Source organism: Streptomyces sp. NPDC085596, assembly GCF_044541565.1.
In the GTDB taxonomy this organism is placed as follows: Bacteria; Actinomycetota; Actinomycetes; order Streptomycetales; family Streptomycetaceae; genus Streptomyces.
In genome coordinates, this window is sequence record NZ_JBITTC010000011.1 from 170,020 (window position 1) to 225,599 (window position 55,580).

At 71.7% G+C, this 55,580-nt stretch carries 51 protein-coding genes (2 of these 51 only partly in view); 28 read left to right on the plus strand and 23 right to left on the minus strand.

Going from position 1 to position 55,580, the window contains the following annotated elements; translation table 11 throughout:
• The 3 genes from atpD to ACIGA3_RS27710 form a co-directional block, all read left to right on the plus strand.
• Positions 1 to 104, plus strand: the 3' portion of a protein-coding gene (gene atpD / locus ACIGA3_RS27700; RefSeq protein WP_399720849.1) for a F0F1 ATP synthase subunit beta. The gene continues 1,333 nt to the left of window position 1, outside the view; 104 of the gene's 1,437 nt are visible here — the last part of the coding sequence; its start codon lies off the left edge, out of view; the stop codon is at positions 102 to 104.
• Positions 105 to 215: 111 nt separating this feature from the next.
• Complete coding sequence (locus ACIGA3_RS27705) at positions 216 to 593, plus strand: F0F1 ATP synthase subunit epsilon (RefSeq protein WP_399720851.1); 378 nt, start codon at positions 216 to 218, stop codon at positions 591 to 593.
• Positions 594 to 766: 173 nt separating this feature from the next.
• On the plus strand, positions 767 to 1,213 hold the full coding sequence (locus ACIGA3_RS27710; protein ID WP_399720853.1) for a DUF2550 domain-containing protein: 447 nt from the start codon (positions 767 to 769) through the stop codon (positions 1,211 to 1,213).
• A 22-nt stretch (positions 1,214 to 1,235) separates the two neighbouring features.
• Here the strand turns inward: ACIGA3_RS27710 and ACIGA3_RS27715 are convergent, their stop codons facing one another.
• Positions 1,236 to 3,062 carry a glycosyl hydrolase family 18 protein gene (locus ACIGA3_RS27715; RefSeq protein ID WP_399720855.1) on the minus strand — a complete coding sequence of 609 codons (1,827 nt, stop codon included), beginning with the start codon at positions 3,060 to 3,062 and terminating at the stop codon, positions 1,236 to 1,238.
• Between the two features lie 191 nt (positions 3,063 to 3,253).
• Between ACIGA3_RS27715 and ACIGA3_RS27720 the strand changes: the two genes are divergently transcribed.
• The 4 genes from ACIGA3_RS27720 to ACIGA3_RS27735 are packed head-to-tail and all read left to right on the plus strand — an operon-like array spanning position 3,254 to position 6,096.
• On the plus strand, positions 3,254 to 3,952 hold the full coding sequence (locus ACIGA3_RS27720) for a response regulator transcription factor (protein ID WP_399720857.1): 699 nt from the start codon (positions 3,254 to 3,256) through the stop codon (positions 3,950 to 3,952).
• Positions 3,949 to 5,418 carry a sensor histidine kinase gene (locus ACIGA3_RS27725; RefSeq protein WP_399720859.1) on the plus strand — a complete coding sequence of 490 codons (1,470 nt, stop codon included), beginning with the start codon at positions 3,949 to 3,951 and terminating at the stop codon, positions 5,416 to 5,418. Before ACIGA3_RS27720 ends, ACIGA3_RS27725 begins: the two co-directional genes overlap by 4 nt.
• Before the next feature lie 58 nt (positions 5,419 to 5,476).
• Complete coding sequence (locus ACIGA3_RS27730) at positions 5,477 to 5,899, plus strand: hypothetical protein (protein WP_399720861.1); 423 nt, start codon at positions 5,477 to 5,479, stop codon at positions 5,897 to 5,899.
• Positions 5,896 to 6,096 carry a hypothetical protein gene (locus ACIGA3_RS27735; protein WP_399720863.1) on the plus strand — a complete coding sequence of 67 codons (201 nt, stop codon included), beginning with the start codon at positions 5,896 to 5,898 and terminating at the stop codon, positions 6,094 to 6,096. Before ACIGA3_RS27730 ends, ACIGA3_RS27735 begins: the two co-directional genes overlap by 4 nt.
• 19 nt (positions 6,097 to 6,115) lie before the next feature.
• On the opposite strand, the gene ACIGA3_RS27740 is transcribed toward ACIGA3_RS27735, so the two are convergent.
• Entirely contained in the window at positions 6,116 to 6,688 is a 573-nt protein-coding gene (locus tag ACIGA3_RS27740; RefSeq protein ID WP_399720865.1) for a cob(I)yrinic acid a,c-diamide adenosyltransferase, read from the minus strand.
• Between the two features lie 189 nt (positions 6,689 to 6,877).
• On the opposite strand from ACIGA3_RS27740, the gene ACIGA3_RS27745 reads away from it, so the two are divergent.
• The 3 genes from ACIGA3_RS27745 to ACIGA3_RS27755 all read left to right on the plus strand — a co-directional run bounded on the left by ACIGA3_RS27745 (position 6,878) and on the right by ACIGA3_RS27755 (position 10,960).
• Positions 6,878 to 7,726 carry a 3-hydroxyacyl-CoA dehydrogenase family protein gene (locus ACIGA3_RS27745; RefSeq protein ID WP_399720867.1) on the plus strand — a complete coding sequence of 283 codons (849 nt, stop codon included), beginning with the start codon at positions 6,878 to 6,880 and terminating at the stop codon, positions 7,724 to 7,726.
• Positions 7,727 to 7,906: 180 nt separating this feature from the next.
• Positions 7,907 to 8,230, plus strand: coding sequence for an STAS domain-containing protein (locus ACIGA3_RS27750; RefSeq protein ID WP_161146932.1), 324 nt, complete (start codon positions 7,907 to 7,909; stop codon positions 8,228 to 8,230).
• A 255-nt stretch (positions 8,231 to 8,485) separates the two neighbouring features.
• Entirely contained in the window at positions 8,486 to 10,960 is a 2,475-nt protein-coding gene (locus ACIGA3_RS27755) for an ATP-binding protein (protein WP_399720869.1), read from the plus strand.
• A 19-nt stretch (positions 10,961 to 10,979) separates the two neighbouring features.
• Here the strand turns inward: ACIGA3_RS27755 and nucS are convergent, their stop codons facing one another.
• Positions 10,980 to 11,651, minus strand: coding sequence for an endonuclease NucS (gene nucS / locus ACIGA3_RS27760; protein ID WP_399720871.1), 672 nt, complete (start codon positions 11,649 to 11,651; stop codon positions 10,980 to 10,982).
• A gap of 299 nt (positions 11,652 to 11,950) precedes the next feature.
• On the opposite strand from nucS, the gene ACIGA3_RS27765 reads away from it, so the two are divergent.
• Entirely contained in the window at positions 11,951 to 12,343 is a 393-nt protein-coding gene (locus ACIGA3_RS27765) for an SCO5389 family protein (protein ID WP_164193293.1), read from the plus strand.
• 111 nt (positions 12,344 to 12,454) lie between these two features.
• Here ACIGA3_RS27765 and ACIGA3_RS27770 read toward each other — a convergent pair whose 3' ends face one another.
• Positions 12,455 to 13,483 (minus strand): LLM class flavin-dependent oxidoreductase, encoded by a 1,029-nt coding sequence (locus ACIGA3_RS27770; RefSeq protein WP_399720872.1) that lies wholly within the window; start codon positions 13,481 to 13,483, stop codon positions 12,455 to 12,457.
• 242 nt (positions 13,484 to 13,725) lie between these two features.
• Between ACIGA3_RS27770 and ACIGA3_RS27775 the strand changes: the two genes are divergently transcribed.
• A complete protein-coding gene (locus tag ACIGA3_RS27775; RefSeq protein WP_399720873.1) occupies positions 13,726 to 14,058 on the plus strand; it encodes an ATP/GTP-binding protein in 333 nt (110 codons plus the stop codon).
• Between the two features lie 45 nt (positions 14,059 to 14,103).
• Here the strand turns inward: ACIGA3_RS27775 and ACIGA3_RS27780 are convergent, their stop codons facing one another.
• From ACIGA3_RS27780 to mce, 5 genes are all read right to left on the minus strand, one after another.
• A complete protein-coding gene (locus ACIGA3_RS27780; RefSeq protein WP_399720874.1) occupies positions 14,104 to 14,961 on the minus strand; it encodes an ABC transporter permease in 858 nt (285 codons plus the stop codon).
• Positions 14,958 to 16,085: an ABC transporter ATP-binding protein gene (locus tag ACIGA3_RS27785; protein ID WP_399720875.1), complete on the minus strand. Its 1,128-nt coding sequence runs from the start codon at positions 16,083 to 16,085 to the stop codon at positions 14,958 to 14,960. The genes ACIGA3_RS27780 and ACIGA3_RS27785 overlap by 4 nt, the downstream gene beginning before the upstream one ends.
• 208 nt (positions 16,086 to 16,293) lie before the next feature.
• Positions 16,294 to 17,229 (minus strand): cellulose-binding protein, encoded by a 936-nt coding sequence (locus tag ACIGA3_RS27790; protein WP_399720877.1) that lies wholly within the window; start codon positions 17,227 to 17,229, stop codon positions 16,294 to 16,296.
• A gap of 195 nt (positions 17,230 to 17,424) precedes the next feature.
• Complete coding sequence (scy, locus tag ACIGA3_RS27795; RefSeq protein ID WP_399720878.1) at positions 17,425 to 21,270, minus strand: polarized growth protein Scy; 3,846 nt, start codon at positions 21,268 to 21,270, stop codon at positions 17,425 to 17,427.
• A gap of 208 nt (positions 21,271 to 21,478) precedes the next feature.
• Entirely contained in the window at positions 21,479 to 21,919 is a 441-nt protein-coding gene (mce, locus tag ACIGA3_RS27800) for a methylmalonyl-CoA epimerase (RefSeq protein WP_399720880.1), read from the minus strand.
• Positions 21,920 to 22,068: 149 nt separating this feature from the next.
• On the opposite strand from mce, the gene ACIGA3_RS27805 reads away from it, so the two are divergent.
• From ACIGA3_RS27805 to ACIGA3_RS27815, 3 genes are all read left to right on the plus strand, one after another.
• Positions 22,069 to 23,268 (plus strand): acetyl-CoA C-acetyltransferase, encoded by a 1,200-nt coding sequence (locus ACIGA3_RS27805; RefSeq protein WP_399720881.1) that lies wholly within the window; start codon positions 22,069 to 22,071, stop codon positions 23,266 to 23,268.
• Between the two features lie 94 nt (positions 23,269 to 23,362).
• Positions 23,363 to 24,319: a methylmalonyl Co-A mutase-associated GTPase MeaB gene (gene meaB, locus ACIGA3_RS27810; protein WP_399720883.1), complete on the plus strand. Its 957-nt coding sequence runs from the start codon at positions 23,363 to 23,365 to the stop codon at positions 24,317 to 24,319.
• 139 nt (positions 24,320 to 24,458) lie between these two features.
• On the plus strand, positions 24,459 to 25,673 hold the full coding sequence (locus ACIGA3_RS27815) for an MFS transporter (RefSeq protein ID WP_399720885.1): 1,215 nt from the start codon (positions 24,459 to 24,461) through the stop codon (positions 25,671 to 25,673).
• A gap of 186 nt (positions 25,674 to 25,859) precedes the next feature.
• Here the strand turns inward: ACIGA3_RS27815 and ACIGA3_RS27820 are convergent, their stop codons facing one another.
• The 4 genes from ACIGA3_RS27820 to ACIGA3_RS27835 all read right to left on the minus strand — a co-directional run bounded on the left by ACIGA3_RS27820 (position 25,860) and on the right by ACIGA3_RS27835 (position 28,528).
• Positions 25,860 to 26,336, minus strand: coding sequence for a MarR family winged helix-turn-helix transcriptional regulator (locus tag ACIGA3_RS27820; RefSeq protein ID WP_086695678.1), 477 nt, complete (start codon positions 26,334 to 26,336; stop codon positions 25,860 to 25,862).
• Between the two features lie 92 nt (positions 26,337 to 26,428).
• Entirely contained in the window at positions 26,429 to 27,247 is an 819-nt protein-coding gene (locus ACIGA3_RS27825) for an AIM24 family protein (RefSeq protein ID WP_399720887.1), read from the minus strand.
• The gene (locus ACIGA3_RS27830) at positions 27,244 to 27,894 is read right to left on the minus strand and encodes an AIM24 family protein (protein ID WP_399720889.1); all 651 of its coding nucleotides are present in this window, start codon (positions 27,892 to 27,894) and stop codon (positions 27,244 to 27,246) included. Before ACIGA3_RS27830 ends, ACIGA3_RS27825 begins: the two co-directional genes overlap by 4 nt.
• A gap of 1 nt (position 27,895) precedes the next feature.
• Positions 27,896 to 28,528, minus strand: a complete 633-nt coding sequence (locus ACIGA3_RS27835) for an AIM24 family protein (protein WP_399720891.1) — start codon at positions 28,526 to 28,528, stop codon at positions 27,896 to 27,898.
• A gap of 202 nt (positions 28,529 to 28,730) precedes the next feature.
• Here ACIGA3_RS27835 and ACIGA3_RS27840 point away from each other — a divergent pair, with 202 nt between their 5' ends.
• Positions 28,731 to 29,075: a DUF3817 domain-containing protein gene (locus tag ACIGA3_RS27840; RefSeq protein WP_399720892.1), complete on the plus strand. Its 345-nt coding sequence runs from the start codon at positions 28,731 to 28,733 to the stop codon at positions 29,073 to 29,075.
• Positions 29,072 to 29,365 (plus strand): MTH1187 family thiamine-binding protein, encoded by a 294-nt coding sequence (locus tag ACIGA3_RS27845; RefSeq protein ID WP_030816030.1) that lies wholly within the window; start codon positions 29,072 to 29,074, stop codon positions 29,363 to 29,365. The genes ACIGA3_RS27840 and ACIGA3_RS27845 overlap by 4 nt, the downstream gene beginning before the upstream one ends.
• 138 nt (positions 29,366 to 29,503) lie before the next feature.
• Here ACIGA3_RS27845 and ACIGA3_RS27850 read toward each other — a convergent pair whose 3' ends face one another.
• Positions 29,504 to 30,481, minus strand: coding sequence for a DUF5937 family protein (locus ACIGA3_RS27850; RefSeq protein ID WP_399720894.1), 978 nt, complete (start codon positions 30,479 to 30,481; stop codon positions 29,504 to 29,506).
• Between the two features lie 76 nt (positions 30,482 to 30,557).
• Here ACIGA3_RS27850 and ACIGA3_RS27855 point away from each other — a divergent pair, with 76 nt between their 5' ends.
• From ACIGA3_RS27855 to ACIGA3_RS27870, 4 genes are all read left to right on the plus strand, one after another.
• A complete protein-coding gene (locus tag ACIGA3_RS27855) occupies positions 30,558 to 31,799 on the plus strand; it encodes an MFS transporter (RefSeq protein WP_399720895.1) in 1,242 nt (413 codons plus the stop codon).
• An 11-nt stretch (positions 31,800 to 31,810) separates the two neighbouring features.
• On the plus strand, positions 31,811 to 32,320 hold the full coding sequence (locus ACIGA3_RS27860) for a MarR family winged helix-turn-helix transcriptional regulator (protein ID WP_399720897.1): 510 nt from the start codon (positions 31,811 to 31,813) through the stop codon (positions 32,318 to 32,320).
• Between the two features lie 67 nt (positions 32,321 to 32,387).
• Positions 32,388 to 32,726, plus strand: coding sequence for a DUF3817 domain-containing protein (locus ACIGA3_RS27865; RefSeq protein ID WP_399720899.1), 339 nt, complete (start codon positions 32,388 to 32,390; stop codon positions 32,724 to 32,726).
• Positions 32,727 to 32,800: 74 nt separating this feature from the next.
• Entirely contained in the window at positions 32,801 to 34,501 is a 1,701-nt protein-coding gene (locus ACIGA3_RS27870) for a methylmalonyl-CoA mutase (RefSeq protein WP_399720901.1), read from the plus strand.
• 95 nt (positions 34,502 to 34,596) lie between these two features.
• On the opposite strand, the gene ACIGA3_RS27875 is transcribed toward ACIGA3_RS27870, so the two are convergent.
• On the minus strand, positions 34,597 to 35,763 hold the full coding sequence (locus ACIGA3_RS27875; protein WP_399720902.1) for a DUF3103 family protein: 1,167 nt from the start codon (positions 35,761 to 35,763) through the stop codon (positions 34,597 to 34,599).
• Between the two features lie 222 nt (positions 35,764 to 35,985).
• Entirely contained in the window at positions 35,986 to 36,606 is a 621-nt protein-coding gene (locus tag ACIGA3_RS27880; RefSeq protein ID WP_399720904.1) for a TetR/AcrR family transcriptional regulator, read from the minus strand.
• A gap of 200 nt (positions 36,607 to 36,806) precedes the next feature.
• Between ACIGA3_RS27880 and ACIGA3_RS27885 the strand changes: the two genes are divergently transcribed.
• From ACIGA3_RS27885 to ACIGA3_RS27900, 4 genes are all read left to right on the plus strand, one after another.
• Positions 36,807 to 37,778: a tetratricopeptide repeat protein gene (locus tag ACIGA3_RS27885; protein WP_399720906.1), complete on the plus strand. Its 972-nt coding sequence runs from the start codon at positions 36,807 to 36,809 to the stop codon at positions 37,776 to 37,778.
• A gap of 623 nt (positions 37,779 to 38,401) precedes the next feature.
• Positions 38,402 to 39,055 carry a DUF6230 family protein gene (locus ACIGA3_RS27890; protein ID WP_399720907.1) on the plus strand — a complete coding sequence of 218 codons (654 nt, stop codon included), beginning with the start codon at positions 38,402 to 38,404 and terminating at the stop codon, positions 39,053 to 39,055.
• Between the two features lie 116 nt (positions 39,056 to 39,171).
• The gene (locus ACIGA3_RS27895) at positions 39,172 to 39,699 is read left to right on the plus strand and encodes a DUF6114 domain-containing protein (protein WP_399720909.1); all 528 of its coding nucleotides are present in this window, start codon (positions 39,172 to 39,174) and stop codon (positions 39,697 to 39,699) included.
• Positions 39,689 to 41,023: a hypothetical protein gene (locus tag ACIGA3_RS27900; RefSeq protein ID WP_399720911.1), complete on the plus strand. Its 1,335-nt coding sequence runs from the start codon at positions 39,689 to 39,691 to the stop codon at positions 41,021 to 41,023. Before ACIGA3_RS27895 ends, ACIGA3_RS27900 begins: the two co-directional genes overlap by 11 nt.
• Positions 41,024 to 41,118: 95 nt before the next feature.
• Here the strand turns inward: ACIGA3_RS27900 and pyk are convergent, their stop codons facing one another.
• The 3 genes from pyk to pta all read right to left on the minus strand — a co-directional run bounded on the left by pyk (position 41,119) and on the right by pta (position 45,966).
• Positions 41,119 to 42,549, minus strand: a complete 1,431-nt coding sequence (gene pyk, locus ACIGA3_RS27905) for a pyruvate kinase (RefSeq protein ID WP_399720913.1) — start codon at positions 42,547 to 42,549, stop codon at positions 41,119 to 41,121.
• Positions 42,550 to 42,676: 127 nt separating this feature from the next.
• The gene (locus ACIGA3_RS27910) at positions 42,677 to 43,879 is read right to left on the minus strand and encodes an acetate kinase (protein ID WP_399720915.1); all 1,203 of its coding nucleotides are present in this window, start codon (positions 43,877 to 43,879) and stop codon (positions 42,677 to 42,679) included.
• Positions 43,876 to 45,966, minus strand: a complete 2,091-nt coding sequence (pta, locus tag ACIGA3_RS27915) for a phosphate acetyltransferase (RefSeq protein ID WP_399720916.1) — start codon at positions 45,964 to 45,966, stop codon at positions 43,876 to 43,878. Before pta ends, ACIGA3_RS27910 begins: the two co-directional genes overlap by 4 nt.
• Before the next feature lie 242 nt (positions 45,967 to 46,208).
• Here pta and ACIGA3_RS27920 point away from each other — a divergent pair, with 242 nt between their 5' ends.
• Positions 46,209 to 47,234 carry an ATP-dependent 6-phosphofructokinase gene (locus ACIGA3_RS27920; protein ID WP_388995275.1) on the plus strand — a complete coding sequence of 342 codons (1,026 nt, stop codon included), beginning with the start codon at positions 46,209 to 46,211 and terminating at the stop codon, positions 47,232 to 47,234.
• Positions 47,235 to 47,280: 46 nt separating this feature from the next.
• On the opposite strand, the gene ACIGA3_RS27925 is transcribed toward ACIGA3_RS27920, so the two are convergent.
• The 3 genes from ACIGA3_RS27925 to ACIGA3_RS27935 all read right to left on the minus strand — a co-directional run bounded on the left by ACIGA3_RS27925 (position 47,281) and on the right by ACIGA3_RS27935 (position 51,495).
• Positions 47,281 to 49,095 carry a DEDDh family exonuclease gene (locus ACIGA3_RS27925; protein ID WP_399720918.1) on the minus strand — a complete coding sequence of 605 codons (1,815 nt, stop codon included), beginning with the start codon at positions 49,093 to 49,095 and terminating at the stop codon, positions 47,281 to 47,283.
• A gap of 85 nt (positions 49,096 to 49,180) precedes the next feature.
• Entirely contained in the window at positions 49,181 to 49,882 is a 702-nt protein-coding gene (locus tag ACIGA3_RS27930) for a response regulator (RefSeq protein WP_399720954.1), read from the minus strand.
• 11 nt (positions 49,883 to 49,893) lie between these two features.
• Positions 49,894 to 51,495, minus strand: a complete 1,602-nt coding sequence (locus ACIGA3_RS27935) for an ATP-binding protein (protein ID WP_399720919.1) — start codon at positions 51,493 to 51,495, stop codon at positions 49,894 to 49,896.
• A gap of 122 nt (positions 51,496 to 51,617) precedes the next feature.
• Between ACIGA3_RS27935 and ACIGA3_RS27940 the strand changes: the two genes are divergently transcribed.
• The gene (locus tag ACIGA3_RS27940) at positions 51,618 to 53,030 is read left to right on the plus strand and encodes a cation:dicarboxylate symporter family transporter (protein ID WP_399720955.1); all 1,413 of its coding nucleotides are present in this window, start codon (positions 51,618 to 51,620) and stop codon (positions 53,028 to 53,030) included.
• 79 nt (positions 53,031 to 53,109) lie between these two features.
• On the opposite strand, the gene ACIGA3_RS27945 is transcribed toward ACIGA3_RS27940, so the two are convergent.
• The gene (locus ACIGA3_RS27945; RefSeq protein WP_399720921.1) at positions 53,110 to 53,724 is read right to left on the minus strand and encodes a TetR/AcrR family transcriptional regulator; all 615 of its coding nucleotides are present in this window, start codon (positions 53,722 to 53,724) and stop codon (positions 53,110 to 53,112) included.
• Positions 53,725 to 53,861: 137 nt separating this feature from the next.
• Here ACIGA3_RS27945 and ACIGA3_RS27950 point away from each other — a divergent pair, with 137 nt between their 5' ends.
• Positions 53,862 to 55,580 carry the 5' portion of an MFS transporter gene (locus tag ACIGA3_RS27950; RefSeq protein ID WP_399720923.1) on the plus strand. The gene runs 42 nt beyond the window's last position, so 1,719 of the gene's 1,761 nt are visible here — the first part of the coding sequence; the start codon lies at positions 53,862 to 53,864; its stop codon lies beyond the right edge, outside the window.

Here is a 55,580-nt window from a genome sequence, read left to right on the forward strand (position 1 = left end):
CGATCTGCGACGGTGAGTACGACCACTTCCCGGAGCAGGCGTTCTTCATGTGCGGTGGTATCGAGGACCTGAAGAAGAACGCGAAGGAGCTGGGCGTCTCCTGACACCCGCGCTTCTGGCCAGGGGGCGGGCACGCCCCGCCCCCTCGGCCACGCCTACCAGAATTGACCCCAACACCCGGCACAACCGCCGGGTGGTGACCCGAGGAGCCAACCTTGGCTGCTGAGCTGCACGTCGAGCTGGTCGCCGCCGACCGGAAGGTCTGGTCCGGCGAGGCCACCCTGGTCGTCGCGCGCACCACGTCCGGCGACATCGGCGTCATGCCCGGTCACCAGCCGCTGCTCGGTGTGCTGGAGTCGGGCCCGGTGACCATCCGCACCAGCGACGGCGGGACCGTCGTCGCCGCGGTGCACGGCGGTTTCATCTCGTTCGCCGACAACAAGCTGTCGCTGCTCGCGGAGATCGCTGAGCTGGCGGAGGAGATCGACGTCCAGCGCGCCGAGCGCGAGCTGGAGCGTGCGAAGGCGGAGGACGACGAGGACGCCCAGCGTCGCGCCGACGTCCGTCTGCGGGCGGCGACCTCCGCGCGCTGATCCACCGCGCCGTGTGACCCATCATTCAGCCGCGGCCGGCCCGGAACATTCCGGTGCCGGTCGCGGCTGAGGTGAATCCGGGTGTTTTTCCGGTTCCATTACCTGGCTCTGCGGTTTCATTACCCTGAGCCGAAAGCAGTTCCCCTACCTGGAAGACGAGGAGGTCGGTGCCGATGATCCTCGCTCTGACTGTGTGCGGAATCGTGGTCGCGCTCGTGGTGGTGGGTCTGTTCCTGTTCGGCCTGCGCCGCAGGCTCATCCAGCGCTCCGGTGGCACCTTCGACTGTTCGCTGCGCTGGGACGTGTCCGAGCAGTCGGACGCGGGCGGCAAGGGCTGGAGCTATGGCGTCGCCCGCTACAACGGCGACCGCATCGAGTGGTTCCGGGTCTTCTCCTACGCCCTGCGCCCGCGCCGGGTCCTGGAGCGCTCGCGGATCGAGGTGGCCGGACGCCGGCTGCCCGAGGGCGAGGAGGAGCTGGCGCTGCTGTCCGACGCGGTGATCCTCGCCTGTGTCCACCAGGGCACCCGCCTCGAACTCGCCATGAGCGAAGACGCGCTGACCGGATTTCTCGCGTGGCTGGAAGCAGCCCCGCCTGGTCAGCGCGTCAACGTCGCTTAGGGGTCAGGCCCCCCGAACTTCCTTACGACAGGCCGTTGCTGAGGGCCGTCACGAGTTCACCGTTGCTGGTGTCCCCGGTGAAGTCCCAGAAGAACGCGCCGCCCAGGCCCTGGTTCTTGGCCCAGCTCATCTTGCCGGCGATGGTCGACGGGGTGTCGTAGGACCACCAGTTGCTGCCGCAGTGGGCGTACGCGGTGCCCGCGACGGTGCCGGTGACCGGGCAGGAGCCCTTGAGCACCTTGTAGTCCTCGATGCCCGGCTCGTAGGTGCCCGGAGCGGCGCCGGTGGCGGTGCCGCCGGGAGCGTCCTGGGTGACGCCGGTCCAGCCGCGGCCGTAGAAGCCGATGCCGATGAGCAGCTTGCTGGCCGGGACGCCGACCGCCTTGTACTTGGCCATCGCGTCGGCGGTGCTGAAGCCCGCCTTCGGGATGCCGCTGTACGAGGTGAGCGGGGAGTGCGGGGCGGTCGGACCCTGGGCGTCGAAGGCGCCGAAGAAGTCGTACGTCATCACGTTGTACCAGTTGAGGTACTGCGACGCGCCCGCGTAGTCGGCGGCCTCGATCTTGCCGCCGTTCGAGCCGTCCGCGGTGACCGCGGCGGTGACCAGGTAGTTGGCGCCGAACTTGGAGCGCAGCGCGGAGGCCACGTTCTTGAAGGCCGCCGAGCCGCTGGTGTCGCACGACAGGCCGCAGGCGTTGGGGTACTCCCAGTCGATGTCGATGCCGTCGAAGACATCGGCCCAGCGCGGGTCCTCGACCAGGTCGTAGCAGGACTGGGCGAACGCGGCCGGGTTCTTCGCCGCCTCGCCGAACCCGCCGGACCAGGTCCAGCCGCCGAAGGACCACAGCACCTTGATGTTCGGGTACTTGGCCTTCAGCTGGCGCAGCTGGTTGAAGTTGCCGCGCAGCGGCTGGTCCCAGGTGTCGGCGGCGCCGCTGACGGACTGGTCGGCGGTGAACGCCTTGTCGTAGTCGGCGTAGGAGTCGCCGATCGCGCACTTGCCGCCGGTGACGTTGCCGAAGGCGTAGTTGATGTGCGTGATCTTGGACGCCGAGCCGGACGTCACGATGTTCTTGACGTTGTAGTTCCGGCCGTAGATGCCCCACTCGGTGAAGTAGCCGAGCTTGACCTTGTCGCCGGTGGCGGGCGGCGGGTTGGTGCCGCCGCCGGTGGTGCGCACGGCGGTCGAGCCGCTCGCCGGGCCGGTCTGGTCGGCGGTGTCACGGGCGCGCACGCTGTAGGAGTAGTCGGTGCCGGCGCTCAGTCCGGTGTCCGTGTACGAGGTGGTGGTGACGGTGGCGACCTTGGTGCCGTCGCGCAGTACGTCGTAGTTCTTGACGCCCTTGTCGTCGGTGGCGGCCGACCAGCTCAGCTTGACCGAGGTGTCGGTCACGGCGGAGGCGGTGGGGGCGCCGGGGGCGGAGGGGGCCGCGTCGCCGGGGACCGTGGTGCCGTCGCAACTGTCGCCGTTGAGACGGCAGTTGCTCGGGGAACCGGAGCCCGCGCCGTTGAAGGCGAAGGAGACGGAGGAGCCGGGGGCGACCGAGCCGTTGTACGACTTGTTCTTGGCCGTCCAGTGGGTGCCGGAGGAGGTGACGTCGGCGTCCCAGGCGGAGGAGACGGACGTGCCCGAGGGGAAGTCCCACTCGATCGTCCAGGCGCTGATGGCCGCGGTTCCGGTGTTCTTGACGGTCCACTTGCCTTCGAAGCCGCTGCCCCAGTCCTGGGACTTCACATAGGTCGCCGTGACGTTCGTGGCGGCCTGGGCGGGAGCGGCGAGGCCGACGAGGCCGGCCAGGGGGAGCAGCAGGGTAACGGCACCCGCCGCGACTCTGTGTCTGAAGCGCATGTGCGCCTCCCTCGATATCGGGGGGATTTCAGGAGGCATGGGGGGCATGACTGAGCCTTCACGCCCATGCTGCCGCGAGAATAGAAAGGTCTGGACCAGCGGTCAATAGGTCTGGACCATTTGTTCCGTAATTCGACTTAACCTCAACTCCCCTGTTGCTGTAGGGGTTTGACGGTCCAAGAGGAGGACGCATGGGTGACTCGCGGGGCCCCGGAACGGTCCTGGTGGTGGACGACGACGCGGCGATCCGCCGCTCCCTGGAGCGCGGCCTCAGGCTGCACGGCTTCACGGTGCGCACCGCCGCCGACGGCGCCGGGGCGCTCGCCGCCATCGGACAGGAGCCGCCGGACGTACTGGTGCTCGATGTGTCGATGCCCGGCCTCAGCGGCATCCAGGTGTGTACCCGGCTCCGCGACGAGGGCCGCGATCTGCCCGTGCTGATGCTGTCCGCGCTGGACGAGACCGCCGACCGGATCGCCGGGCTCCAGGCGGGCGGCGACGACTACCTCGTCAAGCCGTTCGCCCTCCAGGAACTCGTGCTGCGGCTCCGCGCCCTGCTGCGCCGCAGCCCGCCCACCGGCCGCGAGGTGCTGTGCGAGGCCGGGATCGAGATCGACCCCGGCGCCCGCACCGCCCTGCGCGAGGGACGCGTACTGGACCTGACCCGGCGCGAGTTCCAGCTGCTGGAGGTGCTGATGCGCAACGCCGGACTCGTCCTCACCCGCGACCAGCTCCTCGAACGCGTCTGGGGCTACGACTTCGAGGTCCGCACCGACGCCGTCGACACCTTCGTCAGCTATCTGCGCCGGAAACTGGAGGCCGACGGCGCCTCCCGGCTGGTCCACACCGTGCGCGGGGTCGGCTTCGTGTTCCGGGACGCGTCGTCATGAGGCTCTCCACCCGCGTCGGCCTCGCCGTCGGCTGCACCGTCCCGCTGCTGGTGCTGGCCTCCGGCTGGCTGCTGACCCAGCTGGTCGCACGCGATCTGCACCGGGCCGGCGACCAGCATCTCCGGCAGCGCGCCGCCGCCGTCGCCCCGGACGCCCGTGCCCTGCTGCGCGCCTCGGCGGGCCACCGCCCCAGGGCCGCCGACCAGCGCGAACGGCAACTGTTCAGCGCCGCCCTCGATGTCGGCGTACGCGTCCAGGGGCCGGACGGAGTCTTCAGCGGCGGCCCCCAGCCCGGCCCCTCGGCCCGGCTGCCCCGGCGGGCCACCGGACCGGTCACCGTCCGGGACGGCGCCCGGAGCTGGCGCGGGCTGGCCCGGCCGGTGCGCGGCGGCACCCTGTGGGTGTTCGCCCCCGACACCGCCGACCGGGCCCAGGTCCTGCTGGTCCGGCGCCGGGTCGTGTTCACCGCGCTGCTCGCCGCGCCCGCCTCCGGCCTGCTCTCCTGGGCGCTGGCCGGCGGCGCGAGCGCCCCGCTGCGCCGCCTCACCCGCCGTACCGCCGGCCTCGACCCGCGCACCAGCGGCGTACGGCTCGAACCGGAGCGGACCGGGGTCACCGAGGTCGACGAACTCAGCTTCACCCTGCGTACCGTCCTCGCCCGCTACGACGAACAGGCCGCGCGCACCGCCGAGGCCCTCGACACGGCCCGCTCCTTCTCCTCGGCCGCCGCGCACGAACTGCGCACCCCGCTGATGAGCATGGGCACCAACCTCGACGTCCTCGCCCTCCCCGGCCTGCCCGAACCGGACCGGGACGAGGCACTGACCGACCTGCGCCTCGAACACGCCCGGCTGCTCCACCTGTTGGTGATGCTCCGGGAGCTGGGGCGCGGCGACCTGGTGGAGGCCGAGACCTTCGACGCCGTGGAGCTGGCGGACCTCGCCGACGCCGCCGTGGCCGAGGCGCGGCGCCGGGACCGGGCCGCCGACATCGCCCTGGACGCGGAACCGGGGCTCACCGTGCCCGGCTGGGAGCCGGGTCTGCGGCTGCTGCTGGACAACCTGCTGGCCAACGCGCTCGCCCACGGCCGCGATCCGGCGGGCGTCGCGCGGATACGGGTGGACGTGCGGCGCGCCGGGGAGCAGGCGGTCGTCGTCGTGGCCGACCAGGGGCCCGGCATACCGCCCGGGCTCCGGCAGCGGCTCTTCGAGCGGTTCCAGCGGGGGCCGGACAGCACCGGCTCCGGCCTCGGACTCACCCTCGTCGCGCAGCAGACCGCGCTGCACCGGGGCAGCGTCGACGTCACCGACGGCCCGCACGGCACCGGTGCCCGCTTCGAGGTGCGGCTGCCGCTGGACGGCACCGGGGCACCGGGACGGCGGGACTGGCTGATCGGCACGGCGGCACCGGGCGGGTCCACCGCCGGGGCGAACCGGTCACAGAGTTTCCCCAAAGACGCCTCCTAGCCTCCGGGACGACGGACGGGCACCCGACGGCCCGCCCCGGACGTGAACGGAGACGCACATGGACGTACGACGACACACCCGCACCCTCCTGGCGGGCCTCGCCGCCGCGGCGCTGCTGGCGGGCTCGGCCGGTGCCGCGTCCGCCGCCGACGCCTCTCCCGGCGCCAAGCCCGCCGCGAAGCCGGCCGGTGACGGGGCGCGGGCCCTGTGCAAGCGGGCGCCGAAGATCGACAAGCGGATCGACCGCGCCCTGAAGCGGCTCGACGCGGGCAAGGCCCGGCGCGGCTCGGTGGCCCGGCTCCAGCAGCGGGTCGACAACGCCAAGAAGGCCGGCCACACCGAGATCGCCACGTTCCTCCAGGGCCGTCTCGACCAGCGCGAGTCGCTGAAGAAGAACCTGGAGCAGCGGCAGAAGGACCTCGCCGGGGTCAAGACCTGGTGCGAGAAGAACGACGGCGGCACGAAGGACAGCGGCAAGTGAGGCGCGGCACCCGGCGCGCGGCGGCCGCCGTCACCCTGGCCGCCCTCGCGGCCCTCACCACGGCCTGCGGCCACGACAAGACCGCCACCCCGTCCAGCACCCCTTCGGGCTACGCGGACATGAAGCAGAAGGTGGACGCGGCCGAATCGGCGGCCGCCGCGGCCGACCGCGACGCCACGAGCGACGCGGACCGATAGGGACCGTGGGTGCCGGGCCCTAGCGCTCCCCGCCCGGCACCCACAGCACGTCGCCGGTCTCCTTGTTGGCCGTGCGGGCCAGGATGAAGAGGAGGTCGGAGAGGCGGTTGAGGTAGGTCGCGGTGAGGGGGTTCATCGTCTCCCCGTGTGCCTCCAGCGCCGCCCAGGTGGAGCGTTCCGCGCGGCGGACCACCGTGCACGCCTGGTGCAGCAGGGCCGCGCCGGGGGTGCCGCCGGGCAGGATGAACGAGCGCAGCTTCTCCAGTCGTTCGTTGAACCGGTCGCAGTCCTCCTCGAGCCGGTCCACGTAGAACTGCTCGACCCTGAGCGGCGGGTACTCCGGGTTCTCCACCACCGGCGTGGACAGGTCGGCGCCCACGTCGAACAGGTCGTTCTGCACCCGGGTGAGGACCGTGACGACCTCCTCCGCCAGCCCGCCCAGCGTGATGGCGGTACCGATCACCGCGTTCGCCTCGTTGGCGTCCGCGTACGCGGAGATCCTCAGGTCGGTCTTGGCGGTCCGGCTCATGTCGCCGAGGGCGGTGGTGCCCCGGTCGCCGGTCCTGGTGTAGATGCGCGTCAGATTGACCATGCGGCCAGCCTAGTTGCCCCAAAGGGCGCGAAGCGGTGCGGATTTGACGCCCCGGAGGGACGGAACCGGAACGTGACGGGTGTCTCACGCCCTGAGACCGTGACACGCGTTACTTACGTTCCTCAACGCCACGCCCGAGCGCTAATGTCCGCCGAGAGGAACCATAAACAGCGCGTAAGGGGAGTCGGAGTGGCAGGGAAGCTCGCCGTCATCGGGGCCGGTCTCATGGGGTCCGGCATCGCCCAGGTCGCCGCTCAGGCCGGCTGGGACGTGGTTCTGCGCGATGTCACCGACGAGGCGCTGAAGCGCGGCACCGACGGCATCCGGGCCTCCTACGACAGGTTCGTCGCCAAGGGCAAGCTCGACGCCGCCGACGCCGAGGCCGCCCTCGCCCGGATCACCCCGACCACCGACCTGGACGACGTCGCCGACGCCGACATCGTGATCGAGGCCGTCTTCGAGAAGCTTGAGGTCAAGCACGAGATCTTCCGCGCGCTCGACAAGATCGTGCGCCCGGACGCCGTGCTCGCCTCCAACACCTCCGCCATCCCGATCACCAAGATCGCGGCCGCGACCGAGCACCCCGAGCGCGTGGTCGGCGTGCACTTCTTCTCGCCGGTGCCGATGATGCGGCTCGTCGAGCTGGTCCGGGGCTACAAGACGAGCGACGAAGCCCTCGCCACCGCGCGGGAGTTCGCCGAGTCGGTCGGCAAGACCTGCATCGTCGTCAACCGCGACGTCGCCGGGTTCGTCACCACCCGCCTCATCTCCGCCCTCGTGGTCGAGGCCACCAAGCTCTACGAGTCGGGCGTGGCCACCGCCGAGGACATCGACCTCGCCTGCAAGCTCGGCTTCGGGCACGCGATGGGCCCGCTGGCCACCGCCGACCTGACCGGTGTCGACATCCTGCTGCACGCCACCGGCAACATCTACACCGAGAGCCAGGACGAGAAGTTCGCCCCGCCGGAGCTGATGCGCCGGATGGTGGACGCCGGTGACATCGGCCGCAAGAGCGGGCAGGGCTTCTACACGTACTGACCGTGTCCGGGTCACCCGCCGATCCCGTACGCGTCCGCACATCCGCCCAGGGGGATCACCCCCGAGGGTGAATTCGGTATCGGTTCGCTTACAAGCAGCAACCGCATCGACACTCACACAGTCAGACGTTGCACAGCACCGTCACGAAAGAACGCCACTCGCACTCAACGGGGAGCGCATATGCACATCAGGGGCGACCACGCCGAGCTGGTCGTCGGGGGGCGCCTCGACGTCCGCAGCGCTGCGGACGCCCGTACGGCCCTGCACGCGGCGCTCGACGCCGGGATCGGCGATCTGGTGCTGGACCTGTCCGAACTGGACTCCTGGGACGCCACCGGACTCGGGGTCATCATGGGCGCCCACCGGCGCGCGGGCCGCTGCGGCCGCCGCCTGGTGCTGCGCCGGGTGCCGGCGCAGATGCAGCGGCTGCTGGTCGCCACCCGGCTGCACCGCATCCTCGCCATCGAGGGCGGCGTGGGCGTGGAGTCGCTGCCCCGCGTGTGAGGGCCCGGCAGCGGGGCAGGCTCCAAGTCGTCCTGAACCGCCCGTCGCGCACATTCCGCACCGGAAGGTGATCTCCCGGATCTCTCGGGCCGTCCGGCACCCCGCTCTGTCGGGAACACCGGCCGACGGTTTAGGGTTCGGTCGCCCGCCGCCTCGTGATTCCGCGAGCGGGCCCGGACCAGAAGCGACAGCGCGATGTGCGGCAGGCCGGGAGGGGCCGACACGGCACACGACGCTTTTGGGGGCTTTGAACCCATGGACCCGATACTTCCGGGAACCGAGGACCACGGTCAGGCACCGAGCCGCCGTCCGCCGCGGGACCCCCTCACCGCCGACTTCGCCCCGAGCGGCCCCGTGCCCGCCCGCACCACCCGGCTCGTCTGCGGCGACTTCCTGCTGACCGTCAACCCCGTCGACGGCGGCGAGATAGAACCCTGCCCGCCGCACCTGCGGCCGGACAGCCCCGTCAAGCGCACCCCCGCCGGCCGCGCCGAGTACGAGCGGGCCGCCCTGCCGCCCGCCCCGCCCGGACCCCGGCTGCCCGAGACCGAGCTGCTGGAGCGTCAGGAGATACGCGAGCGACTGGTCCGCCTGCTCACCCGAGGCCGTACCGTCCGTCTCACCGGCCCCGGCGGCTCCGGCCGCAGCGCCCTGCTCGACCTCGTCACCGAGGACTGCGCGGACCTCGCCCCCGATGGTGTGGTCCGGCTCGACGGCCTCCACCGCACCCCCGACGACCTGCTGCGCGACCTCTTCCACACCGTCTACGACGCCCCCCGCCACCGGCTCCAGCCGGACGAACTGCGGGAAGCGGCCGGGGAGATCGGCGCGGTCGTCGTCGTGGACGACCTGGAGTTCGGCGGTGCCGCCCTCACCGAACTGATCGAAGCCGCACCCGAGTGCGCGTTCCTCTTCGCCGCCACCCCGGACACTCCCGCCCCCACCGCCGCCAGTGACATCGAGGACGTCGGCCTGCCCGGACTGGACCGCGCGGCCGGGGTGGAGATCCTGGAGCAGTCGGTGGGCCGCGACCTCACCGAGGAGGAGGCCGTCTGGGCCGGGGACCTCTGGTTCGAGTCCGAGGGCCTGCCGCTGCGCTTCGTCCAGGCCGGCGCCCTGCTCCGCCAGCGCGAGCAACTGCGCGCCAGCGGCGGCGTGGTGGACGAGTACGGCGTCTTCGAGGACGTACGCGCTCCCGCCGACGCCGTGCTCGACCTGCCGCTGAGGGACGAGGAGGCCGAGGAGGTGCCGCTGCCCTCCCTCGCGGAGGCCGCCGCGCCCGCCCCGCTGCTCGCCTCCCGGCTCAGCACTTCCGCCCGCGCCGCCCTGCGCATCGCGGTCGCCCTCGACGGCGAGCTGCCGCACCCGGCGCATCTGCCCGCCCTGGTCGGCGACACCCACGCCGACGCCGCGCTCGGCGAACTCCTCGGCTGCGGGCTGGTCTCCCCGGCCGGGCCCCGCTACCGCCTCGCGGCCGGGGTCCGCGCCCAGCTGGAGGCCGCCGGATACGACGAGGACGCCCCCGCACAGGCCCTCACCGCCGCCCGGCACTACGCCTGGTGGGCCGCCCACCCCTCCGTCACCCCCGAGCGGGTGTGCGCGGAGGCCGCCGCGGTTCTGGCCGCGCTCGAGACCGTCGTCCCCGGCACCGAACCGGCCGCCGAGGGCGACGACGAGCAGGCGTGCGCCGTCCGGCTCGCCCACGCGGCCTCGGCCGCCTTCGCCGCCGGACTGCACTGGACGGCGTGGGAACAGGCGCTGCACGCCGGGTCCGAGGCAGCCCGCCTCGCCCAGGACGTCGCCGAACGCGCCTACTTCCACCACGAGCTGGGCATCCTCGCCCTGGTCGACGGCCAGCTGGACCGGGCACGCTCCGAACTGGAGGCGTCCCACGGGCTGCGGACCGCGCTCTCGGACAAGCGGGGCACCGTCGCGGGCCGCCGCGCCCTCGCCCTGGTCGCCGACCGCACCGGCGACCTGCCGGGCCTCGCCGCGCTGATGGCCGAGGAGCCCCCGGCGGCCCGGACGGCACCGCTTCCCCCGGTCCCGGCCGCGTTCACCCCGTCGTACGGCTACGGGCAGGAGCCCGTCGTCACCCCCCGGCCCGGGGTGCCGGGGGAGCGGAGCGGGGTACGGGCCATGGCCCGGCGCAATCTGGTGGCCGCCGGGTCCGGCGCGCTGCTGGTCGCCGTGCTCGGCACCGTCGTCACCCTCGGCATGACCTCCGACGACGACGCCGGGCGCAACCCGGCGAGCAACGTCGGCTCCAACCCGTCCGCGACGCAGGACCTGGACGACGGCACGCTGGGCGCCGTCCCGAAGAAGGACGAACCGGCACCCGCCCGCGCCGCCACCACCCACCCCACCGGCCCCGGCCCCGACGGCAGCCCCGGCACCTCGGACGACCCCGAGCCGTCCACGAGCGCCACGACGCCGACCGCCGACCCGACGGGCACGCGGGACACCAGCGGAGAGACGACCCCCGAGCCGACGCACGGCGGGTCCACCGGGCCGACGGCAAAGCCGACCAAGACCGGCAACCCCACGGCGTCGGCGAGCGGTTCCGGCGACCCGACGACTCCCGAGGAGCCGACCGATCCCGAGACGACGCCCCCCGACCCCACCACGCCCCCGACGACCTCGACCTCGGCCAGCGGACCGGCCGAGGGCGGTACGGCGTCCGCGTCCGGCGAGGCGACGGAGAGCGGGAGCGCGACGCCGGTGATGTGAGGGCCCGGCGGGCCGGGGCTCAGAACAGGCGGAGCTTGTCGTCCTCGATGCCGCGCATGGCGTTGTAGTCGAGGACCTGGCAGCCGATGCCCCGGTCCGTGGCCAGCACGCGGGCCTGCGGCTTGATCTCCTGGGCCGCGAACACCCCGCGCACCGGGGCGAGGTGCGGATCGCGGTTGAGCAGCTCCAGATAACGGGTGAGCTGCTCCACGCCGTCGATCTCACCGCGCCGCTTGATCTCGACGGCGACCGTGCCGCCGTTGGCGTCCCGGCACAGGATGTCCACCGGGCCGATCGCTGTCATGTACTCGCGGCGGATGAGCGTGTAGCCCTCGCCGAGCGTCTCGATGCGGTCGGCGAGCAGCTCCTGAAGGTGCGCTTCCACGCCGTCCTTGATCAGACCGGGGTCCACCCCCAGCTCGTGCGACGAGTCGTGGAGGACTTCCTCCATCGTGATGATCAGTTTCTCGCCCGCTTTGTTGATGACGGTCCACACGCCCGCCTCGTCGCCCGATCCCTCCTTCAGGGTGCAGGGCGGCGACATCCAGTTGAGGGGCTTGTAGGCCCGGTCGTCCGCGTGGATGGAGACGCTGCCGTCCGCCTTGACCAGGATCAGGCGGGGGGCCGAGGGCAGGTGGGCGGTGAGCCGGCCGGCGTAGTCGACCGAGCACCGGGCAATGACGAGACGCATGGTCGGCAACGCTACTCGACGCGCACCCGTGCACGCGATTCGCCCGTACCCCACCACGTGCCCGCCGCCACCCTCGTCCAGTGGGCCACCCCAATTGTCCCTGGAAACTCTTGTTCATCCCTGGCCGATTGTGACCGCAGGACGACCGTTCCATATACGCATTCTGCTGGTGTGGTCACCGACGGTTGCCTACCGTAGGACAAGGGAGGCCGCGGTGGGGGTACGGAGCGTGTCCGGTGTCGCGTACTCCCCTATCTGTCCGGCAACCCCTGTCCATCGGGGGTGCGAGAGGAGAACCCATGTCGCTCGACGTCTCACCGGCCCTACTCGAACAGGCCGAGCGAGGCGAGGTCGACGAAGCAGAATTCGTCGACTGCGTCCGGACCTCCCTGCCCTTTGCGTGGGAGATGATCAGCTCCCTGGTGGCCCAGCTGAAGGTGGACGGCGGACCCTTCGCCGACAACCAGACGCCCCCGCCGGACGAGCAGGCGCGCGGCCAGCTGCTGCGCGCGCTCGCCAGTGACGCCATACGCGGTGCGCTCCAGCGCCACTTCGGCGTACGCCTGGCCTTCCAGAACTGCCACCGGGTGGCGGTGTTCCCGCTGGACTCCTCGGTGGACGAGAGGCTGGCCCGCTTCACCTCGGTGCGCGCCCAGCTGCTCAACCAGTCCCCGGAGCTGCGCGACTGCTGACATACACGCGCGACGCCGGCTCCATGAGCCGTCGGCTTGCCGCCTTCGTCCGGGGGAGGTGCATGCGGGACGGGTGCGGCAAGCTTTCCGGCGGCCGGGAGCCGGTGGCGGTCAGCGCAGCTGGGGCAGGACCTCGGCGCCCAGGCGCCGCAGGTTCTCCTCCGTCGCGTCCAGATCGCCTGAGCCCTCGACCAGCAGGGCGAAGCGGGAGATCCCGGTGCGCTCCGCGGTGGCCGCGAGACGGTCGGCGGCCAGCCGGGGCGTACCGACCGGGTGCAGCCCGCAGAGCAGTTCGGTGTAGGCGTACGGGTCGCGCATCGCGCGCGCCCGGCCGTCCACCGTCACATGGGCTTCCAGGCCCTGTTTCAGCCAGCCTGGCATCGCCTTCAGCAGTGTCTCGACGGCGTCGGCGCGGCTGTCCGCCAGCTGGCAGACCCCGGCCGAGACATGGCCCGCGGCCGCGATCTCCTCGGGCGCCCGGCCCGACGCGCGCGCGTGGCGCCGCCACAGGGCGACCATCTCGGCCTTCTCCTCGTCCCCGGCGTGCATGCCCAGCAGCATCGGCAGCCCCCGCTCCGCCGCCAGCCGCACGCTCCCCGGCGAGGTGCACGCCACCACCACCTCGGGCCCCGGTGCCTCGGTCAGCGCGTCCGCCGGGCGGGGCACCACCGGCACCTCGCGGAAGGCGTACCGCTCGCCCGAGGCGGCCACCGACGGCTCGCGCAGCCAGCGCAGCAGCAGATCCAGCGACTCCGGGAAGCCGTACTCGTACGCCCCCAGACCGGCGCCGAACACCTCCAGGTCCACCCAGGGCCCGCCCCGGCCCACGCCCAGGGTGAACCGGCCGCCGCTCGTGACGTGCAGCAGCGCGGCCTGCTCGCCGAGGGCCACCGGGTGGGCGGTGGGCAGCACGCTGACCGCGGTGCCGACCCGGACGCGGCGGGTGCGGCCCAGCAGCAGCGCGGCCAGGGTGACGGCCGACGGGCAGGTGCCGTACGGCACGAAGTGGTGCTCGGCCAGCCACACCGTGTCCAGACCGGCCTCGTCGGCCACCTCCGCCGAGCGCACCGCCCGGTGCAGGGCCTCTCCGTCACCCTGGCCCGGATACCGCCCCGCCAGCACAAAACTTCCTACGCGCATCGCATTTCCCGCTTCCTTGGCTCCGACCGGGAGCTCCCCCGACCGGCATAACCACATGACACGTGCCCAGGACACGGCTTCGTGGAGGGATTTGCGGATTGTCTGCAGAATGGTCGCTTCTCTGCTGGAATGGATCGGCCTGGAAGGGGACTTGTACGGGTTGGTGACCTACGCGTACCCCGGCCGGTGCCGCGTAGGCTGGACGCGGCCCGCGCTCCCTGTATAGCCCCGAGAGGTGCCCCGTGTCCCCGCGTCGCAACCGACCGAAGACGGCAGACTCGTCCGGCCGAGGTGCCGAGGACGACCGGTCGGGCCGGTACGGCGGCTGGCAGTCCACCGAGAGCTGGCAGGGCGAGGAGTGGAACGTCCGCCATGTCGCCGGGGCGAGCGCCGACGGCAAGACCTACCGCTGCCCCGGCTGCGACCAGGTGATCCCCTCCGGTGTCCCGCACGTGGTGGCCTGGCCGGAGCACATGGGCGTCGACGACCGGCGGCACTGGCACAAGGCGTGCTGGAACGCACGGGACCGCCGCACCACGCGGGTACGGCGGTCCGGTAACTGGCCAAGATTCTGAGGCCGGTCGGCGTGCGGTCGGCCGGCGTGCGGTCGATGGGCGGGGCTACACGTCCCGGCTCTGGAGCAGCGCGTACGCCCCGGCGAACGCCGCCGCCGTCACGCCCAGGATGATCCACAGCGGCTCCCAGCCCGAGGGCCCGGATTGGCTGAGGGTGTTGTCGTAGAACACGCCCATCTGGCTCGGGATCGAGTACTCCAGCAGCGCCTGCTGCACCTTCTCCAGCGAGCCGGCGTTCATGAACAGCGCGATCACCAGCGGCGCCAGCACCGCGCCGATCATGATGGTGATGGCGCCCGCGGAGTGCCGGATCATCGAGCCGACCAGCAGGGAGAGCAGGCCGAGCAGCGCGATGTAGAGGCTGATGCCGAGCGTCGCCTTCAGCCATTCCGTGCCGGACGGACTCCGGGTGCCATGGCTCTCCAGCATCGAGGTCTGGATCAGCGCCACCAGGGACACGGTGGCCAGCGTCACCACGAAGGCGACGACGAAGAACACGATCGACTTGGCCGCCAGCACCCGGCCCCGGCTCGGACACGCGGTCATCGTCGTACGGATCATGCCCGTGCCGTACTCGGACGCCGTGGTCAGCACGCCCAGCGTCATCACGCACATCATGCCGAGCAGCAGACCGAAGAAGCCGAGGGTCAGCGGGTTCTGGCCGTCCAGCTCACCGGCGCCCCGGACCGCCACCGCGGCCAGCAGGCCGATACCGCCCACCAGCAGGACGAACACACCGAGCGTCCACACCGTGGAGCGCACCGACTTCATCTTCGTCCACTCCGAGGCCAGCGCGTGCCCCAGATGCGTGGGCGTGACCGGGATCGGTGAGCTGTAGCCGGAGTGGGAACCGCCGGACGCGACGGCGGACGCCTCGGGCATCGGGGGCTGCTGGGTGCTCATCGGGAGTCCTCGGGCTGGGTCGGTTCGGCGGGCGCGGCGAACGGGTTCGGCTCACCCGTGCCGGGAGCGGCGGGCGCCGGCGGCGCGTACGGGGTGCCCGGCTGGGGCGGCGGCGGGGCGTACCAGCCCGGCTGGCCCTGGCCCGGCACCGGCATCGGCGGCTGCACACCGGGCGGCAGCGGCTGCTGGAGCCCGGAGCGCTGGTCGACGGTGGAGCGGTAGTCGACGACGCCCTGCGTCATCCGCATGTACGCCTCCTCCAGCGACGCCTGGTGCGGCGACAGCTCCCACAGCCGTACGTCCGCCTCGTGCGCGAGGTCGCTGATGCGGGGCAGCGCCAGCCCGGTCACCCTCAGGGCGCCGTCCAGCTCGGGCAGCACATGGCCGCCCGCCTCGGTCAGCGCCGAGGTCAGCTTCTCCCGCTGCTGCGGCTCGGTGTCCGGGGTGCGCACGCGCGCGAAGTCGGCGGAGTTCGCGGAGATGAAGTCGGTCACGCTCATGTCGGCGAGCAGCTGACCGCGCCCGATCACGATGAGGTGGTCGGCGGTCAGCGCCATCTCGCTCATCAGATGCGAGGAGACGAAGACCGTACGGCCCTCCGCGGCGAGCGCCTTCATCAGGTTGCGGACCCAGAGGATGCCCTCGGGGTCGAGGCCGTTGACCGGCTCGTCGAACAGCAGCACCTGCGGGTCGCCCAGCAGGGCGGCGGCGATGCCGAGGCGCTGGCCCATGCCGAGGGAGAAGCCCTTGGAGCGCCTCCTCGCCACCTCCTGGAGGCCCACGACCCCGAGCACCTCGTCCACCCGGCGGGCCGGGATGCCGGAGAGCTGGGCGAGGCTCAGCAGATGGTTGCGGGCCGACCGGCCGCCGTGCACCGCCTTGGCGTCGAGCAGCGCGCCGACCTGACGCGGGGCGTTGGGCAGCTTGCGGTACGGGAAGCCGCCGATGGTCACCGAGCCGGAGGTGGGGTTGTCCAGCCCGAGGATCATCCGCATGGTCGTCGACTTGCCGGAGCCGTTGGGCCCGAGGAAGCCGGTCACCGCGCCGGGACGCACCTGGAAGGAGAGGTCGTGCACGGCGGTCTTGTCGCCGTACCGCTTGGTCAGGCCAACAGCCTCGATCATGCTCCGCACCCATCGGACGATTCAGGACAGCGGGACGCATGCCCCCGTAAGGGTTAGGAGGATATCGGGGCCGACCCGGTTCCGCTCAAGAGAAAGTAAAGCCAAAGGCTCACAGCGCGTGTCCGATCACCGTCGAGCGCGGCCGAAGCCCCCTGCCGCGCCGGCGGCAGAGGGCTTCGCCCGCGCTCAGCGGATACGCGCCCGAGCGTTACCGGGTCTGCTGCGCCGGCACGCCGCGCGCGGCCGTCTCGTCCTCCACCGGGGAACCGGCGGCGGCGACCGCGGCACCCGTCAGTGTGGCGAGCATCTCGCGGACGTTGGTCAGCTGGGCGTTGATGCTGTCGCGGCGGTTGGTCAGCGCCGCCAGCTCCCGCTCGGACTCCGAACGGATGCGGTCCGCCTTGGCGTTGGCGTCCGCCACGATGTCCTCGGCCTGACGCTGCGCCGTCTCCACCGTCTGCCGCGCACGGCGGTCGGCGTCGGTGCGCAGCTTCTCCGCCTCCAGGCGCAGCTGCTCGGCGCGGTGCTCGATCTCCGCGAGCCGCTTCTCCGCCTTCTGCTGACGCGACGCCAGGTCCCGCTCGGACTGCTCGCGCCGCTTGGCGAGGTTGGTCTCGAAGTCGGCGGCGGCCTGCGCGGCCTTGGCGCGGGTCGTCTCGAACTCGGCGGCGGCCTCCTCACGCTTGGACTGCGCGTCCTTCTGCGCGTCGGCCCGCAGCTGCGACGCCTCGCCCTTGGCCTTCTCGACGATCCGGACGCCCTCGTCCTCGGACTTCGCCTTGCGCTCGGCGGCGAACGCCTCGGCGTCGTTGCGGACCTGCTGGGCGGCCGACTCGGCCAGATCGCGGTGCTGTTCGGAAGCGCGCCGCGCCTCCTCGCGCAGATCCTTCGCCTCCTCCTCGGCGAGGCGCAGGATCTTCTCGACCCGCGCGCCGAGACCCGCGTACGACGGCTCGGCGTCGGTGATCTGGGCCTGGGCGTTCTGCGTTTCGAGGTGGAGCTCCTCGATGCGCTTCTCCAGGGCGGTGATCCGGGAGAGCGCGCTGTCACGGTCGGAGACGAGCTTGGAGATGCGTTCGTCCACCTGAGCGCGGTCGTATCCACGCCGCACTAGCTCGAAGCCGTAGGGGGAAGTGTCGCTCATGGGGTTCCTGTCGAATGAGACCGGTGAGGTGATAGAGGGAATCCTAGGCGCCGAAGCGGTGTGTCATCGAGCGGATACGTGTTTGGTCTGGAGAATGACACCTCTTTCGGGTGGCTGACCGCCCGACAGCTTGCCAAGAACCGGGCCAAAGCCCTCCAGAACGGCCGTAGTTCCGCTCTCCTGCGTCACCGCGTGCTAGCCGTCGGTGCTCTTGCCACCCGATCGGGGCGGCCCCACCGTGGCCCCCGCCTTGACACCGCCGTCCTTGCCCGCCGGGCTCTCGAAGGACTCCAGAGCCTCCAGCACGTCCTGGACACGCGAGATCTCGGTGTTGATGTCCTCCCGGCGGCGCACCAGGATCTCCAGCTCCCGCTTGCCCTCCTCGACCGTGCGCCGGGCCTCGTGGATCGCCTCGGCCTTCAGGTCCTCGGCCTCCTTGACGAGCTTGGCCTTCTTCTGCTCGGCCTCCTTGAGCAGACCCTCCGCCTTCTTCACGGCGGCGATCCGCACCTTGCCCGCCTCGGAGCTGGCCTCCGACACCAGCTCCTTCGCCTTCGTCTGCGCCTTGGACAACTGCTCCTCGGCCGCCTTGATGAGCGTGTCGCAGCGGTCGCCGGTCGACTTCATCGTCTCGGCCGCCTCCCGGCGGGCCCGCTCGTGCAGCTCCTCGATCTCCGAGGTGACCCGCTCGCGCAGCTCCTCCGCCCGCTCCCGGATCGCGGTCGCGTCCCGGCGCGCCCCGACCAACAGCTCATCGGCGTCCGTACGGGCCTTCTCCACACGGGAGTTGCCCTCCACCGTCGCCGCGGACACGATCCGCTCGGCCTCACTGCGGGCCGCGCCCACCATCGTGTCGGCCTGGCCCTCCGCTTCCGCGGTGGCCTGCTGCGCCTGCTGCCGCGCCTCCGCGAGCAGCTTGTCCGCCTCGGCAGCCGTCTCCGAGATGAGCGTGTCGACCTGCTCGGCCGCCTCGGAGCGCCGCTTGTTGGCCTCCTGGCGCGCCTCGTCCAGCATCCGCTCGGACTCCTCGCGCGCGGAACTCGTCAGCCGCTCGGCCGCCGTCTCCGCCTCCGACCTGACCCGGTCGGCCTCGGCGCGCATCCGCTCCGCGTGCCGCTGCGCCGAACCGACCGTCTCCGCCGCCTCGGCCCGCAGCCGCTCCGCGTCGTCGGTCGCGTCCGTGATCAACTGCTCGGCGTTCGCCACCGCTTCGGCGCGGACCCGGTCCGCCTCCGCGACCGTCTCGGTCTGGAGCCGCTCCGCCTCGGCGCTCGCCTCGGTGATCAGGGTGTCGGCCTGCGTCGCCGCGTCCGAACGGATGCGGTTGGCGTCCTCGCGGGCGTCCGCCCGCGTCCGCGACGCGGCCTGGTCGGCCTCCGCCAGCTTGTCCGACGCCTCGGTGCGTACCCGCTGCGCGTACTCGGAGGCTTCCGAGCGGAGCCGCTCCGACTCCTCAGCCGCCTCGGCGACCGTGTGCTCCGCGAGCGCCCGAGCCGCCTCGGACTCCTCGTTCGCCTCCCGGCGCAGCCGCGTCGCGTCCTCGCTCGCCCGCTCCCGCTCGGCGTAGGCGTCGGTGCGGACCCGGTCCGCCTCCTCCTCGGCCTCCCGACGGGTACGGTCTGCCGCGTGCTCGGCGGCCGAACGCAGCCCGGCGATCTCCTCCTGCGCCTGCTCGTGCAGCCCGCTGACGGAGTCCCGCACCTGCGCCGCGTGAGTCTCGGCGGCGGACACCATCTCGGTGGCCCGCCGGTCCGCCTCCTCGACCAGCCGGGTCGCCTCGGCCTGCGCCTCCTCCACGCGCTTGCGCGCCGAGGCCAGCAGTTCCTCGCTCTGCTCGCGGGCCCGCTCGCGCTCCTGGTCCGCCTCCTCGCGGGCGGAACCGAGCAGCTCCTCCGCCTCACGGCGGCGCCGGGCGGCCTCCTCCTGGGCGGCGGCCAGCGTCTCGGACGCCTCCGTGCCGAGGCGCTCGGCGGCGGCCTGCGCCTCCGCGCGCACCCGGTCGGCGGTCTCCTGCGCCTCGACCTTCAGCCGCTCGGCCTCGGCCGCGGCCTCCGACCGCAGCCGTACGGCCACCGACTCGCCCTCGGCACGCGAGGCGGACGCGTCCGCGGCGGCCTCGTCACGCAGCCGCTCGGCCTCGGTCTCGGCCTGCTGCTGGAGCGTACGGATGCGCTCGGCGGCCTCCGAACGCAGCCGCTCGGACTCCTCACCGGCCTCGCGCCGGATACGGGACGCCTCCTCGCGGGCCTCGGTGAGCGCCTGCTCCGCCGAGTCCAGCCGCTCCTGCGTCTCGGTCTGGAGCCGGGTCAGCTCACCGGCGGCCTCCTCGCGGCGCGCCTCGGCGGCCTTCTCGGCCTCCTCGCGCAGCTCGCGCGCGGCCTTCTCGGCGTCCGCCCCGACCGTCTCAGCCCGCTCCTCGGCCTCGGCCCCCAGCCGCTCGGCCTCCTTGCGGGTGCGCTCCAGGGTCTCCTCGGCCTGCCGGCGCAGCGAGGTCGCCCGCTCGATGGCCTCGGTGCGGACCTTCTCGCTGTCGGTGGTGGCGGTCTTGCGCAGCTCGTCCGCGTCCGCCTTGGCCTTGGCGAGGAGTTCCTCGGCGGACTTCGCCGCCTCCTCGATCTGGGTCACCGCCTCCCGGCGGGCCTCGGCGCGGATGGAATCGCCCTCGGTGACCGCGTCGGCGCGCAGCTGCTCGGCCTCGCCGCGCAGCCGGCGGGCCTCCTCCTGGAGCTGGACCGTCTTGGCGCGGTACTCCTTGGTGTCGTCCTTCGCCGTGCCCTTGAGCCCCTCGGCGATGTCGTGCGCCTCGGCGCGCAGCCGGTCCGCCTCCGCCTCGGCCTCCGAGCGGATGCGCTCGGCCTCCTCGGTGGCGGCCTTGGTGGTCCTGCGGGCGTCCTCGGCGGCCTTGTTCAGGACCTCCTCGGCCGTCCGCGCCGCCTTCGACAGCTGGCTGGCCGTCTCCTCGGCGGTTGCGCTGCGGGCGTTCTCCCCGGCCTCCGCGAGGATCTTCTCCGCCTCGGCACGGGCGTCCGCGACCTGCTGCTCGGCGTCCGCCTTGGTGGTCTCGGCCTCCTTGGTGGCCTCGCTGACCAGCCGGGCGACCTGCTCCTTGGCGGTACGGGTCCGGGTCTCGTTGGCGGCCTCGGCGTTGGAGAGCGCCTTGGCGGCGGCCTCCTTGGCCTCGGCGACCAGCTTCTCCGCCTCGGACCGGGCACTGCGCAGCGAACGCTCGGCCTCCGCCATCCGCTCCTCGGCGCTCCGGCTCAGCTCGGCGGCCTGCCGGCGCGCGGCGTCCGACTCGCTGGCGGTGGAGGTACGCAGCTGCTCGGCGTGGTCGGTGGCCTCCTGGGCCTGGGAGGAGGCGGCGTTCAGCAGCCGCTCGGCGTCCGTGCGGGCGCGGCGCAGGATCTGCTCGGCCTCGCTGCGGGCCGACTCCGCGTCGGTACGCAGCCGCTCACGGGCCTCGTGGGTCAGCCGCTCGGCCTCGGTACGGGCGGCGGCCATGGCCTGCTCGGCCTCGGCCCGCGACTCGTCCAGCAGCCGGCGGGCCTGCTGCTCGGTACGGGCGCGCAGCTGCTCGGCCCAGGCCACGTTCTCGTTGACGTGGGACTCGACGGTCTGGCGGCGCTCGGCCAGCTCCTGGTCCAGCTGCTGGCGGCGGGTGACCGCCTCCTGGTGCAGCTCCGCCTGGAGCCGGGCGGAGTGCTCGGCGTGCTCCTGGAGGATGCGCTGGGTCTGCGCGCGGGCCTGACTCAGCTCGCGCTCGGCGTCCTGCCGCAACTGGTCGGCCTGCACCTGGGCGTTGCGGAGCAACTGCTCGGCCTGATAGCCGATGTCACCGCCGTCGTAGGCGGGACGGGTCATCAGGGTGCGGCGCGCCTCGTGCAGCTTGGCGCGCAGCACCTCGACCTGGTAGCCGAGGTCCTCGGCGTGCTGGATCGCCTTTTCCCGCTCGGTCTTCAGCCGCTTCATCTCGGCCTCGAACCGAGAGAGGTGGTCGACGTCAGCCGCCGGCTCTCGCTCCTGGCTCTCGTAGCCCCGCACTGCGCGGTCCCATCCGTCCCCTGGTGATTTTCTCCGACGAGCACCGTCCATCCGCCGGACGGGGCCCTCCGGGGAATGGTGTCAGATCAACGGCGGAGCACGGGCTGCTGCCCCGACGCTCGTCCCCCGAAACCCGGACCCCGGCATCGGTCGTCCCCCGTGTTCGGGGACGACCGCCCCCAACCCTACCGGCCCTTATGTACGAAGGTCAGTGCTCAGGTGACTCAACTGCCGCCGATGTGACCAGTTCTGTCAGGACTCCATGGCAATCCTTGGGGTGCAGGAAGGTGATCCGGGACCCCATGGAGCCACGTCGGGGCTCGTCGTACAGAACGCGTACGCCCTTGTCGCGGATGTCCGCGGCGTCCGCGTCCACGTCCGCCGTACCGAAAGCGATGTGGTGGACGCCCTCGCCGTTCTTGGCCAGCCACTTGCCGACCGCGGAGTCCTCCCGCGTCGGCTCCAGCAGCTGGAGGTAGGAGGCGCCGCCGTCCGAGGTCTCGTTGATCCTGAGCATGGCCTCGCGTACGCCCTGCTCCTCGTTCACCTCGGTGTGGAACACCTCGAAGCCGTAGGTCGTCCGGTAGAACTCGACGGTGGTGTCGAGGTCGTGGCAGGCGATCCCGATGTGGTCGATTCGCGTCAGCATGGTTTCAGTGCAGCGCCCCGGAGGTGGTTACGCAACGTGCGCGCGATCACACCGTAAGGGCGGTGACGGGCTCCGGTGACGGTCAGTACATTCGAAGTAAACCCTCGTTCACTCCTCGGCTGTGCAGGCCGGTAAGGGGATCGCAGCTCATGTCTTCTGGAAAGACCACCTCTGTGATCGTCGCGGGCGCTCGGACGCCCATGGGACGGTTGCTCGGTTCGCTGAAGTCCTTCTCGGGTGCCGACCTCGGCGGTTTCGCCATCAAGGCAGCCCTCGACCGCGCCGGGATCAGCGGCGACCAGGTCCAGTACGTGATCATGGGCCAGGTGCTCCAGGCGGGTGCCGGCCAGATCCCGGCCCGCCAGGCGGCCGTCAAGGCCGGTATCCCGATGAACGTCCCGGCGCTCACCGTCAACAAGGTCTGCCTCTCCGGTCTTGACGCGATCGCGCTGGCCGACCAGCTCATCCGCGCGGGTGAGTTCGACATCGTGGTCGCGGGCGGCCAGGAGTCGATGACCAACGCCCCGCATCTGCTGCCGAAGTCCCGCGAGGGCTTCAAGTACGGCGCGATCGAGATGCTGGACTCGATGGCCCACGACGGGCTGACCGACTCCTTCGAGGGCATCGCCATGGGCGAGTCCACCGAGAAGCACAACACCCGCCTCGGCATCGGCCGGGCCGCGCAGGACGAGATCGCCGCGCTGTCCCACCAGCGGGCCGCCGCCGCGCAGAAGAACGGCCTGTTCGAGGCCGAGATCACCCCGGTGGAGATCCCGCAGCGCAAGGGCGACCCGGTGCTGTTCAGCAAGGACGAGGGCATCCGCGGGGACACCACCGCCGAGTCGCTCGGCCGGCTCCGGCCCGCCTTCGCCAAGGACGGCACCATCACCGCGGGGACCTCCTCGCAGATCTCCGACGGCGCGGCCGCGGTGGTCGTGATGAGCAAGGCGAAGGCGGAGGAGCTGGGCCTTCAGTGGCTGGCGGAGATCGGCGCGCACGGCAATGTCGCCGGTCCCGACAACTCCCTCCAGTCCCAGCCGTCCAACGCGATCGAGCACGCGCTGGGCAAGGAGGGCCTCGCGGTGTCCGACCTGGACCTCATCGAGATCAACGAGGCGTTCGCGGCGGTCGCCGTGCAGTCAATGGACGACCTCGGGGTGTCCACGGAAAAGGTGAACGTCAACGGCGGCGCCATCGCCCTCGGTCACCCGATCGGCATGTCCGGCGCCCGGCTGGTGCTCCACCTGGCGCTGGAGTTGAAGCGCCGGGGCGGTGGCGTGGGCGCGGCCGCGCTGTGCGGTGGCGGCGGGCAGGGTGACGCGCTGATCTTGCGGGTACCCAAGGGCTGAGGTCTTCACGGCTGAGGTCTTCAGGGCTGAGGTCTTCAGGGCTGAGGTCTTCTTTTCCGGTTTTCCGGCGGTGTGAGCGAACGGAGCTGTGTTGATGCGGGACGTCTCCTCTCTGGTGGCCGAGGCCAGGGAAGGCCGGCCCCGGGCCGTGGCCCGGCTGATCTCCCTGGTCGAGGGGGCGTCCCCGCAGCTCCGGGAGGTGATGGCGGCGCTGGCGCCACTGACCGGCAACGCCTACGTGGTCGGTCTGACCGGCTCACCGGGCGTCGGCAAGTCCACCTCCACCTCCGCGCTGGTCACCGCGTACCGCAAGCAGGGCAAGCGGGTCGGCGTCCTGGCCGTCGACCCGTCCTCGCCGTTCTCCGGGGGCGCGCTGCTCGGCGACCGGGTCCGGATGTCCGACCACGCCTCCGACCCCGGCGTCTACATCCGCTCCATGGCCACCCGCGGGCATCTGGGCGGGCTCGCCTGGGCCGCCCCGCAGGCGATCCGGGTACTGGACGCGGCCGGCTGCGACGTGATCCTGGTCGAGACGGTCGGCGTCGGCCAGTCGGAGGTGGAGATCGCCTCCCAGGCCGACACCAGCGTGGTCCTGCTGGCGCCGGGCATGGGCGACGGCATCCAGGCGGCGAAGGCCGGAATCCTGGAGATCGGTGACGTCTACGTCGTCAACAAGGCGGACCGCGACGGCGCCGACGCCACCGCCCGCGAGCTGAACCACATGCTGGGCCTCGGCGAGGCCCGCGGCCCCGGCGACTGGCGCCCGCCCATCGTGAAGACGGTCGCCGCCCGCGCGGAGGGCATCGACGAGGTCGTGGAAGCCCTGGAGAAGCACCGGGCCTGGATGGAGGAACACGACGTCCTCACCGAACGCCGCCGCGCCCGCGCCGCCCGCGAGGTGGAAACGATCGCGGTCACCACCCTCCGGGAACGCATCGGCGACCTCCACGGCGACCGCCGCCTCTCCGCCCTGGCGGACCGCATCGTCACGGGCGAACTCGACCCGTACCGGGCGGCGGACGAACTGGTGGAGGGACTGACACAGGGCTGAGGCCGCTGCTAACTTGACCGGCATGTTCCTCCTCCTGGCGTAGAGCGCACCCTCGCGCCGCGCGGCCGACCGGCTCACAGCCGGGGCCTCGCGCGGCGCACCGGTGCCCTCGTCCCGCCTCCCGTGAGGAACCTCGCGCATGTCCGCGCCCGCTTCCGCGCGCCCCGCCGCGCCCTCGTACTCCGCCGTCCTGTGCGTCCCGCACGCGCGCCGCACCTTCACCACCGCACTGGTGGGCCGCCTGTCCTACGGGACGGTTCCGCTGTCCCTGCTGCTCGCCACCCAGCGGGCCACGGGCTCGTACGCGGCCTCCGGCACGGTGCTCTCCCTGTACGGCGCCGCCGTGGTCTTCCTGACCCCGCTGCGCGCCTCCCTGGTGGACCGGCACGGCGCCCGCCGCACCCTGCTCCCCATGGCCGCCGCCCACGGGGGCCTGCTGTGCGGGCTCGCCGCGCTCACCTGGTGGCCGGGCACGCCGGTGCCGCTGATCGGAGGCGCCGCCGTCCTCGCGGGCGCCTGTGTTCCGCCGCTGGGGCCGACCATGCGGGCGGTGTGGTCCGAACTCCTCGCCGACCGGGACCTGCTGCGGCGTGCGTACAGCCTCGACGGGGTCGCCGAGGAGTTGCTGTTCGTGTCCGGTCCCGCCCTGGTGGGCGCCCTGGTCGCCTGGACGGTCCCGGCGTCCGGGATGCTGCTCGGGGCGCTGCTCATGGTCGCGGGGACCGCCGCCTTCGTCACCTCCCCGGCGATGACGGGGCCCCGGCCCCGGCCCGAGGGCGGTGGCCGTCGGGGTGGCGTCCGGGGGCTCGCGGCGCCGGTCGCGGTGGCGGCGGGGACGGGGCTCGCCCTCAGCGGGGTGGAGCTGCTGGTGCTGGCCCATGTCGGCGGAGACTCCGGCGACACCGCCCTCGTCCCCTGGGTGCTGGGCGCCCTCTCGGTGGGCAGTGCGCTGGGCGGGCTGGCCAACGGGGCGATCGACTGGCGTGGTCCCGCCCGGCCGCGTCTCGCCGGGTTCGCGGCGGCCCTCGGCCTGACGATCGCGGTGGCGGGACTGGCCCCGAGCGTCCTCACGCTCACCGTGGCCATGACCTGTGCGGGTGGCTTCATCGCCCCGGCGCTCACGACGGCCTACCTCCTGGCGGACGAGTCGGCCCCCGCGAGCGACCGCACCCGTGCCGGAGCCTGGGTGAACATGGCGGTCAACGCGGGAAGTTCAGCCGGCGGCCTGACCACCGGCGCCCTCCTCGGCCACCTCCCGCTGCCCCTCTGCTTCGCCCTGACGGGAGCCACCGCGCTGGCCTCGGCCGGGGTGGCCCTCGCGGGCCGGGGGAGGGTGGAGCCGGCGGGGAGGTGAGACACGGATGCCCGCCCGTGACCCCGGACAGCCGAGCGCCCCACCCCTTTCGCGCCTGTGGCGGTGCGTCGGGGGGCGGGGCGTTGCCTCAAGGGTGGCTGGGTGGTGGGCTCGGGGATGCGCCCGGGGTGCGGGGTCGCCGCTCGGTGGGCGCGTTTCGGGGGAGTACCCGTCGGGCCCGCGGCGCTATGGGCGGCCGCGTTGGTCGCGGAGGTGTTCCGCGATGGGCTTCAGGGACTTGTCGAGGTCCTGGAGGGCGTCGGGGGAGAGGAGGTCGATGAAGTGGCGGCGTACCGAGGCCACGTGGTGCGGGGCCACTTTGCGCATCGTCTCCAGGCCGTGCTCGGTCAGGACGGCGAAGAGGCCGCGCCGGTCCGACTCGCAGTTCTCCCGGCGGACCAGGTCCGCGTTCTCCATGCGCGTGATCTGATGCGAGAGGCGGCTCTTGGACTGCATGGTGGCGCCCGCCAGGTCGCTCATCCGCATCCGCATGTCTTCCGACTCGGACAGATTGACGAGGATCTCGTAGTCGTTCATCGTCAGGCCGAACGGCTGTAGATCCTTTTCGAGCTGGTACGTCAACAGCCTGTTGACCTCCAGGTGGGTGCGCCAGGCGCACTGCTCCGCATCGGTCAGCCAGTGCGTGGCCGTCTCGGTCTCCATGAATGAAGTCTACCTAAGAAGTTGAATGGCGAACTACTCTGGGTGATGTGACTGTGCGCACGCGTTCGACGTCACACTCCGCAGACTACCGCTCACAGCCCGAAGCGACGCTGGAGGTCTCCCAGCTGTCCGGGAAGGCGCGGTACCCCGGAAGCGCCCGTTCCGGGCCCCATCGGCCCTGCTGCGCCCCCTCCGGGTACCCCCGGCTCGGACGGAACAGCACCCGTGGACTGCTCGGGCATCAGCGTCTCGCTGGACTGGAGAAGCACCGTCCCGGCGCCGGTGAACTCGAACTGGTGCTCCTCCCCGGAAGCCCCGCCGAGCCCCGTCATCGCACGTAGGCCGCCCATCACGCCCGTGAGATACGCGTGGTCGTAGTGATGGCAGGGGGAGGGGCAGTCGGCCCAGCCGACCAGGGCCTGGGGGTCCACCCGGATCGGTGGTTCCATGAAGACCACCGGGCCGTTCGAAGCGGCGACGAACTTTCCGGTTCCGATGAGTGTCAGAAAGCCCGGCACGATCGACTGTTTGAGTGCGAGACTTGGCTGAAAAGCGATCAAGTTGCCCGCGCGAACGGTCAGGTTGCCCTGATCCAGGTCGTACGAATTCACATCGAAGGCCCGGTCGGCGAGCAGCATCTTGCCCGAGCCCTCCGCCACCACCCAGTCGCTCGCGTGCAGTGGCGAATGGAACGAGGTCCGCACCAGCCGGTCCAGCCGGCCGTGCCCGATGCCGTTGAAGTCGATCGACCCGTAGTAGGCGATCATCTTCCCCTTCTGCAGAAACCACTGGGAGCCCTTGAGCTCCACGCAGAAGGTGTACGGGTTCACGTTGTCGTCGGCGGGGAGCGTCACCGGGTCGAAGACCACCGGACCGGCCGCCGGTCCGCCCGCGCTCGCGTAACCGCTCACAGCTTCTCCTCCGACGCCTGGACGTACACCGTGCCGCTGCCGCTCAGCTCCAGCTGGAACGCCTCGCCGGAGCCACGGCCCACCATGTCGCGCCAGCCCAGCGCGGTGGACAGCTTGTTGCGCACCTCGCCGTGATGGGCGACGTACGCCTGGGGGTCCACATGGACCGGGCGCTGCGGGGTGATCGACAGCTCGAAGACCCCGCCGTGCGCCATCACCGCGACCGCGCCATGACCCTGGAGCGTGGTGGTGAACAGGCCCTGGCCGGTCGCCTGGCCGCGCACCAGGCCCATGACCCCGCCCTGCGAGCCGAGAAACATGGTGCCCTGCCGCAGCGAGCCCTCGAAGGCGAGGAGCCGGTCCGCCTCCACGTACAGGGTGTCGCCGGTGAGGGTGATGACATGGACGTGATGGCCGCCGTGCCCGAACAGGACCGTGCCGCTGCCCTCCACCGTCATCAGCGGAGCCGCCTCCCCGGCCACCCGGCGCCCGAGCATCGACATGACGCCGCCCTGGCCGCTCTGCATGTTCGGGGTGAAGGACACCTCGCCGGTGTACGCCAGCATCGCCCCGCGCTGGCTGAACAGCCGCTGCCCCGGCGCCACCGTGGCCTCGACCATCTTGGAGTTGATCTCCCGCAAGCTCATCTCACAGATCCCCCGCGATCGTGTTCCGCTCGCTGGGCTGCACATAGACCAGCCCGTCGCCCTCGAAGCGGATCTGGAACGCCTCCCCGCCGCCCTCGCCCATGAGGGTGCGGAAGGTGACGCCGGACTGGAAGGACTGCCGCACATTCCCCTGGTGCGCGATGTAGGCGCCCGGATCGACGGTCAGCGGGTACTGCGGGCTGACCCGGAGCACCACCGCCGGCCCGTCGGAGAGGATCGCGGCCTGGCCGGTGCCCTCCACGGTCGTGGTGAAGAGCCCGTTGCCCTGCGAGGCGCCGCGCAGCCCGGTGAAGGTGGTGCCCGTGCGCAGCCCGCCGTCGGTCGCCAGCAGGTTGCTCGACTCCACGTACAAGGTGTCGCCGCGCAGGGCGACGAGATTGATCTCGGACGCCCGGTCCGCGAACCAGCAGGTCCCCTGCCCTCTCACCTCCATCACCGTCATCTGCTCGCCGGTGATTCGCCGCGTCACCATCCCGCGCAGCCCCTCACCGCCGCCGCTCAGCTTCTTGAAGGCCATCTGTCCGTCGTACGCGACCATCGAGCCGTTCTTCGCCTTCACGGCGTCCCCGGTCACGTCGACGGCGAGGACCTTGCTTCCCTGCAGTCGGAACATCGCCACACCGTGAACGTAGCGGGCGCCCGGGTGGAGGGGACAGGGCCCACGGGTGGAGAACGACCCTGAGCACACCCTCAGGGGCATTGTTTGCCACAATGGGTGACGCTTGTGCTTCCGTTCACAAAGCGGATCATGAGCCGGCCGCCCAGCGGCTGTGCCCCCCCCAGCGCCCCCAGTCAACGTTCCCCGAAGGTGACCCGTGGACCTCAAGACCGCATCCGCCCTCCGCCGCCTCCGCCTGGTCTCGGCGCCGGAGGCCGTGTCCTTCCTGATCCTGCTGCTGTGCTCGGTGCTGAAGCGGACCACGGACTTCAACGCGGTCCCCGTGATGGGCGCGATCCACGGCGTGCTGTTCGTGCTGTACGTGATCTTCTGGCTGGACGCCTGGAGCCGGACCAAGTGGAACTTCGGCACCGCCGCGCTCTACTTCGTCCTCTCGGTCCTGCCCACCGGCGGCTTCTTCGCCGAGCGCAAGCTGCGCCGTGAGTCCGAGAACGCCGTCATCGCGGCCCGCGCCCGCGAGGAAGGAACCGTGAACGCATGATCGTCGCCTTCTCCGTGACGCCCCTCGGCGTCGGCGAGGACGTGGGGGAGTACGTCGCCGACGCCGTCCGCGTGGTCCGCGAGTCCGGGCTGCCGAACCGCACCGACGCCATGTTCACCTCCATCGAGGGTGAGTGGGACGAGGTCATGGACGTCGTCAAGCGCGCCGTGGCCGCCGTCGAGGCCCGCGCGCCCCGTGTCTCGCTGGTCCTCAAGGCCGACATCCGCCCCGGCGTCACCGACGGCCTCACCTCCAAGGTCGAGACGGTCGAACGTCACCTCGGCTCCTAGCCGCCCGGCGACTCGACCGTTCGCCCCGGTCCCGACGGGGCCGGGGCGTTCGCGTGCCCGGCGGTTGAGCGCCCGCGCGCCCGGTGCCCCCGCCGCCCGGCGCTGTGTCCGCACCCCGCTCGCCCTCACCGGAACACGTCAGCCCCCTGAGGCCAGCGCCATTCCCAGCGGCGTCCGCTCGTACAGCACTTGGTGCCCGTACCGGCGTGCCGTCAGCAGGCCGCTCTCGCGCAGGACCGACAGGTGGGACGACACCGAGGACGGGGCGAGGTCCAGGCGGTGGGCCAGGGCCGTGGTGGAGGCCGGGTCGTCCAGCGCCGCCAGCACGGCCGCGCGGTTGCGGCCCAGCAGCCGTACCAGCGCCTGGGGCGTCCGGGCGCCCGGCTCGGCCCACAGGCCGCCGACACCGCGCGCCGGATAGACGAGGGTGGGCTGCCACGGCGGGTCGAAGCCGGTGATCACGTCCGGCCAGCAGAACACGCTCGGCATCAGCACCAGGCCCCGCCCGCCGAGCCGGCGCTCGTACACCCCGCCCGGCAGGGTCAGCGTGCGGCCGTCCCAGCTCAGCCGCGCGTCCAGCTCGGGCAGCAGCGTGCCGAGCCCGACCTCGGCGAGGCGGCGCGAGTGGAAGGCCACGTCCGCCTCCAGCAGCGCCCGCAGCCGGGGCCACTCCGGCTCCACCAGCACCCGCCAGGCCACCTCCAGGGCGTCCGCCAGCTCCCGCACCATCCGCACCGGGTCCGCCAGCCACGCCCGGCCCTGCTCCGAGGCGAGCGCGCCCGGTGTGCAGACCAACGAGCGGGCGGTGTCCTCGCGGGCCGCCTCCGGATCGGCCGCCCGTACCGCCGCGAGCTCCTCCTCGAAGGTGGCCGCCGGACCGATCGGCGGCGGCCCGAGCCAGTCCGGGGTGTGGCCCCGGCGGGGCATCAGCAGCCACAGCGGAGCGAGGTCGAGACCGGCGGCCGCCGTACGGATGCGGCGCAGCCACGGCACGTGGTAGCCCTGCCGGTCCGGGCGACGCAGCGTGCGTACCGCGTCATGCGTCTCCCACAGCGGGGACACGGCGAACCGGCAGTTCAGGAAATCGTCCTCACCGAAGTGCAGATGCGAGGCCACTTACATCTCCCCCTGGACATTCGGCTGGAGCCGAAACTCTACGTCGCCCGGCACGGCCCCCGGCAGGCTGCCGGACATGTCCGCACCGCCCAAGGCCCAGGCGGCCGCCCGTACGGGTTACCGCCATGTCCTCGCCGTCCCCGAGTTCCGCGCCGTCTTCGCCGCCCATGTGCTGTCGCTGCTCGGGGTGGTCGTCAGCGAGATCGCGCTGTCCGTCCTCGTCTACGACCTCACCGCCTCACCCCTGATGAGCGCGCTCGCCTTCGCGGTCGGCTTCCTGCCCTACGCCCTCGGTGGCACCCTGCTCGCCCCCGTCGCCGACCGCTTCCCCGCCCGGCGGGTGCTGGTGGTCTGCGACCTGGTGTGCGCCGCGTGCGTGGCGGCGATGGTGGCGCCGGGGGCTGGCGTCGGTGTGCTGCTGGCGCTGCGCTGCTGCGTCGCCGTCGTCTCCCCGGTGTTCTCCGGCACCCGGATGGCGACCCTCGCGGACGTCCTCGGTGACGGGGAGGCGTTCGTGCTCGGCCGGTCCCTGATCCGGATCGTCTCGCAGAGCGCGCTGCTGGCCGGGTACGGGCTCGGCGGGCTGCTGCTGACCGCCGTCAGCCCCCGGCACGCCCTGCTGATCACCGTCGGCACCTTCCTCGCCTCGGCCACGCTCCTGCGGTTCGGCACCCGGCACCGGCCGGCCCGGCTGCGGCCTGAGGGCAAGAAGGAGGGCGGAACCCTCGGGCTCCTGAGGAACCGGCGCGTGCTGGTGCTGCTCCTCGTCTTCTGGGTGCCCGCGATGTTCTCCGTCGTGCCCGAGGCCCTTGCCGCGCCCTACTCCGACGACCTGGGCGCGGGCTCGGCCGGACTCGGCCTGCTGATGTGCGCGCTGCCCGTCGGTACGGTCGCCGGGGAGCTGTTCGCGGGGGCACGGCTCGGGCAGGCGACCCGTGAGCGGATCGTGCTGCCGCTGCTCTGCCTCGCCGTGCTGCCGTACCTCGGCTACGCCCTGCGCCCCGGACTCTGGCCGTCCCTGCTGCTCCTGGTGCTCGCCGGGGCGTGCTCGGCGTACACCCTCGGGCTCGACCAGTGGTTCGTACGGGCGGTGCCCGAGGAGCTGCGGGGGCGGGCGATGACGCTGCTGAGCGCCGGACTGATGACGATCCAGGGGGTGGGTATGGCGCTGGCGGGTGTGGTGGCCGAGGTCATCGGGGTGCGGGCGGCCGTCGTGGCGGCGGGGGTGGCGGGCACGGTGTGCTGTACGGCGCTCGCCGTGGCGTGCCGGGTGACCGAAAGCCGAGACGGGGCTGCCCGCCATATGACCGGCCGGTAGGGTCTGATGACGTGCCCAAGCCTCTCAGTCTTCCCTTCGACCCCATCGCCCGTGCCGACGAGCTCTGGAAGCAGCGCTGGGGAAGCGTGCCCTCGATGGCCGCGATCACCTCGATCATGCGGGCCCAGCAGATCCTGCTGGCCGAGGTCGACGCCGTGGTCAAGCCGTACGGGCTGACCTTCGCGCGCTACGAGGCGCTGGTGCTGCTCACCTTCTCCAAGGAGGGGGAGCTGCCCATGTCCAAGATCGGCGAGCGGTTGATGGTCCACCCCACCTCGGTGACCAACACGGTGGACCGCCTGGTCAAGGCCGGCCTGGTCGCCAAGCGCCCCAACCCCAAGGACGGCCGCGGCACCCTTGCCGTCATCACCGGCAAGGGCCGCGAGGTCGTCGACGCCGCCACCAGCGACCTGATGTCCATGGACTTCGGCCTCGGCGCCTACGACGCGGAAAGCTGCGGCGACATCTTCACGCTGCTGCGCCCGCTGCGGGTGGCGGCGGGAGACTTCGAAGACGCCTGACCTGCGGGTCCTTGCAGGAGCGACCCTGGGGCAAGATCTGCCGGAACGCGTGGTTACGCTCGTATCCATGAAGAAGAGCGTGCTGACCCGCTACCGGGTGATGGCCTACGTCACCGGTGTGCTGCTGGTCCTGCTGACCCTGGGCGTGATCGCCAAGTACCTGCTCCACCTGGACGGCGCCGACGAGTTCACGCGGATCATCGGCATCGCCCACGGCTGGCTGTACGTCGTCTACCTGGTCTTCGCCTTCGACCTGGGCTCCAAGGCGAAGTGGCCGGTCGGTCGTCAGCTCTGGGTGCTGATCGCGGGCACCATCCCGACCGCCGCGTTCTTCGTCGAGCGGAAGATCAGCCGCGAGCTGGAGGACAAGGTCGCCGACCCGTCCCCGGCCGTCGCCAAGGCGTAACCGGAACCGCCGTACGTACTCGTACGGCGGTTTCCCATCGACATTTACTAGGACGTCCAAGTAAATTCGATGGTATGGACGCTCACGCGATCGAAGAAGGCCGCCGGCGGTGGCAGGCGCGGTATGACGGCGCGCGCAAGCGCGACGCGGATTTCAGCACGCTCTCCGGTGACGCCGTCGAGCCGGTGTACGGGCCCCGGGAGGGGGACGTGTACGAGGGGTTCGAGCGGATCGGGTGGCCGGGGGAGTACCCCTACACGCGCGGGCTGCACGCGACCGGGTACCGGGGGCGCACCTGGACCATCCGCCAGTTCGCCGGGTTCGGCAACGCGGAGCAGACCAACGAGCGGTACAAGATGATCCTCGCCGCGGGCGGCGGTGGACTGTCCGTCGCGTTCGACATGCCGACCCTGATGGGCCGCGACTCCGACGACCCGCGCTCGCTCGGCGAGGTCGGGCACTGCGGAGTGGCCATCGACTCGGCCGCCGACATGGAGGTCCTGTTCGGGGACATCCCGCTCGGTGACGTCACCACCTCGATGACGATCAGCGGCCCCGCCGTCCCCGTCTTCTGCATGTACCTGGTCGCCGCCGAGCGCCAGGGTGTCGACCCGGCGGTGCTGAACGGCACGCTCCAGACCGACATCTTCAAGGAGTACATCGCCCAGAAGGAGTGGCTCTTCCAGCCCGAGCCGCACCTGCGCCTCATCGGCGACCTGATGGAGCACTGCGCGGCGGGCATCCCCGCCTACAAGCCGCTCTCCGTCTCCGGCTACCACATCCGCGAGGCCGGGTCGACGGCCGCGCAGGAGCTGGCCTACACCCTCGCGGACGGCTTCGGGTACGTGGAGCTGGGCCTCTCGCGCGGCCTCGACGTGGACGTCTTCGCGCCCGGCCTCAGCTTCTTCTTCGACGCCCACCTGGACTTCTTCGAGGAGATCGCCAAGTTCCGCGCCGCCCGCCGCATCTGGGCCCGCTGGATGCGGGACGTGTACGGCGCGCAGACCGACAAGGCGCAGTGGCTGCGCTTCCACACCCAGACCGCCGGGGTCTCGCTGACCGCGCAGCAGCCGTACAACAACGTGGTCCGCACCGCCGTGGAGGCGCTCGCTGCCGTGCTCGGCGGCACCAACTCGCTGCACACCAACGCCCTGGACGAGACCCTCGCCCTGCCCAGCGAGCAGGCGGCGGAGATCGCGCTGCGCACGCAGCAGGTGCTGATGGAGGAGACCGGCGTCGCCAACGTGGCGGACCCGCTGGGCGGTTCCTGGTACATCGAGCAGCTCACCGACCGGATCGAGGCGGACGCCGAGAAGATCTTCGAGCAGATCAAGGAGCGGGGCCTGCGGGCCCACCCCGACGGGCAGCACCCCGTCGGCCCCATCACGTCCGGCATCCTGCGCGGCATCGAGGACGGCTGGTTCACCGGTGAGATCGCCGAATCCGCCTTCCGCTACCAGCGGTCGCTGGAGAAGGGGGAGAAGCGGGTCGTCGGCGTCAACGTCGCCACCGGCTCGGTCACCGGCGACCTGGAGATCCTCCGGGTCAGCCACGAGGTCGAGCGCGAGCAGGTCCGCGTGCTGGCCGACCGTAAGGCCGCGCGCGACGAGAGGGCCGTACAGAAGACGCTGGACGCCATGCTGGGCGCCGCCCGCTCCGGGGCCAACATGATCGAGCCGATGCTCGACGCGGTCCGCGCGGAGGCCACCCTCGGCGAGATCTGCGGGGTGCTGCGGGACGAGTGGGGGGTGTACACCGAGCCGGCCGGCTTCTAGCCCGCGTCAACTCACCTCCTGTCCAGGCGGGGTGAAATCGGGGGCCGGCGGGAGGGAAGGACACACTCCCTCCCGCCGGCCCCCGCGTCACCCACTCAGAACTGCTGGACGAAGTACGGCTCGACCGTCATCCAGCCGTTGCCGCGGGCACCGTGGTAGGTGCCGTTGTCGCTCTGCGCGAGGGTGTACCAGGAGTCCACGTAATCCGGGTCGTCGGTCCACCACTCGGTCGGGATGGCGTCCAGGACCGCGTTCACCAAGGGGATGTAGGCGCCCTGGTCGGTGATGGTGAGCAGGGCGCCGGCGATGGCCACGGCGAGGTCGTGGTAGTTGGTGCTGCCGTCCTCCTCCATCATCACGGCGTCGGCCAGGTCGTACTTGTAGTTCGACCAGTTCACGAGGATCTGGTTGGGCCGGTAGACCGTGCCGTCGTTGTCCAGGTACGGCATGTCGACGGGGTCGACGCGGACCTTCCCGTCCTGGCCGAAACCGGTGACGAGGGTGTAGACCTCGGCGTCGCCCTTGACCCAGGGCTCCTCGTCGTCGGAGAGCTCGACCGCGTCGATCTTCGTGGTCCAGAAGCCTCCCTCGGCCGCCGCGGCCCTGTTCGCCGGCGCGGTGACCGGCGCGTCCGGCGCGGCGGAGCGCACACCGCCCTTCGCCAGTTCCTTGCGCAGGACGTCCAGGCCGGCCGCCAGCGCCTTGGAGCTGTCGATGTCGACGACGTACACGGGGCGCGCGGGCGTCCTGCGGGCGTCCAGACGGTGGGCGCGGCCCCGGCTGTCGTACGCGGTGACCGTCCCGGCGTTGTCGTCCGAGTCGGCCACGGCCACCCAGGGGGTGGTGCCCGCGGTCAGCGCCGCGCGCATGGAGCGGTCGCCGAGGCGCAGCCGCAGCAGCGGGCCGACCTTCGTGTCCAGTCCCTTGGCGGCGGCGATCCGGCGGTCGGCGTCCGCCAGCAGGGAGTGCGGGCCGTGCCCGGTCCGGGCGGCGAGCGGGGTGACGGCCACGTCGTCCGATGCCAGGGCGGCCGTTCGCAGGCTGGTGCGCCAGGCGGAGTCGCCGAGCGAACGCGCGATGTCGCGTGCGGCCCGGTCCTGGGCGTCGGTGACCGCCGAGGCGGTGGCGGAATGGGTGGAAGCGGGGCGAGGTGTGGGGGCCGGGGCCGCGCCGGCCGGTGCGGCGCCCAGGGCTTGGGCCGCGGACAGGGCGACCAGGGCGGTGGCGAGCGCGACACGTCTACGGGTGTGACGAGGTCTCACGGGGATCGGTCCTCCCGGATGCGAGTGGTCAGTATGTGGGGTGACGCACTGTCGGATCGTGGTGCCGGGTGGAGCGGGAACGCGGTGGAACCGGACCTCGCGTCTATGCGAGTAGATTCCGCAGCACATGGTGACTTGGACATGTCATGTGCGCAAGACCGTCGCCGACGCGTGAAGCCGCTGTGCGAAGCCGGGCGGTGAGGGAGCGTGACCGTCCCGCCGTCAGTCCTCGCCCGCCATGATGCCGTGCAGCAGCACCGCGACGAACCGCTGCACCCACTCCGCGTCCGCGGGCTTGCCGCTCACCAGGGTGCGGTGGACCACCGCGCCCGCCACGACGTCGAAGATGAGGTCGACCGCGCGGGTCGCCGCCTGGGCATCCTTCTCGGGCGGCAGTTCGCCGCGCTCCTGCGCCCGCTTCCGGCCCGCCACGACCAGGCGCTTCTGGCGGTCCACGACGGAGGTGCGGATGCGTTCGCGCAGGGCCTCGTCCAGCGTCGACTCGGCGACCACCGCCATCAGGCCGCTCCTGGCCTCCGGCCGGGCGAGGAGGGCGGCGAACTGGAGGACCACGCCCTCGATGTCGGAGTCCAGGCTGCCGCTGTCGGGGAGCCGGAGTTCGTCGAAGAGTTCCGCCACCGCGTCTACGACCAGTTCGTTCTTGCCCGGCCAGCGGCGGTAGAGCGTCGTCTTCGCCACCCCGGCCCGCGCGGCCACGTCCGACAAGGTGAGCCCGGACCAGCCCAGTTCCACCAGGGCCTGCCGCGTGGCGGCCAGGATCGCGGCGTCCGCGGCGGCGCTGCGCGGGCGCCCGGTACGGCTGGCGGGGGTGCGGCTCTGCATGGACACGACCCTAGCGGCACGTCGTGAGAGAGATCACCGGGAAGCGGTGTCGCGGACGGGGGTCCTGGTATTACGCTACGACTCGTAGCGAAAGCTCGTGACGGACGTACACGGGCGATGACCACGGGCGCGGGTGGGGACCCGGCGCCGACCACGATCGCTTTTTTCCTTCATACGCCGGAACGGGGGAGGATAGACGCATGCAGCCACGGAACATGTCCATGAGCGGCGTCGTCGACCTCGCCGCGGTGAAGGCGGCCCAGGAGGCCAAGGCCAAGGCGGAGCAGGCGCGCGCCGAAGCCGCCCGCCATGGCGGCGCCGGCGCGGTGTCGCCGGCCGACCTCGTCATCGACGTCGATGAGGCGGGCTTCGAGCGCGAAGTCCTCCAGCGCTCCGCCGAAGTCCCGGTAGTCATCGACTTCTGGGCCGAATGGTGTCAGCCCTGCAAGCAGCTCAGCCCGCTGCTGGAGCGGCTGGCCGTCGAGTACAACGGGCGCTTCGTGCTCGCCAAGGTCGACGTCGACGCCAACCAGATGCTGATGCAGCAGTTCGGGGTCCAGGGGATTCCGGCCGTCTTCGCGGTCGTCGCGGGGCAGGCGCTGCCGCTCTTCCAGGGCGCGGCCGACGAGCAGCAGATCCGGGAGACCCTCGACCAGTTGATCCAGGTCGCCGAGCAGCGCTTCGGCCTGACCGGCCTGACCGTCGACCCGGACGCGGCTCCGGGTGCCGCCCCCGTGACCGAGGCGCCGGAGGGGCCGTACGACGCCCTGCTGGCGGCCGCGGTGGAGGCGCTGGACGCGGGCGACCTGGGCGGTGCCGTCCAGGCGTACAAGAACGTACTCAATGACGACCCGGCCAACACCGAGGCCAAACTCGGTCTCGCGCAGGCCGAGTTGCTCCAGCGGGTGCAGGGCCTGGACCCGCAGGCGGTGCGCAGGGACGCGGCCGAGAAGCCCGCCGACTCCGGCGCCCAGATCGCCGCCGCCGACCTGGATCTGGTGGGCGGTCATGTCGAGGACGCCTTCGGCCGGCTCATCGAGACCGTGAGCCGTACCGCCGGTGACGACCGGGACGCGGTGCGCCGCCGTCTGCTGGAGCTGTTCGAGGTCGTGGGTGCCGACGACCCGAGGGTGGTGGCCGCGCGCAGGGCGCTGGCGCGGGCGCTGTTCTGACTCCGCGTCGGACACGGGACGCGTGATGCCGGGCTCACCGAATGGCCGATCTGATGCCTGAGCGATCACGCTTTACCAAAACTTGGTAAACCCGCCTGCTGTTACTGCGAGTAAGCCAGAGCCGTTGGTCTGTCCGGCTTCGCCCGGAGATCAACGGCTTTGCTCTGCCCAGTGATGGCACGGTCTGTCGCCCTCCGAGACCGCTGGGTCGTTGTTCGGTTATCGCGCCGTTACTAGCCGGTAACGGCGCCCCTTGTGCGGGCGGCGAGAATGCACCACGATCGGCCACGCTCGGTCCATTTCCGCACCCCGGCAGCCGGCCGGGAAGCGGGAGACTCTGGGTCCCCACCGAGCAGAGCCGGCGGCAGTGGCGCCGGCTCTGGGGCAGGGGGGTCTTCGCCGTACCGGTGGAGCCTGTCCCGAAGGTTGTGCGTGATGTGCGTCAGGCGCGACCAGTGGTTGTCGCTCGGGGGTGAACGCCGGTTGTTCGGGCGCGGGTTCGCGCCGTCGAGCGCGGGCGCTCCCCTTCCCGAGGACGTAGCACTTCTCCCATCCCTGCCCGGCCGAGCCGCCCGCTGGGGCGATTTCCGGGACAGGAGATGTACGTCCGAGAAGGAGGAAATATGGAGTCCCAGGTGCGTGGCGGGACCAGATGGAAGCGCTTCGCTGTGGTCATGGTGCCCAGCGTCGCCGCTACGGCCGTGATAGGCGTCGCCCTCGCGCAGGGTGCTCTCGCCGCGTCGTTCAGCGTTTCCGGCCAGTCGTTCAAGGTGTCCGCGAAGACGCTCAACGGCACCGGTTTCTCGCAGTACGGCGCGATCGACTCGGGTTACACCCTGAGTGGCGAGAAGACGGCGCATCCGGTGGCGGTCTCGGCGTTCTCCAGCGCCACGATCTACAAGATGTGCCAGTCGGTCGTCACCCCCGGCATTCCGGGGATCGGCTCGGTCACGCTGCGTCTGACGGCGGGCGACAATCCCGACCCGAAGAAGCAGGTCGCCGCCGAGAACCTGTACATCGACGTCGAGGACCTGGGCGCCGACGCCACGTTCCACGACATCAACATCGGTGTCGCGGGCAAGGACCTCAAGGGTCCGGGCATCAAGAGCGGCGAGATGGCCAACAAGCAGGTCAACCCGTACGGGTTCGCCCAGGAGGCCAGCTCCGCCGAACTGACCGACGTGAAGCAGACGGCGTGGGCCACCACCGCCGGAACCTTCAAGCTCAACGGTCTGCACATGGGCCTGTCCACGGGCACCAAGGCCGAGTGCTACTAGGCACCGGCTGATGGGCGGGGGAGTTCAGGCTCCCCCGCCCGTCCACTGTCCGGCCGCTTCTTCACCCGCGGCCCCCATCTCCACCACAGTAATGCCGCACCAGGGAGCTGTTTTCCATGAGCGCCGAGACCCCTGCCGCCGAATCCGGCCAGTTCGCCCGCCGGAGGCAGCAGTTCCGCGCCTGGCGGGGCACCCGGCCTTTCTGGGCCGGTCTGTTCGTCATGCTCGGCGGCTTTCCGATCATGTACTTCCCGTACGCCCATCTGCAGATCGGTCATCTGACGGTGGCGATGGCCACCACCGCCGGAGCCGGTTCGCTGATCATCGGCGTGCTGCTCATCGTGCTGGGCATCAGCCTCTGGTTCCAGAAGCATGTACGGGTGTTCGCGGGCGTCGCGGCGATCCTGCTCGCGCTGGTGTCCATCCCCGTGTCCAACTTCGGCGGTTTCGTCATCGGCTTCCTCCTCTCCATGGTGGGTGGCGCGATGGGTATCGCCTGGTCGCCCGGTCCGGCGGCCAAGGCGGAGGAGTCCGGCCGGTACGGCGTCCCGGCCCCGCGCAGCGAGGAGCCGGTGAGCGCACCGATGGACCTGTCAGGAACGAGCCCGGCCAACGAGGCGAACGGGAGGCACAGTGCCGGCTGACGAGGTGACCCACGGGCCTGATGTGGACGGGTCCCGTGCGAGAACCGGGCCCCGCCACGCGGCCCCCAAGAAGCTGCTGTTCACCAGGCTCCACATGCCGGCCGGCAAGGCCATAGCCTCCGTGGCGATGCCCACGGCCGTACTGATGGGCATGGGCTTCACGTCCACGCTCGCCATCGCGGACAGCAGCGGCGGTACACCGGCCTCCAACAGCCAGAAGGCGGCCGACTACCAGGACTGCGTCAAGGCGCTGGGCGGCGACGAGGACAGCTCCGCGAGTCCCTCGCCCTCCGCCGGTGAGACCACGGCCTCGCCCACGCCCAGCCCCTCGGTGTCCGCCGGGGACAAGGCCGACGAGGGCGACGGCAAGGCGTCTTCGCCGGATTCAGGTTCCGGCGACGACAAGGGCGGTACTCCCGCCTCCGGTTCCGCCTCGCCGGCATCGAAGCCCGCGGCCGCGCCCTCCGCGCAGCCCTCGGCCGCCACGAACGCCCCCGCCGGCACCCCTTCGCCCTCGGCGAGTTCGAAGGACGCCGACGGCGGGCTGCTCGGGTCGATCGGGGACGCCCTCGGGGACGTGCTGACCGGGGGCAAGAAGTCCGGTACGGCGTCCGCGACTTCGACGCCCTCCGCGTCCGAGCCCGCGCCCTCCGCCTCCACCGCGCCGGCGCCCTCCGCGTCCTCCGCCAGGAGCGACGAGGACGAACCGGCCGGGAAGACCGGCGGCAACACCGCCGGCACCCCCGCACCGGGCGCCGCCAAGAGCTCGGAGAAGGCCGCGGAGAGCGCCGAGCCGAGCACCTCGACGTCCGCCACGCCCAGCCCCTCCGCGAGCGCCTCCGACGCCGCCGAGGACTGCGAGAAGGCCACGGACGACGTCGGTGGTGTCGACAACAAGCAGCTCCTCGCCGACGATCCCTGGTACCTCAACGCCAGTTCCCTGCTGCTCAAGGGCGCCGACTACCAGGGCGTCGTGCAGGTGCGGACCGCCAGCGGCAAGGTCAAGAAGGTGCTGAAGTACGTCATCTCCGACGGCACCGACATCGGGGATCTGCACCAGACGGTGAAGGACAAGGCGTCCGGCAAGACGTACCACGTACAGGCCGGCAAGGGCACGATGTCCACGATCCGCGACGGCGAGACCACCATGTACACCGAGAGCATCTCGGGCAAGCTGTTCGGTCTGATCCCGATCACCTTCAGCCCGGACAGCCCGCCGCCGCTGAACATCCCGCTGATCTACTTCACCGATGTCACGGTCCAGCAGGCCGCCCAGTTCGGCGGCACGCTGACCATCCCCAAGCTCCACCAGTACGCCGACTGAGCCGCACCAAAAGCCCGTTCGGGAGCCGCACAACACCGTGGCCCGGTCCCCCTCCAGTCGAGGGGGACCGGGCCACGGCTCTGTCGCGGGGAACGTCAGTTGCGGTCGCCGCCGCCCACGTGGTGCACCCGGACCATGTTGGTGGTGCCGGGGACACCGGGAGGCGAACCCGCGGTGATGACGACCGTGTCACCGTCGTTGAAGCGGCCCAGCTTGGCCAGCTCCTGGTCGACCATGTCGACCATCTCGTCCGTGGTGTTCACGAACGGCACCACGTGCGACTCCACGCCCCAGCTCAGCGTGAGCTGGTTGCGGGTGCCCTCGTCCGTGGTGAACGCCAGGATCGGCTGGGTCGCGCGGTAGCGGGACAGCCGGCGGGCGGTGTCACCGGACTTGGTGAACGCGATCAGGCCCTTGCCGCCCAGGAAGTCGGCGATCTCGGCGGCCGCGCGGGCCACCGAACCACCCTGCGTACGCGGCTTCTTGCCCGGCACCAGCGGCTGGAGGCCCTTGGAGAGCAACTCCTCCTCGGCCGCCTTGACGATCTTCGACATCGTCTTGACGGTCTCCACCGGGTACGCGCCCACGCTGGACTCGGCCGACAGCATGACCGCGTCCGCGCCGTCCAGGATCGCGTTGGCCACGTCGGACGCCTCGGCGCGGGTCGGCCGGGAGTTGGTGATCATCGACTCCATCATCTGGGTCGCCACGATCACCGGCTTGGCGTTGCGCCGGCACAGCTCGATCAGGCGCTTCTGCACCATGGGGACCTTCTCGAGCGGGTACTCGACGGCGAGGTCACCACGGGCGACCATCACACCGTCGAACGCCATCACGACGTCCTCCATGTTCTCGACCGCCTGCGGCTTCTCCACCTTGGCGATCACCGGGACCCGGCGGCCCTCCTCGTCCATCACCTTGTGGACGTCCTGCACGTCCCCCGCGTCACGGACGAAGGAGAGCGCGACCATGTCGCAGCCCATGCGCAGGGCGAAGCGCAGGTCCTCGATGTCCTTCTCGGACAGCGCGGGCACGTTGACGGCCGCGCCGGGCAGGTTGATGCCCTTGTGGTCGGAGACGACGCCGCCCTCGATGACGATCGTCTTCACCCGCGGACCCTCGACGTCCACGACCTTCAGCTCGACGTTGCCGTCGTTGATCAGGATCTGGTCGCCGCGCGAGACATCGCCCGGCAGGCCCTTGTACGTCGTACCGCAGATCTGCTTGTCGCCCGGCACGTCCTCGGTCGTGATGACGAACTCGTCACCGCGCTCCAGCTCCACCGGACCCTCGGCGAAGGTCTCCAGCCGGATCTTCGGGCCCTGGAGGTCGGCCAGGACGCCGATGGCGCGCCCGGTCTCCTTGGCGGCGGCCCGGACGCGGTCGTACCGCGCCTGGTGCTCTGCGTGGGTGCCGTGACTGAAGTTGAAGCGGGCCACATTCATGCCCGCCTCGATCATGGCGACGAGCTTGTCGTGGGAGTCGACCGCGGGGCCGAGAGTACAGACGATTTTCGAACGGCGCATGAGGCGATCCTATCGGTTTGTTTCACTGCGGAATATTCCGGCCGGCGGAGTTACAAATGGGCGGACAGGCGCTCAGGCGTGTTACTGCGGTGTATTGCTCAGCCGTCCTTTCCGCTGATGTTCCCGCTCACGGTCCGACCAGCGCATAGGTCTGGGTGGCGATCTCCAGTTCCTCGTCGGTCGGCACCACGGCGACAGCCACGCGGGCGTCCGCGGGCGAGATCAGCCGCGCCTCGCCGCTCCGTACGGCGTTCAGTTCGTCGTCCACGGCCAGGCCCAGGCCCGTGAGGCCCGCGACCGCCGCCGAACGCACCGGTGCCGCGTTCTCCCCGACCCCGGCGGTGAACGCGACCGCGTCCACCGAGCCGAGTACGGCGTAATAGGCGCCGATGTACTTCTTGACGCGATGAATGTAAATGTCGAAGGCGAGGGCGGCCGCTTCGTCACCCTCGTCGACGCGGCGCCGGATCTCCCGCATGTCATTGTCCCCGCACAGACCGAACAGACCGCTCCTCTTGTTGAGAAGAGTGTCGATCTCATCCATGGACATATCCCCGACACGGGCCAAATGGAAGATGACCGCCGGGTCCAGATCACCGGACCGGGTACCCATCACCAGCCCCTCCAGCGGGGTCAGCCCCATCGACGTGTCCACGCACCGGCCCCGCTCCACCGCCGAGGCGGACGCGCCGTTGCCCAGGTGCAGCACGATCACGTTCACCTCCTCCGGCGCCTTGCCGAGCAGCCGCGCGGTCTCCCGCGAGACATAGGCGTGCGAGGTGCCGTGGAAGCCGTAGCGGCGGATGCGGTAGCGGTCGGCGATCCTCGGGTCGATCGCGTAGCGCGCCGAGGACTCCGGCATCGAGGTGTGGAACGCGGTGTCGAAGACGGCGACCTGGGGCAGGTCGGGGCGCAGCGCCATGGCGGTGCGGATGCCCGTCAGGTTGGCCGGGTTGTGCAGCGGGGCGACCGGGATCAGCCGCTCGATCTCGGTGAGCACCGAGTCGTCGATGACGGTGGGCTCGGTGAAGAACATGCCGCCGTGCACCACCCGGTGCCCGATCGCGGCCAGCTCCGGCGAGTCCAGGCCCAGTCCGTCGCGGGCCAGTTCCTCGGCGACCGACTTCAGCGCGGTCTCGTGGTCGGCGATCGGCCCGCTCTGCTCGCGGGTCTCGCCGGTGGCCAGCAAGGTGTGGCGCAGCAGCGAGGTCTGTTCGCCGATGCGCTCCACCAGGCCCACCGCGAGACGGCTGCTGTCCCGCATGTCCAGCAGCTGGTACTTCAGCGACGAGGAGCCGGAGTTGAGGACGAGTACACGGGTGGGGGTCACTGCTGGGAAGCCCTTTCGGTCGGCGCTTGCGCCTGGATCGCGGTGATGGCGACGGTGGTGACGATGTCCTGCACCAGCGCGCCGCGCGAGAGGTCGTTGACCGGCTTGCGCAGACCCTGGAGGACCGGGCCGACCGCGATCGCCCCGGCCGAGCGCTGTACGGCCTTGTAGGTGTTGTTGCCCGTGTTGAGGTCCGGGAAGATCAGCACGCTGGCCTGGCCGGCCACCTCCGAGCCGGGCAGCTTGGTCGCGGCCACGGCGGCGTCCACGGCCGCGTCGTACTGGATCGGACCCTCGATCTTCAGGTCGGGCCGGTGCTCGCGGGCCAGCTCGGTCGCCTCGCGCACCTTGTCCACGTCGGCGCCGGAGCCGGAGGTGCCGGTGGAGTACGACAGCATGGCGATCCTCGGCTCCACGCCGAACTGGGCCGCCGTCACCGCCGACTCCACCGCGATGTCCGCGAGCTGCTCGGCGTTGGGGTCCGGGTTGACCGCGCAGTCGCCGTAGACCAGCACCTTGTCGGCCAGGCACATGAAGAAGACCGAGGAGACGATGGCGGAGTCCGGCTTGGTCTTGATGATCTCGAAGGCGGGGCGGATGGTGGCCGCCGTGGAGTGCACCGAGCCGGAGACCATGCCGTCGGCCAGGCCCTCCTGCACCATCAGGGTGCCGAAGTAGTTCACGTCGGAGACCACGTCGTAGGCCAGCTCCACCGTGACGCCCTTGTGGGCGCGCAGCGCGGCGTACTTCTCGGCGAAGGAGTCACGCAGCTCCGAGGTGGCCGGGTCGATCAGCTGGCAGTCGCCCAGGTCGATGCCGAGGTCGGCGGCCTTCTTGCGGATCTGGTCCTCCGGACCGAGCAGCGTCAGGTCGCACACGCCCCGGCGCAGCAGCACCTCCGCCGCGTGCAGCACCCGCTCCTCGGTGCCCTCGGGCAGGACGACCCGGCGCTTGTCCGAGCGGGCCTGCTCCAGCAGCTTGTGCTCGAACATCATCGGGGTGACCCGGCCGCCGCTGGGCGCGGAGACCCGGCGGGCCAGGTCGGCGGTGTCCACGTACCGCTCGAACAGGCCGAGGGCGGTCTCCGCCTTGCGCGGGGTGGCGGCCGTCATCCGGCCTTCCAGCGAGAACAGCTGCCCGGCGGTGGGGAAGCTGGTGCCGGCCACCGAGAGCACGGGGGTGCCGGGGGCGAGGCGGGCGGCCAGGGTGAGGACCTCCTCGCTCGGCACCTCGTTCAGGGTGAGCAGCACGCCGGCGATGGGCGGGGTGCCCGCGCTGTGCGCGGCCAGCGAGCCGACGACCAGGTCGGCGCGGTCGCCCGGGGTCACGACCAGGCAGCCGGGGGTCAGGGCGGCGAGGAAGTTGGGCAGCATGGCGCCGCCGAAGACGAAGTCCAGCGCGTCGCGGGAGAGGCCGGAGTCGTCGCCGAGCAGCACCTTGGCGCCCAGCGCGTGCGCGATCTGCGAGACGGTCGGCGCGGACAGGGCGGGCTCGTCGGGCAGCACGTAACAGGGCACCGGCATGCGGTCGGTGAGCCGGTCGGCGATCTCGTCGCGGTCCTCGCGGGCGGCCCGGTTGGCGACCATGGCGAGTACGTCGCAGCCGAGGCCGGCGTAGGCGCGGTAGGCGTTGCGGGTCTCGGCGAGCACCGACTCCGCGGACTGCTCGCGGGCGCCGACCACCGGGATCACGGAAGCGCCGAACTCGTTGGCCAGGCGCGCGTTGAGGGCCAGTTCGTCGGGGACCTGGGTGCCGGCGAAGTCGGTGCCGAGGACGAGGACCACGTCGTAGTCGCGGGCGACCAGGTGGAAGCGGTCGACCAGGGCGGAGACGAGTTCGTCGGTGCCGCGCTCGGCCTGGAGCGTGGACGCCTCCTGGTAGCCCATGCCGTAGACGGTGGCGGGGTCCTGGTTCAGGCGGTAGCGGGACCGCAGCAGCTCGAAGAGACGGTCGGGGCCGTCGTGCACCAGGGGGCGGAACACCCCCACCCGGTCGACCTGCCGGGTCAGCAGCTCCATGACCCCCAGGTCGACGACCTGGCGGCCGTCCCCCCGGTCGATCCCGGTCACGTACACGCTGCGTGTCACGCGTGCTCTCCGATCCTTGCTCGTACGCCGTCCGCCGGTCCTGGGCGTCGCCTGTCACAAAAATCGCCCACCCGAGGTGAGCGGAACCCTCTTGACAATACCTCCGGGCCTGGATAAGGCGCCCGTCAGCTCGGTGGGGGTCCGTACGCGCTGGTGAGGGGCGGTGGTCGTCGCCTGTTCGGCGGCCGTGAAAGAATCGGAGCGGCTCACCGGTACCCACAGCGAGCAGGAGACACAGCACGATGCGCATCGGAGTTCTCACCGCAGGCGGCGACTGCCCCGGCCTGAACGCCGTGATCCGGTCGGTCGTGCACCGCGCCGTGGCGCACTACGGCGACGAGGTCATCGGCTTCGAGGACGGCTACCGGGGTCTGCTCGACAGCCACTACCGCTCCCTCGACCTGGACGCCGTCAGCGGCATCCTGGCGCTCGGCGGCACCATCCTCGGCTCCTCCCGCCTGGAGCGCGACCGGCTGCGCGAGGCGTGCGAGCGGGCCACCGACATGGCCGAGGAATTCGGCATCGACGCGCTGATCCCGATCGGCGGCGAGGGCACCCTGACGGCCGCCCGCATGCTGTCCGACGCGGGCCTGCCGGTCGTCGGTGTGCCGAAGACCATCGACAACGACATCTCCGGCACCGACCGCACCTTCGGCTTCGACACCGCCGTGGGCGTGGCCACCGAGGCGATGGACCGTCTCAAGACCACCGCCGAGTCCCACCAGCGGGTGATGGTCGTCGAGGTCATGGGCCGGCACGCGGGCTGGATCGCGCTGGAGTCCGGCATGGCCGCCGGCGCCCACGGCATCTGTCTGCCCGAGCGGCCCTTCGACCCGGCCGACCTGGTCAAGATGGTCGAGGAGCGGTTCGCGCGCGGCAAGAAGTTCGCCGTGATCTGCGTCGCCGAGGGCGCCCACCCGCTCGACGGCACGATGGACTACGGCAAGGGCGACATCGACCAGTTCGGCCACGAGCGCTTCCAGGGCATCGGCACCGCCCTCGCCTACGACATGGAGCGCCGCCTCGGCAAGGAGGCCCGCCCGGTCATCCTCGGCCACATCCAGCGCGGCGGCACCCCCACCGCCTACGACCGCGTCCTCGCCACCCGCTTCGGCTGGCACGCCGTGGAAGCCGCCCACCGGGGCGAGTTCGGCGGCATGACCGCCCTGCGCGGCACGGACATCGCCATGGTCCCCCTCGCGGAAGCGGTCACGGAACTGAAGACGGTCCCGGTCTCCCGGATGGACGAGGCGGAGTCGGTCTTCTAGACGCACGGCTGGGCAGTCGTTGCTTGCCCAGCCGTGCGGGGCCCCCTCAGTCCGCGATGTCCACCCCGTAGCCGCGGGCCAGCTCCGCGAGACCGAAGTCGTGGCCCTGGCCGACCGCGCGAAAGCGCCAGACCGGGCCGCGCCGGTAGATCTCGGCCAGCAGCAGGGTGCGTTCCGTGGTCGCGGCGTCGAGCGTCGCCCGCGCCAGCGGAGCGTCCCCTCCGCCCGGCGCCGCCGTCACCTCCACCGCGCCGATGTCCCCGAAGGTCATGTCACCGTCGACGGCGGCGGCGACCGCGATCCGGTGGAACGCGGGCGGGAGCGCCGCGAGGTCGATGGTGATCGTCTGCTCGGCCGGACCGTCGGCGAGCAGGCGTACCGTGCCGCCGGGGTTCTCCGGTGCGCCGTGGAAGACGAGGTCCTCGTCGAAGGTGACCTGTCCCTCCTCGTCGAGCACGAAGGCGACGACGTCGACCTCGCCGTTCGCCGGCGGCGCCCAGTTCGCGGTCAGGTGCCACTGCTGGGCGGTGTCCGGCAGGTCGGTCACGCCACCGCGAGGCAACACCAGCGGGGCGGGGTGCGACGGCTCTTCCGCAGGCGCAGGCGCAGGCGCAGGCGCAGGCGCGGGCGCGTCCGTGGTCCCGGCCCCGGCCAGCCAGCCGGCGTCCCGTACGGGCAGCCCCAGTTCGGTGACCCGCGCCATGCGGCGGTCCTGGTCGCCTTCGGCGAGGAGGAGGACATCGGTCACGCCACGGCTGAGGTTCACGGCAGCGGAGCCGCCCAGCTCCACGAGTCGGGTACGGGCTGCCGCCGCGTCCGCGTGCGGGCCGCCGAGGATCAGTACCCGCCGCCCGACCAGTGGCTTGTCGGCCGTGGAGACGGCGGGCTCCGGCCGCTTCGGCGCCCGCGGAGCGGGGACGGCCGGGTCCTGGTGAGGCGTGCCGGGGCGTACATCACCCAGCAGACGCAGGAATGTGGCCTCGTCGATGACCGGTACGCCCTCGGCGGCCGCGCGACGGGCCTTGGCCGAGCGGGCGACGGCGTCATCGGTGACCAGGAGGCTGGTGTGGCGGCTGACCGACCCCACCATGTTCAGCCCGGCCGCGACCGAGCGGGCGACCAGTTCGGTCCGCGCCGTGGCGGTCTCCCCGGTGATGGCGACCTTCATGCCCTGCACCAGCGGACCACCCTCCGCCAGGCGCCCCGGATTGCGGTACGCGCACGGTGTCTTGGGCGGGCTGGGTGCGAACCGCGCGTTCTGCCGGGGCGGGCAGGGCACCAGTGGCAGCGCCAGGCCGAGCCGGGCGGCCTCCCGCAGCGAGGCGCCGAAGATCCCGGCCAGTACCCGGGTGTCGTCCAGCGCGTCGTGGGCCTTGGTCTGCTGGACGCCGTAATGGGCGGCCAGAGTGCCCAACTTCAGGTCGGGAGTCGGAAGTTCGAGCCGACGGTTGAGGGCCAGGGTGCACAGCCGCCGTGAGACCGGGAGGGACTTGCCGGCGCGCGAGAACTCGTGGTCCAGGAAGCCGTAGTCGAACTGCGCGTTGTGGGCGACCATCACCCGGCCCCGCAGCAGGGCCTCTATCTCCCCGGCCACCTGTTCGAACTCCGGCGCCCCGCTCAACCGTTCGCGGGTGAGGCCGTGCACGTGGACCGGCCCGGGATCGCAGCCGGGGTTCACCAACGTCGAGAACTCACCGGTGCGTTCGCCGTCCGGGCCCATGGTGACGACCGCGATCGACAGTACGCGGTCCCGCCGCGCGACGAGCCCCGAGGTCTCCACGTCCACGAGCGCCCACTCATGGGCGTAGCCGGAGGGGAACGGCGTGGTGAGGGAGCCGGGGGCGGTGTTTCCGAGGGTCATGCCGGTAAGGATGATCCGGATTTCACCATTCCTTCAACTCTCCTGCGCCTCGGGGCTCGTGGAGGTGGCTGGTGCGACGCTCGGCTCAGCGGCCCCGTCCCTCCTCCTCCGACAGCCAGCGGTACATCAGTTCCGGGCGGCCCACCTGGCCGTACTGGGGGCTTCGGGCTGCTCTGGCCGTGGTGACCAGGTGTTCCAGGTAGCGGCGGGCCGTGATGCGGGAGATGCCCACCGATTCGGCGACGCCCGCCGCTGTCAGACCGGTGGGGGAGTCTCGCAGGACCGCTGTGACGCGTTGCAGGGTGGGGGCGCTCAGGCCCTTGGGGAGGGCCGCGGGAGCGGGGGTGCGGAGGGCGGCGAGGGCCCGGTCGACCTCTTCCTGGCCGCTCGCCTCGCCCGCCGCCGCGTGGTACTCGGCGTAGCGCAGCAGGCGATCGCGCAGGGTGGCGAAGGTGAAGGGCTTCAGGACGTACTGGACGACGCCCAGGGAGACGCCCTCCCGGACCACCGCCAGGTCGCGTGCCGAGGTCACGGCTATGACGTCCGCCTGATGGCCGGCCGCGCGCAGGGAGCGGGCCAGCTGGAGGCCGTGCACGTCGGGGAGGTGCAGGTCGAGCAGGAGGAGGTCGACCGGGGTGCGGTCCAGGACGCGGCGGGCGGCGGCTCCGGTGCCCGCCCGGCCGACGGCCACGAATCCCGGCACCCGGCCTACGTAGAGGACGTGCGCGTCGGCGGCCACGGGGTCGTCCTCGACGACCAGGACACGGATCGGCTCGGCCGGGTTCATCTCGCCCGGGTTCATACGACCTCTCCCAGCGGCAGGCGGGCTTCGAACACCGCGCCGCCGCCCGCCGCCTCGGCCACCGCCAGGGTGCCGGTGAGGCGGGTCACCGCCTGCCGGGCCAGGGCCAGCCCGAGTCCCCGGCCGCCCGGACCCGCGGGCTTGGTGGTGAAGCCGCGCCGGAAGACCAGGTCGGCGTGGGCCGGGTCGACGCCGGGACCGGTGTCCGACACCCGCAGCAGCAGCGCCTCCCCGGCCGCGTACGCCGTCACCGTGACCCGGGCCCCGGTGCTTCCCTGGGCCGCGTCCACCGCGTTGTCGATCAGGTTGCCCAGGATGGTGACGAGGTCGCGCACCGCGAGGCCCGGCGGGAGCACGCCGTCGTCGAGGCGGCTGTCGGGCGAGACGACCAGCTCCACGCCCCGCTCGTGCGCCTGCGCGGTCTTGCCCAGCAGCAGCGCGGCCAGCACCGGTTCGCCGACCGCCGCTACCACCTGGTCGGTGAGCGTCTGGGCCAGCTCCAGCTCGGCCGTGGCGAACTCCACCGCCTCCTCGGCCCGGCCCAGCTCGATCAGCGAGACCACGGTGTGCAGCCGGTTCGCCGCCTCGTGCGCCTGGGACCGCAGCGCCTGACTGAACCCGCGCTCGGAGTCCAACTCGCCCATCAGGGACTGGAGTTCGGTCACATCCCGGAGCGTGACGACCGTCCCCCGGTGCTCCCCGCCGGACACCGGCGAGGTGTTCACCACCAGCACGCGCGAGGCGGTCAGATGTACCTCGTCCACCCTCGGCTCCGACGACAGCAGGGCCCCGGTGAGCGGCCCCGGCAGCCCCAGCTCCGCGACCGAAAGACCGACGACCTCGTCCCCGACCCCGAGCAGCTCCCGGCCGCCGTCGTTGATCAGCGCCACCCGGTACCGTCCGTCCAGCATCAGCAGCCCCTCGCGCACCGCGTGCAGCGCGGCCTGGTGGTAGTCGTGCATCCGGCTCAGCTCGGCCGCGTTCATCCCGTGCGTGTGCCGCCGCAGCCGCGCGTTGATGACGTACGTGCCCACCGCGCCCAGCAGCAGCGCCGCCCCCGCCACCCCGAGCAGCGCCGTGACCTGGTCCTGGACCCGCGCGCTGATCGCCTCCACCTTGATCCCGGCGCTGACCAGCCCCACCACCCGGCCCCCGTCCGTCACCGGCGTCACCGCGCGCACCGAAGGCCCCAGCGTGCCGGTGTAGGTCTCGGTGAAGGTGTGCCCCCGCAGGGCCGGGCCGATCCGGCCGAGGAAGCGCCGGCCTATCTCGTCCCGCGTCGGATGGGTCCAGCGGATGCCCCGCGGGTCCATGATCGTGACGAAGTCGACGTCGGCGTCCCGCATCACCTGCAGCGCGTACGGCTCCAGCTCGGCGGAGGGGTCCGGGGCGCGGATCGCCGCGCGGACCGAGGGGGCGTCCGCGATGGACCGGGCGACCGCCGTGACCTGGCGGACCGCGGCGTCGCGCGCCTGGCGCTGGTCGCTGACGTAGGTGAAGAGCGCGTAGCCGGCCACCACCACCGCGATCAGCACCGCCTGCATGGCGAACAGCTGGGCCGCCAGGCTGCGGGGTCGGGGGAGGGCGGGGGCACGCATGCCAGCAGTGTGCCTGTCCGTTCGGGCATGAACTAAATGAACGGAAGGGTGACCGCCCTCACATGGCGGGAGATAGTCTCCGCGATCCCCTGCAACGCCCGGACGTGAGCCGCACGCCGGTCATGCCGACGAAGACGTCAAGGAGAGCAGTCGTGGCCGCCAGCACCCCCGGTACGGCACCAGCCGCCCCCGCCGTGAAGCGGGACCGGACCCATTACCTGTACATCGCCGTCATCGTGGCGGTCGCGCTCGGCATCGCCGTGGGCCTCATCTGGCCCGACGCCGGGGTGGAGCTGAAGCCGCTCGGCACCGGGTTCGTGAACCTGATCAAGATGATGATCTCGCCGATCATCTTCTGCACGATCGTGCTCGGGATCGGCTCCGTGCGGAAGGCCGCGAAGGTCGGCGCGGTCGGCGGTATCGCGCTCGGCTACTTCACCGTGATGTCGCTGGTGGCGCTCGCCATCGGCCTCGTCGTCGGCAACGTCCTGCACCCCGGCGAGGGCCTGCACCTGACCGACGCGCTCCGCCAGACCGGACACGCGCAGGTGGCCGGCGACGCGCTGCCCCCGGTCGACTTCGTGCTGTCGGTCATCCCGGTCACCTTCGTGTCCGCCTTCACCGAGGGCCAGGTCCTCCAGACCCTGCTGATCGCCCTGCTCGCCGGGTTCGCGCTCCAGGCGATGGGCGCGGCCGGGCAGCCGGTGCTGCGCGGCATCGAGCACATCCAGCGCCTGGTCTTCCGCATCCTCGCCATGGTCATGTGGGCCGCGCCCATCGGCGCCTTCGGTGCCATCGCGGCCGTCGTCGGCTCGGCGGGCATGGACGCGCTCAAGAGCCTCGCCGTGCTGATGTTCGGCTTCTACGTCACCTGCGTGCTGTTCGTCTTCGTGGTGCTCGGCGCACTGCTGCGCGTCGTCTCCGGGCTGAACATCTTCCTCCTGCTGAAGTACCTCGCCCGTGAGTTCCTGCTGATCCTGTCGACCTCGTCCTCGGAGTCCGCGCTGCCGAGGCTCATCGCCAAGCTGGAGCACCTCGGCGTCAGCAAGGCGGTCGTGGGCATCACCGTGCCGACGGGGTACTCCTTCAACCTCGACGGCACCATGATCTACATGACCATGGCGTCCCTCTACATCGCGGACGCGCTGGGCACCCCGATGTCCCTCGGCGAGCAGATCCCGCTGCTGCTCTTCCTGCTGCTGGCCTCCAAGGGCGCGGCGGGCGTCAGCGGCGCCGGGCTCGCCACGCTCGCGGGCGGTCTCCAGTCGCACAAGCCCGCGCTGGTGGACGGCATCGGGCTGGTCGTCGGCATCGACCGCTTCATGAGCGAGGCGCGCGCCCTGACCAACTTCGCGGGCAACTCCGTCGCCACCGTGCTGATCGGCACCTGGACCAAGGAGATCGACGTGGACCGGGTCAAGCGGGTGCTCGCCGGTGAGCTGCCGTTCGACGAGACGACGCTGCTGGACGAGGGGCGTGCCGAGGAGCTGCCCTCGGCCGAGGAGGAGGGCGGGAAGGAACTCGCCAAGGCGTGACGCCTGCCCGCCGCGAGCGGGTCTTTTGACGCCGGCCGCCCGACCCCGCCTGAACCGGGATCGGGCGGCCGGTCCTCGTTCACGCCTCGCGGCTCGCCCGCACCACCAACTCCTCGGCTCTGTCCGCCGGTACGCCCGCCGCCGTGAGTGCGGTGACCGCCGCCGCGTGACCCGCCTCCTCGGGCGGGAGCAGGCCCTCGTTCACCGACTCCATGACCGCGAAGAGGAGTTGCTCGTGCACGAAGGCCAGCGCGGCGGCGGGCAGCGGTGAGCTGAACACCCCCTCGTCCAGGCCGCGTTGGAGTACCCGCGTCTTCTCCTCGCGCAGTGGCGCGAGGCGGTCGCGGATGCCCTGGACGGTGACCGTGCGCTGGGCCAGGGCGACCAGCAGGCGGTAGCGGTCTGCGATCTCCCAGATCCCCAGCACGGCGCGGGCCACCGCGCGGGCCGGGTCGGTCACCCCCTCGCGGGCGCTCGCGTCGGCGTCGGTCAGCACCTGCACCGCCTCGTCGACGAGCGTGCCGATCAGCGCCTCCCGGCTCGGGAAATGCCCGTACACCGTGCGCCGTACGACACCGGCGGCGCGCGCGATCTGGTCCATCGAGGCGTCGGGGTCGCGCAGCAGCTCGGCGAGGGCGACGTCGAGGATGCGGCGCCTGTTGGTGTCGGCGCGGCTGGTGTTACCCGTGGTCATGGCAGTCATTGTGCACACCTTCTCGACTTGCACGGCACTGTGCAAGGTCGTACATTGCACATGGTTGTGCAATTGCACGCCACTGTGCAAGTTCTTGCTGTGCAGGACTTCGTAGCCGAGGAAGGTCACCCGCAGCCATGCGACTCGTCATGAACGAACCGGTCGAGAGGATGGAGCGCCCCTACGCCCGGCGCTGGTGGGCGCTGCTCGTGCTCTGCCTCAGCCTGCTGATCATCGTGATGGCCAACACCGCCCTCACGGTCGCCGCGCCCGACATGACCCGCGACCTCGGGCTGTCCAGCGCCGACCTCCAGTGGGTCATCGACGGCTACACCGTCCCGTACGCGGCGCTGATGCTGCTGCTCGGCGCGATCGGCGACAAGTACAGCCGGCGCGGGGCGCTGATCCTCGGCCTCGTCGTCTTCGGCGGCGGCGCGGTCTTCGGCAACCTCGCGGACTCGTCCGCCACCGTCATCGCGGCCCGCGCGGTGATGGGCGTCGGCGCGGCGCTGATCATGCCCGCGACGCTCTCGCTGCTCGCGGCGACCTTCCCGCGTGCCGAGCGGGTCAAGGCGATCACCCTGTGGACCGCCACCGCCGGTCTCGCCATCGCCGCCGGACCGGTCGTCGCGGGCGCGCTGCTGCGCGACCACGGCTGGGCCTCGACCTTCCTGATCAACGTGCCCGTCGCCGCCGTGGCGATCGTCGGCGCGCTGGTGCTCGTACCGCCGTCCAAGGCCGGTCACGGCGAGCGCATCGACTACGTCGGCGGTCTGCTCTCCGTGCTGTGGATCGCCGCGCTGGTCTACATGATCATCGAGGGGCCGCACTTCGGGTGGGGCGTCAAGGCGGTCACGGCGGCGGTCGTCGCGGGCCTCGGCCTGATCGCCTTCGTCGGCTGGGAGCTGCGGCACCCGCGCCCGGTGCTGGACGTACGCCGTTTCGCCGACCGCCGCTTCGCGGGCTCCAACCTCGCGGTCGCCCTCTTCTTCCTGGCCGTCTTCGGCGCGTTCTACTACCTCACCCAGCACCTCCAGTTCGTCCTCGGCTACGACGCGCTGGAGACCGGCGTACGCATGCTGCCGCTGGCCGGCGCGGTGTTCGCGGGCTCGGCCCTGACCGGCTACCTCACCCCGCGCGTGGGCATGCGGTGGACGGTCGGCGCGGGCATGGTCGCCGGCACGGTGGCGCTCGCGCTGCTGACGCGGGTGGACGCGGGGTCGACGTACGGCGACTTCGTCCCGTCCCTGGTGGTGCTGGGCCTCGCCATCGGCCTCGCGCTGTCTCCCTGCACCGACGCGATCATGGGCGCCTTCCCCGAGTCCGAGCTGGGGGTTGGCGGCGCGGTGAACGACACCTCCCTGGAGCTGGGCGGCTCCCTGGGCATCGCGATCCTGGGCTCGCTGCTGGCCACCTCCTACAGCAGCCACCTCGCGTCGGCGACCAAGGGGAGCGGACTCCCGGCCGACGCGCTGGGCACCGCGCGGGATTCGGTGGGCGCGGGGTACGCGGTCGCGCAGGGCATCGGCGACAAGGCGCACGCCCTGGCCGCGAAGGCGGCCGCCGCGACCGACCCCCAGCAGGCGGCCCAGCTCAAGCAGCAGGCGACACAGCTGGCCTCCGGCGCGCACCGGATGGCCGAGGCGGTCGGCGCGTCATTCTCCGACGCGGTGGCGCACACGAGCCTGATCGGGGCGGTCATTCTGGCGGTGGGCACGGTGGTGGTGGCGGTGCTGTTGCCGGGGCGGGAGAAGCCGGGGGCGGCTGAGGAGGCTGAAGCGGCCGTAGCTGCGGAGCCGGACTCCAAGCAGGAGCTCACGCCGGAATCGGCCTCCGAACCTGTCTCCGGACCGGCC

Coding starts and splice junctions, on each gene's coding strand:
- ACIGA3_RS27925 (WP_399720918.1), bottom strand. CDS start 49,095: ATGACCCTCGGAAACACCGCCCCCGGCTCCCTCACCACGCCGTTCCCC.
- ACIGA3_RS27935 (WP_399720919.1), bottom strand. CDS start 51,495: ATGCGTGCCCCCGCCCTCCCCCGACCCCGCAGCCTGGCGGCCCAGCTG.
- ACIGA3_RS27730 (WP_399720861.1), top strand. CDS start 5,477: ATGGACGTACGACGACACACCCGCACCCTCCTGGCGGGCCTCGCCGCC.
- pyk (WP_399720913.1), bottom strand. CDS start 42,549: ATGCGCCGTTCGAAAATCGTCTGTACTCTCGGCCCCGCGGTCGACTCC.
- ACIGA3_RS27805 (WP_399720881.1), top strand. CDS start 22,069: ATGTCTTCTGGAAAGACCACCTCTGTGATCGTCGCGGGCGCTCGGACG.
- ACIGA3_RS27895 (WP_399720909.1), top strand. CDS start 39,172: ATGAGCGCCGAGACCCCTGCCGCCGAATCCGGCCAGTTCGCCCGCCGG.
- ACIGA3_RS27710 (WP_399720853.1), top strand. CDS start 767: ATGATCCTCGCTCTGACTGTGTGCGGAATCGTGGTCGCGCTCGTGGTG.
- ACIGA3_RS27790 (WP_399720877.1), bottom strand. CDS start 17,229: ATGAGCGACACTTCCCCCTACGGCTTCGAGCTAGTGCGGCGTGGATAC.
- ACIGA3_RS27780 (WP_399720874.1), bottom strand. CDS start 14,961: ATGAGCACCCAGCAGCCCCCGATGCCCGAGGCGTCCGCCGTCGCGTCC.
- ACIGA3_RS27880 (WP_399720904.1), bottom strand. CDS start 36,606: ATGCAGAGCCGCACCCCCGCCAGCCGTACCGGGCGCCCGCGCAGCGCC.
- ACIGA3_RS27835 (WP_399720891.1), bottom strand. CDS start 28,528: ATGTTCCGACTGCAGGGAAGCAAGGTCCTCGCCGTCGACGTGACCGGG.
- ACIGA3_RS27865 (WP_399720899.1), top strand. CDS start 32,388: ATGAAGAAGAGCGTGCTGACCCGCTACCGGGTGATGGCCTACGTCACC.
- meaB (WP_399720883.1), top strand. CDS start 23,363: ATGCGGGACGTCTCCTCTCTGGTGGCCGAGGCCAGGGAAGGCCGGCCC.
- ACIGA3_RS27720 (WP_399720857.1), top strand. CDS start 3,254: ATGGGTGACTCGCGGGGCCCCGGAACGGTCCTGGTGGTGGACGACGAC.
- ACIGA3_RS27715 (WP_399720855.1), bottom strand. CDS start 3,062: ATGCGCTTCAGACACAGAGTCGCGGCGGGTGCCGTTACCCTGCTGCTC.
- ACIGA3_RS27885 (WP_399720906.1), top strand. CDS start 36,807: ATGCAGCCACGGAACATGTCCATGAGCGGCGTCGTCGACCTCGCCGCG.
- ACIGA3_RS27855 (WP_399720895.1), top strand. CDS start 30,558: ATGTCCGCACCGCCCAAGGCCCAGGCGGCCGCCCGTACGGGTTACCGC.
- ACIGA3_RS27755 (WP_399720869.1), top strand. CDS start 8,486: ATGGACCCGATACTTCCGGGAACCGAGGACCACGGTCAGGCACCGAGC.
- ACIGA3_RS27765 (WP_164193293.1), top strand. CDS start 11,951: ATGTCGCTCGACGTCTCACCGGCCCTACTCGAACAGGCCGAGCGAGGC.
- ACIGA3_RS27815 (WP_399720885.1), top strand. CDS start 24,459: ATGTCCGCGCCCGCTTCCGCGCGCCCCGCCGCGCCCTCGTACTCCGCC.
- ACIGA3_RS27830 (WP_399720889.1), bottom strand. CDS start 27,894: ATGAGCTTGCGGGAGATCAACTCCAAGATGGTCGAGGCCACGGTGGCG.
- ACIGA3_RS27725 (WP_399720859.1), top strand. CDS start 3,949: ATGAGGCTCTCCACCCGCGTCGGCCTCGCCGTCGGCTGCACCGTCCCG.
- ACIGA3_RS27930 (WP_399720954.1), bottom strand. CDS start 49,882: ATGAACCCGGCCGAGCCGATCCGTGTCCTGGTCGTCGAGGACGACCCC.
- ACIGA3_RS27785 (WP_399720875.1), bottom strand. CDS start 16,085: ATGATCGAGGCTGTTGGCCTGACCAAGCGGTACGGCGACAAGACCGCC.
- ACIGA3_RS27870 (WP_399720901.1), top strand. CDS start 32,801: ATGGACGCTCACGCGATCGAAGAAGGCCGCCGGCGGTGGCAGGCGCGG.
- ACIGA3_RS27845 (WP_030816030.1), top strand. CDS start 29,072: ATGATCGTCGCCTTCTCCGTGACGCCCCTCGGCGTCGGCGAGGACGTG.
- ACIGA3_RS27890 (WP_399720907.1), top strand. CDS start 38,402: ATGGAGTCCCAGGTGCGTGGCGGGACCAGATGGAAGCGCTTCGCTGTG.
- ACIGA3_RS27920 (WP_388995275.1), top strand. CDS start 46,209: ATGCGCATCGGAGTTCTCACCGCAGGCGGCGACTGCCCCGGCCTGAAC.
- ACIGA3_RS27750 (WP_161146932.1), top strand. CDS start 7,907: ATGCACATCAGGGGCGACCACGCCGAGCTGGTCGTCGGGGGGCGCCTC.
- nucS (WP_399720871.1), bottom strand. CDS start 11,651: ATGCGTCTCGTCATTGCCCGGTGCTCGGTCGACTACGCCGGCCGGCTC.
- ACIGA3_RS27740 (WP_399720865.1), bottom strand. CDS start 6,688: ATGGTCAATCTGACGCGCATCTACACCAGGACCGGCGACCGGGGCACC.
- ACIGA3_RS27770 (WP_399720872.1), bottom strand. CDS start 13,483: ATGCGCGTAGGAAGTTTTGTGCTGGCGGGGCGGTATCCGGGCCAGGGT.
- ACIGA3_RS27940 (WP_399720955.1), top strand. CDS start 51,618: ATGCCGACGAAGACGTCAAGGAGAGCAGTCGTGGCCGCCAGCACCCCC.
- ACIGA3_RS27820 (WP_086695678.1), bottom strand. CDS start 26,336: ATGGAGACCGAGACGGCCACGCACTGGCTGACCGATGCGGAGCAGTGC.
- ACIGA3_RS27945 (WP_399720921.1), bottom strand. CDS start 53,724: ATGACCACGGGTAACACCAGCCGCGCCGACACCAACAGGCGCCGCATC.
- mce (WP_399720880.1), bottom strand. CDS start 21,919: ATGCTGACGCGAATCGACCACATCGGGATCGCCTGCCACGACCTCGAC.